The organism is Taklimakanibacter deserti (genome assembly GCA_003574785.1).
In genome coordinates, this window is the sequence record QORU01000001.1 from 450,518 (window position 1) to 505,909 (window position 55,392).

The 55,392-nt window shown below is 63.0% G+C and carries 59 protein-coding genes (2 of these 59 only partly in view); 39 read left to right on the top strand and 20 right to left on the bottom strand.

Annotated elements, in window-relative coordinates; all coding sequences use genetic code 11:
• Both DS839_RS02145 and DS839_RS02150 read left to right on the top strand, forming a co-directional pair.
• Positions 1 to 91: the end of a linear amide C-N hydrolase gene (locus tag DS839_RS02145; protein ID WP_162918237.1), read on the top strand. 944 nt of this gene lie to the left of the window's left edge; only the last 91 of its 1,035 coding nucleotides appear in the window; the start codon falls outside the window, past its left edge; the stop codon is at positions 89 to 91.
• Positions 92 to 154: 63 nt separating this feature from the next.
• The gene (locus tag DS839_RS02150; protein WP_119268623.1) at positions 155 to 3,409 is read left to right on the top strand and encodes an AAA family ATPase; all 3,255 of its coding nucleotides are present in this window, start codon (positions 155 to 157) and stop codon (positions 3,407 to 3,409) included.
• Here the strand turns inward: DS839_RS02150 and DS839_RS02155 are convergent.
• Positions 3,406 to 4,287: a hypothetical protein gene (locus DS839_RS02155; protein WP_119268624.1), complete on the bottom strand. Its 882-nt coding sequence runs from the start codon at positions 4,285 to 4,287 to the stop codon at positions 3,406 to 3,408. The genes DS839_RS02150 and DS839_RS02155 overlap by 4 nt on opposite strands.
• A 169-nt stretch (positions 4,288 to 4,456) precedes the next feature.
• On the opposite strand from DS839_RS02155, the gene DS839_RS02160 reads away from it, so the two are divergent.
• The 6 genes from DS839_RS02160 (at position 4,457) to DS839_RS02185 (ending at position 9,871) form a co-directional block, all read left to right on the top strand.
• Entirely contained in the window at positions 4,457 to 5,044 is a 588-nt protein-coding gene (locus tag DS839_RS02160) for a nitroreductase family protein (protein ID WP_119268625.1), read from the top strand.
• 8 nt (positions 5,045 to 5,052) lie between these two features.
• Positions 5,053 to 5,763, top strand: coding sequence for an HAD family hydrolase (locus tag DS839_RS02165; protein WP_119268626.1), 711 nt, complete (start codon positions 5,053 to 5,055; stop codon positions 5,761 to 5,763).
• Complete coding sequence (locus DS839_RS02170; protein ID WP_119268627.1) at positions 5,763 to 6,359, top strand: flavin reductase family protein; 597 nt, start codon at positions 5,763 to 5,765, stop codon at positions 6,357 to 6,359. Before DS839_RS02165 ends, DS839_RS02170 begins: the two co-directional genes overlap by 1 nt.
• Positions 6,360 to 6,818: 459 nt before the next feature.
• Complete coding sequence (locus tag DS839_RS02175; RefSeq protein WP_119268628.1) at positions 6,819 to 8,039, top strand: flavin-containing monooxygenase; 1,221 nt, start codon at positions 6,819 to 6,821, stop codon at positions 8,037 to 8,039.
• Between the two features lie 67 nt (positions 8,040 to 8,106).
• A complete protein-coding gene (locus tag DS839_RS02180) occupies positions 8,107 to 8,505 on the top strand; it encodes a MarR family winged helix-turn-helix transcriptional regulator (RefSeq protein WP_119268629.1) in 399 nt (132 codons plus the stop codon).
• A gap of 58 nt (positions 8,506 to 8,563) precedes the next feature.
• Entirely contained in the window at positions 8,564 to 9,871 is a 1,308-nt protein-coding gene (locus DS839_RS02185; RefSeq protein WP_119268630.1) for an MFS transporter, read from the top strand.
• Here the strand turns inward: DS839_RS02185 and DS839_RS02190 are convergent.
• Positions 9,868 to 10,695 carry an HpcH/HpaI aldolase/citrate lyase family protein gene (locus tag DS839_RS02190; RefSeq protein WP_119268631.1) on the bottom strand — a complete coding sequence of 276 codons (828 nt, stop codon included), beginning with the start codon at positions 10,693 to 10,695 and terminating at the stop codon, positions 9,868 to 9,870. The two genes, DS839_RS02185 and DS839_RS02190, sit on opposite strands and share 4 nt — an antisense overlap.
• Positions 10,696 to 10,699: 4 nt before the next feature.
• Positions 10,700 to 11,158 carry a MaoC family dehydratase gene (locus DS839_RS02195; protein WP_119268632.1) on the bottom strand — a complete coding sequence of 153 codons (459 nt, stop codon included), beginning with the start codon at positions 11,156 to 11,158 and terminating at the stop codon, positions 10,700 to 10,702.
• A 339-nt stretch (positions 11,159 to 11,497) separates the two neighbouring features.
• Between DS839_RS02195 and DS839_RS02200 the strand changes: the two genes are divergently transcribed.
• From DS839_RS02200 to DS839_RS02210, 3 genes are all read left to right on the top strand, one after another.
• Positions 11,498 to 11,863: a response regulator gene (locus tag DS839_RS02200; protein WP_162918238.1), complete on the top strand. Its 366-nt coding sequence runs from the start codon at positions 11,498 to 11,500 to the stop codon at positions 11,861 to 11,863.
• Between the two features lie 83 nt (positions 11,864 to 11,946).
• Complete coding sequence (locus DS839_RS02205) at positions 11,947 to 13,224, top strand: MFS transporter (protein ID WP_119268634.1); 1,278 nt, start codon at positions 11,947 to 11,949, stop codon at positions 13,222 to 13,224.
• A gap of 95 nt (positions 13,225 to 13,319) precedes the next feature.
• Entirely contained in the window at positions 13,320 to 14,477 is a 1,158-nt protein-coding gene (locus DS839_RS02210) for a DUF2336 domain-containing protein (RefSeq protein ID WP_119268635.1), read from the top strand.
• A gap of 182 nt (positions 14,478 to 14,659) precedes the next feature.
• Here DS839_RS02210 and DS839_RS02215 read toward each other — a convergent pair whose 3' ends face one another.
• The gene (locus tag DS839_RS02215) at positions 14,660 to 15,427 is read right to left on the bottom strand and encodes an NAD kinase (RefSeq protein ID WP_119268636.1); all 768 of its coding nucleotides are present in this window, start codon (positions 15,425 to 15,427) and stop codon (positions 14,660 to 14,662) included.
• A gap of 79 nt (positions 15,428 to 15,506) precedes the next feature.
• On the opposite strand from DS839_RS02215, the gene DS839_RS02220 reads away from it, so the two are divergent.
• Together DS839_RS02220 and cobU are read left to right on the top strand one after the other, a co-directional pair.
• Positions 15,507 to 15,881: a DUF1636 family protein gene (locus DS839_RS02220; protein ID WP_119268637.1), complete on the top strand. Its 375-nt coding sequence runs from the start codon at positions 15,507 to 15,509 to the stop codon at positions 15,879 to 15,881.
• Positions 15,878 to 16,447, top strand: coding sequence for a bifunctional adenosylcobinamide kinase/adenosylcobinamide-phosphate guanylyltransferase (gene cobU / locus DS839_RS02225; protein ID WP_119268638.1), 570 nt, complete (start codon positions 15,878 to 15,880; stop codon positions 16,445 to 16,447). Before DS839_RS02220 ends, cobU begins: the two co-directional genes overlap by 4 nt.
• On the opposite strand, the gene cbiB is transcribed toward cobU, so the two are convergent.
• Genes cbiB through cobA form a run of 4 tightly spaced genes read right to left on the bottom strand, consistent with a single transcriptional unit; the run spans position 16,380 to position 20,925 of the window.
• The gene (gene cbiB, locus DS839_RS02230; protein WP_119268639.1) at positions 16,380 to 17,327 is read right to left on the bottom strand and encodes an adenosylcobinamide-phosphate synthase CbiB; all 948 of its coding nucleotides are present in this window, start codon (positions 17,325 to 17,327) and stop codon (positions 16,380 to 16,382) included. The two genes, cobU and cbiB, sit on opposite strands and share 68 nt — an antisense overlap.
• Before the next feature lies 1 nt (position 17,328).
• Positions 17,329 to 18,810 carry a cobyric acid synthase gene (locus DS839_RS02235; RefSeq protein ID WP_119268640.1) on the bottom strand — a complete coding sequence of 494 codons (1,482 nt, stop codon included), beginning with the start codon at positions 18,808 to 18,810 and terminating at the stop codon, positions 17,329 to 17,331.
• A complete protein-coding gene (locus DS839_RS02240) occupies positions 18,807 to 20,096 on the bottom strand; it encodes a cobyrinic acid a,c-diamide synthase CobB (protein ID WP_368911103.1) in 1,290 nt (429 codons plus the stop codon). Before DS839_RS02240 ends, DS839_RS02235 begins: the two co-directional genes overlap by 4 nt.
• Positions 20,083 to 20,925, bottom strand: a complete 843-nt coding sequence (gene cobA, locus DS839_RS02245) for a uroporphyrinogen-III C-methyltransferase (RefSeq protein WP_119268642.1) — start codon at positions 20,923 to 20,925, stop codon at positions 20,083 to 20,085. The genes DS839_RS02240 and cobA overlap by 14 nt, the downstream gene beginning before the upstream one ends.
• A gap of 117 nt (positions 20,926 to 21,042) precedes the next feature.
• Here cobA and DS839_RS02250 point away from each other — a divergent pair, with 117 nt between their 5' ends.
• The 5 genes from DS839_RS02250 to DS839_RS02270 all read left to right on the top strand — a co-directional run bounded on the left by DS839_RS02250 (position 21,043) and on the right by DS839_RS02270 (position 26,587).
• Entirely contained in the window at positions 21,043 to 21,771 is a 729-nt protein-coding gene (locus DS839_RS02250) for a cobalt-precorrin-6A reductase (RefSeq protein WP_162918239.1), read from the top strand.
• A gap of 185 nt (positions 21,772 to 21,956) precedes the next feature.
• Positions 21,957 to 22,976 (top strand): amino acid ABC transporter substrate-binding protein, encoded by a 1,020-nt coding sequence (locus DS839_RS02255; RefSeq protein WP_119268644.1) that lies wholly within the window; start codon positions 21,957 to 21,959, stop codon positions 22,974 to 22,976.
• A 110-nt stretch (positions 22,977 to 23,086) separates the two neighbouring features.
• Positions 23,087 to 24,271 (top strand): amino acid ABC transporter permease, encoded by a 1,185-nt coding sequence (locus DS839_RS02260; protein ID WP_119268645.1) that lies wholly within the window; start codon positions 23,087 to 23,089, stop codon positions 24,269 to 24,271.
• Positions 24,272 to 24,275: 4 nt separating this feature from the next.
• Positions 24,276 to 25,790, top strand: a complete 1,515-nt coding sequence (locus DS839_RS02265) for an amino acid ABC transporter permease (protein ID WP_119268646.1) — start codon at positions 24,276 to 24,278, stop codon at positions 25,788 to 25,790.
• Positions 25,790 to 26,587 carry an amino acid ABC transporter ATP-binding protein gene (locus tag DS839_RS02270; protein ID WP_119268844.1) on the top strand — a complete coding sequence of 266 codons (798 nt, stop codon included), beginning with the start codon at positions 25,790 to 25,792 and terminating at the stop codon, positions 26,585 to 26,587. Before DS839_RS02265 ends, DS839_RS02270 begins: the two co-directional genes overlap by 1 nt.
• Positions 26,588 to 26,893: 306 nt before the next feature.
• Here the strand turns inward: DS839_RS02270 and DS839_RS02275 are convergent, their stop codons facing one another.
• The 5 genes from DS839_RS02275 to DS839_RS02295 form a co-directional block, all read right to left on the bottom strand.
• Complete coding sequence (locus DS839_RS02275) at positions 26,894 to 28,123, bottom strand: aminopeptidase (RefSeq protein WP_119268647.1); 1,230 nt, start codon at positions 28,121 to 28,123, stop codon at positions 26,894 to 26,896.
• Positions 28,120 to 28,974 (bottom strand): 3-mercaptopyruvate sulfurtransferase, encoded by an 855-nt coding sequence (gene sseA, locus DS839_RS02280; protein WP_119268648.1) that lies wholly within the window; start codon positions 28,972 to 28,974, stop codon positions 28,120 to 28,122. The genes DS839_RS02275 and sseA overlap by 4 nt, the downstream gene beginning before the upstream one ends.
• A gap of 18 nt (positions 28,975 to 28,992) precedes the next feature.
• Complete coding sequence (locus tag DS839_RS02285; RefSeq protein WP_119268649.1) at positions 28,993 to 29,709, bottom strand: alanyl-tRNA editing protein; 717 nt, start codon at positions 29,707 to 29,709, stop codon at positions 28,993 to 28,995.
• Complete coding sequence (locus tag DS839_RS02290; protein ID WP_119268650.1) at positions 29,709 to 30,755, bottom strand: cysteine synthase A; 1,047 nt, start codon at positions 30,753 to 30,755, stop codon at positions 29,709 to 29,711. The genes DS839_RS02285 and DS839_RS02290 overlap by 1 nt, the downstream gene beginning before the upstream one ends.
• 70 nt (positions 30,756 to 30,825) lie before the next feature.
• A complete protein-coding gene (locus tag DS839_RS02295; RefSeq protein WP_162918240.1) occupies positions 30,826 to 31,062 on the bottom strand; it encodes a hypothetical protein in 237 nt (78 codons plus the stop codon).
• A gap of 418 nt (positions 31,063 to 31,480) precedes the next feature.
• On the opposite strand from DS839_RS02295, the gene DS839_RS02300 reads away from it, so the two are divergent.
• From DS839_RS02300 to DS839_RS02310, 3 genes are all read left to right on the top strand, one after another.
• Positions 31,481 to 32,503, top strand: coding sequence for a zinc metalloprotease (locus DS839_RS02300; protein WP_119268652.1), 1,023 nt, complete (start codon positions 31,481 to 31,483; stop codon positions 32,501 to 32,503).
• A gap of 74 nt (positions 32,504 to 32,577) precedes the next feature.
• A complete protein-coding gene (locus DS839_RS02305) occupies positions 32,578 to 33,954 on the top strand; it encodes a CHASE2 domain-containing protein (protein WP_119268653.1) in 1,377 nt (458 codons plus the stop codon).
• A 10-nt stretch (positions 33,955 to 33,964) separates the two neighbouring features.
• Entirely contained in the window at positions 33,965 to 34,813 is an 849-nt protein-coding gene (locus DS839_RS02310) for a hypothetical protein (protein ID WP_119268654.1), read from the top strand.
• Here DS839_RS02310 and DS839_RS02315 read toward each other — a convergent pair whose 3' ends face one another.
• The 4 genes from DS839_RS02315 to DS839_RS02330 form a co-directional block, all read right to left on the bottom strand.
• The gene (locus DS839_RS02315) at positions 34,814 to 35,716 is read right to left on the bottom strand and encodes a nuclear transport factor 2 family protein (RefSeq protein WP_162918241.1); all 903 of its coding nucleotides are present in this window, start codon (positions 35,714 to 35,716) and stop codon (positions 34,814 to 34,816) included. It lies immediately after the preceding gene.
• Positions 35,717 to 35,775: 59 nt separating this feature from the next.
• The gene (locus DS839_RS02320) at positions 35,776 to 36,678 is read right to left on the bottom strand and encodes a nuclear transport factor 2 family protein (protein WP_119268656.1); all 903 of its coding nucleotides are present in this window, start codon (positions 36,676 to 36,678) and stop codon (positions 35,776 to 35,778) included.
• Between the two features lie 67 nt (positions 36,679 to 36,745).
• Positions 36,746 to 37,645, bottom strand: a complete 900-nt coding sequence (locus DS839_RS02325; RefSeq protein WP_119268657.1) for a nuclear transport factor 2 family protein — start codon at positions 37,643 to 37,645, stop codon at positions 36,746 to 36,748.
• Positions 37,646 to 37,663: 18 nt separating this feature from the next.
• Positions 37,664 to 40,042, bottom strand: coding sequence for a caspase family protein (locus DS839_RS02330; RefSeq protein ID WP_162918242.1), 2,379 nt, complete (start codon positions 40,040 to 40,042; stop codon positions 37,664 to 37,666).
• Between the two features lie 180 nt (positions 40,043 to 40,222).
• Here DS839_RS02330 and DS839_RS02335 point away from each other — a divergent pair, with 180 nt between their 5' ends.
• From DS839_RS02335 to DS839_RS02355, 5 genes are all read left to right on the top strand, one after another.
• The gene (locus DS839_RS02335; RefSeq protein ID WP_162918243.1) at positions 40,223 to 40,747 is read left to right on the top strand and encodes a class I SAM-dependent methyltransferase; all 525 of its coding nucleotides are present in this window, start codon (positions 40,223 to 40,225) and stop codon (positions 40,745 to 40,747) included.
• A 12-nt stretch (positions 40,748 to 40,759) separates the two neighbouring features.
• Entirely contained in the window at positions 40,760 to 41,122 is a 363-nt protein-coding gene (locus tag DS839_RS02340; RefSeq protein ID WP_119268660.1) for a cupin domain-containing protein, read from the top strand.
• Positions 41,123 to 41,141: 19 nt separating this feature from the next.
• Positions 41,142 to 42,545 carry a MocR-like pyridoxine biosynthesis transcription factor PdxR gene (gene pdxR / locus DS839_RS02345; RefSeq protein WP_368911064.1) on the top strand — a complete coding sequence of 468 codons (1,404 nt, stop codon included), beginning with the start codon at positions 41,142 to 41,144 and terminating at the stop codon, positions 42,543 to 42,545.
• An 87-nt stretch (positions 42,546 to 42,632) separates the two neighbouring features.
• Positions 42,633 to 43,373, top strand: coding sequence for an NAD-dependent epimerase/dehydratase family protein (locus DS839_RS02350; protein WP_119268662.1), 741 nt, complete (start codon positions 42,633 to 42,635; stop codon positions 43,371 to 43,373).
• Entirely contained in the window at positions 43,373 to 43,885 is a 513-nt protein-coding gene (locus tag DS839_RS02355) for a cupin domain-containing protein (RefSeq protein ID WP_119268663.1), read from the top strand. The genes DS839_RS02350 and DS839_RS02355 overlap by 1 nt, the downstream gene beginning before the upstream one ends.
• 3 nt (positions 43,886 to 43,888) lie before the next feature.
• On the opposite strand, the gene DS839_RS02360 is transcribed toward DS839_RS02355, so the two are convergent.
• Positions 43,889 to 44,800, bottom strand: a complete 912-nt coding sequence (locus DS839_RS02360; RefSeq protein ID WP_119268664.1) for a cyclase family protein — start codon at positions 44,798 to 44,800, stop codon at positions 43,889 to 43,891.
• A 53-nt stretch (positions 44,801 to 44,853) separates the two neighbouring features.
• Positions 44,854 to 45,813 carry a threonine dehydratase gene (locus DS839_RS02365; protein ID WP_438816491.1) on the bottom strand — a complete coding sequence of 320 codons (960 nt, stop codon included), beginning with the start codon at positions 45,811 to 45,813 and terminating at the stop codon, positions 44,854 to 44,856.
• A 125-nt stretch (positions 45,814 to 45,938) separates the two neighbouring features.
• Between DS839_RS02365 and DS839_RS02370 the strand changes: the two genes are divergently transcribed.
• From DS839_RS02370 to DS839_RS02400, 7 genes are all read left to right on the top strand, one after another.
• A complete protein-coding gene (locus DS839_RS02370) occupies positions 45,939 to 46,835 on the top strand; it encodes a LysR substrate-binding domain-containing protein (protein ID WP_119268666.1) in 897 nt (298 codons plus the stop codon).
• Between the two features lie 29 nt (positions 46,836 to 46,864).
• Complete coding sequence (locus DS839_RS02375) at positions 46,865 to 47,782, top strand: cation diffusion facilitator family transporter (protein WP_119268667.1); 918 nt, start codon at positions 46,865 to 46,867, stop codon at positions 47,780 to 47,782.
• A gap of 93 nt (positions 47,783 to 47,875) precedes the next feature.
• A complete protein-coding gene (locus tag DS839_RS02380; protein ID WP_119268668.1) occupies positions 47,876 to 48,391 on the top strand; it encodes a winged helix-turn-helix transcriptional regulator in 516 nt (171 codons plus the stop codon).
• Between the two features lie 4 nt (positions 48,392 to 48,395).
• Positions 48,396 to 49,658 carry a beta-ketoacyl-ACP synthase II gene (gene fabF, locus DS839_RS02385; protein WP_119268669.1) on the top strand — a complete coding sequence of 421 codons (1,263 nt, stop codon included), beginning with the start codon at positions 48,396 to 48,398 and terminating at the stop codon, positions 49,656 to 49,658.
• A 37-nt stretch (positions 49,659 to 49,695) separates the two neighbouring features.
• Positions 49,696 to 50,406: a helix-turn-helix domain-containing protein gene (locus DS839_RS02390; RefSeq protein WP_119268670.1), complete on the top strand. Its 711-nt coding sequence runs from the start codon at positions 49,696 to 49,698 to the stop codon at positions 50,404 to 50,406.
• A 36-nt stretch (positions 50,407 to 50,442) separates the two neighbouring features.
• Entirely contained in the window at positions 50,443 to 50,871 is a 429-nt protein-coding gene (locus DS839_RS02395) for a VOC family protein (protein WP_119268671.1), read from the top strand.
• Positions 50,872 to 50,890: 19 nt separating this feature from the next.
• Complete coding sequence (locus DS839_RS02400) at positions 50,891 to 51,283, top strand: DoxX family protein (RefSeq protein ID WP_368911066.1); 393 nt, start codon at positions 50,891 to 50,893, stop codon at positions 51,281 to 51,283.
• 6 nt (positions 51,284 to 51,289) lie between these two features.
• Here the strand turns inward: DS839_RS02400 and DS839_RS02405 are convergent, their stop codons facing one another.
• Positions 51,290 to 51,943 (bottom strand): dihydrofolate reductase family protein, encoded by a 654-nt coding sequence (locus DS839_RS02405; RefSeq protein ID WP_119268673.1) that lies wholly within the window; start codon positions 51,941 to 51,943, stop codon positions 51,290 to 51,292.
• Between the two features lie 144 nt (positions 51,944 to 52,087).
• Here DS839_RS02405 and DS839_RS02410 point away from each other — a divergent pair, with 144 nt between their 5' ends.
• The 6 genes from DS839_RS02410 to DS839_RS02435 all read left to right on the top strand — a co-directional run.
• A complete protein-coding gene (locus DS839_RS02410; RefSeq protein WP_119268674.1) occupies positions 52,088 to 52,474 on the top strand; it encodes a hypothetical protein in 387 nt (128 codons plus the stop codon).
• 86 nt (positions 52,475 to 52,560) lie between these two features.
• Positions 52,561 to 52,980 (top strand): lysozyme inhibitor LprI family protein, encoded by a 420-nt coding sequence (locus tag DS839_RS02415; protein WP_119268675.1) that lies wholly within the window; start codon positions 52,561 to 52,563, stop codon positions 52,978 to 52,980.
• A gap of 49 nt (positions 52,981 to 53,029) precedes the next feature.
• Positions 53,030 to 53,434, top strand: a complete 405-nt coding sequence (locus DS839_RS02420; RefSeq protein WP_119268676.1) for a GFA family protein — start codon at positions 53,030 to 53,032, stop codon at positions 53,432 to 53,434.
• Positions 53,435 to 53,487: 53 nt separating this feature from the next.
• A complete protein-coding gene (locus tag DS839_RS02425; protein ID WP_368911068.1) occupies positions 53,488 to 54,192 on the top strand; it encodes a winged helix-turn-helix transcriptional regulator in 705 nt (234 codons plus the stop codon).
• Positions 54,189 to 54,575: a DUF488 domain-containing protein gene (locus tag DS839_RS02430; RefSeq protein WP_119268677.1), complete on the top strand. Its 387-nt coding sequence runs from the start codon at positions 54,189 to 54,191 to the stop codon at positions 54,573 to 54,575. Before DS839_RS02425 ends, DS839_RS02430 begins: the two co-directional genes overlap by 4 nt.
• Positions 54,576 to 54,662: 87 nt before the next feature.
• Positions 54,663 to 55,392, top strand: the 5' portion of a protein-coding gene (locus tag DS839_RS02435; RefSeq protein ID WP_119268678.1) for a PLP-dependent cysteine synthase family protein. The gene runs 200 nt beyond the window's last position; only the first 730 of its 930 coding nucleotides appear in the window; the start codon lies at positions 54,663 to 54,665; its stop codon lies beyond the right edge, outside the window.

A 55,392-nucleotide genomic window follows, 5' to 3' on the forward strand; every position in this document is an offset into this window, starting at 1 on the left:
CAAAGCGACGCCGTTCCTCTCCGGCATCGATGATGCCGCATTGCATGAATCCGCCCTCTGGCCGGAGACCAGCATTTGTCAGATCAAATGACCGCAGTGGAAATGCTGAACCGGCCGGGCGATAATAGGCCATCCTGTTACCGTCGGAGTGACGATGGCCTGTCGAAACTGCGGAACCGAGACGAAGCCGGGCCAGCGCTTTTGCACGGGCTGCGGGGCGCCCATCGCCGTGATCTGCCGAAGCTGCGGCGGGGAAAATCCCTCCGCGGCGCGTTTTTGCGGCAATTGCGGCACGGCGCTCGAGGCCGCGCCGCCGGCCGCGCGTCCAGCCGAAAGCGAACTCAGGCCGGTCACCGTCCTCTTTGCCGACCTGTCGGGCTACACCGCGTTTTCGGAGAATAGCGATCCGGAAGACGTGCGGAGTCTGCTCAATGATTTCTTCGCGCTGACGGATGGCACGATCGTGCGCCTGGGCGGCACGGTCGACAGTCATATTGGTGACTGCACCATGGCGGTGTTCGGCGCGCCCATCGCCCATGGCGATGATGCGCTGAGAGCGGTCGCCGCGGCGATCGCCATCCGCGAAGGGATGGCATCGCTCACAAAGCGCTACAAGGCGGGTCCCTTCGACGCGCATTGCGGTCTGGCGGCGGGCACGGTGCTCGCGGCAACCACCGGCAGCGACGTGCACCGGCCCTATACGATGACCGGCTCCTCGGTCAATCTCGCGGCGCGCTTGTGCGACCTTGCCCGGCGCGGCGAGATATTGCTGTCGGATGAACTCGCGGACGCCGTCTCTCATCGACATTCGGTGGAGGCGCTCGGGCGCCGGCGGCTCGACGGCTTCGCCGAGCCGCTTCCCGTCTTCAAGCTCTCCGTGCAGGAACATGCCGCTCACGAGGAGGGCGGACCGCCCTTTGTCGGGCGCAAAGCCGAAATGGCGGAGATCGAGACCGCACTCGACATCACCGCGCGCGAAGAGATCGGCCGCATCGTTCATATTCGCGGTGATGCCGGGATCGGCAAGTCCCGCTTGCTGGAAGCAGCCACCGCCGCGGCGCGCGCCCGGAGCCTCACTTGTCTCAACGCTTCCGTCATGAGTTTCGGTGGCGGCAGCCAGACGCAATTGCGGCGGACCATCACCCAAGCCCTTCTCGCAATCGAGGCGCATGCAGATGAGGCCGGCCTCGCCAAAGGCATTGCCGATTTTGTCGGGCAGCATGGTCTTGACGAGCGTGACGAGACCTTCCTGCATGATCTCATGGGCGTGATGATGCCGCCTGATCTGGTCCGCGTCTTCAATACCTTCGATGCCGCGGGCCGCCTCACGGCACGGATCGAAACCTTGGCAAAGGTCGCCGGCCTCGCCGCCCGGCAGAAGCCGCTTTTCTTCGCGGTGGAGGATCTGCATTGGATCGACGATGACGGCCTCGACATGCTTGCGGCGCTGGCGCTTGCGGCCCAGTCCTCTCCGATCACGCTCGTCTTCACGACGCGTCCGGAAGGTGATCCCTTGGACAATGCCTGGCTCGCGCGCGTCGCGCCGACCTCGGTCAAGGTCCTGAACCTTGCCGCCCTCACGGACAAGGAGGCTGCGAGCCTTGCCGCGCAAGTCTTTGCCGGCGAGACCGCACTCGTGCGCGACGTCCTGCAGCGCGCCGCCGGCAACCCGCTGTTCCTGGTGCAGTTGCTGCATCACAAGACAGGGGCCGGCGGGGAGGCGCTGCCGCAATCGATCCAGAGCCTCATCGTCGCGCGTCTCGACCGTCTTTCCGAAAAGGATCGGCGCATCGTGCAAACGGCATCGGTTCTCGGCCAGCGCTTCACTCAAGACGAGATCGATCATCTCCTCGATGAACGGGGGGCGGAGCTGCGGCCCCTGATCGATGCCGTCCTCCTGCGGCGCGCGGGGCAGCACTATGAATTCGTCCATGCGCTGGTGCGCGATGCAACCCATGGCACTCTGCCGAAGTCGCGCCGCCGCACGCTGCATGTGAAGGCCGCCGAATGGTTCGGGCAGCACGATAAGATTCTTGCCGCCAACCATCTCGACCAGGCGCAGGATCCACGCGCCGTCGACGCCTATGACGAGGCGGCGCAAAGCGAATGGTCGATCTATCGCTATGACAATGCGATCGTCCTCAATGCGCGGGCGGTGGCGCTGGCGGAGGAGGGGACGCGCAAGGCCGAGCTCCTGACACGGCGCGGCGAGATGCTGCTCGAGACGGGTCAGATCGCGACATCGCTCGATGTCTGGCCCGACGCCCTGCGGCTCGCCGAAGGCGATCGCGCGCTGTTCTGTCGCGCCAATATCGGCTTTGCCCAGGGCCTCCGATTGTCCGACCGCTTCGATGAGGCCTTCGCCGCGCTCGACCGGGCCGATGCGATCGCCGAGAACGACCGGCTCCTGCGTGAGCTGTCACGGTCGCATCACCTGCGCGGCAATCTGCTGTTCCCGAAAGGGCGCTTGTCCGAATGCCTTGCCGAGCACCAGAAGGCGCTCGACTTCGCCCGAGCCGCGGGCTCGGTCGAGGCCGAGATCCGTGCTCTCGGCGGGCTGGGCGACGGCTATTACGCCAACGGCCGCATGCTCAGTGCCTATGACGCCTTCAGCCGCTGCGTGAAGCTTGCCCGGCAGGAAGGCTTTGGCCGCATCGAAGTGGCCAATCTGCCCATGTGGTCCATTGCCGCGCTCTCCAAAGGCGAATGGCGCGAAGCCGATGATTGCGTCCGCGAGGCGATCGAGCTCGCCGAGCGTGCCGGCGCCAAGCGGGCGCTGATGATCGCCCATCATTGCGGCTATTTCAGAAAGTTCGAGGCCGACGAGATCGCGGTTGCGCGCGAGCATGCGGTGAAGGCGGATGATCTCGCGATCGCGCTCGGTGCCAGGCGCTTCGAGGCGGAGAGCAAGATGTTCTTCGCCGAGCTTGCGCTCACGGCCGAGCACTGGGACGAGGCGCGGCACTATGCCGGTTGGGCGTACAAGCTCTGCGAGGAGACCGGGCTAAACTACATGGGGCCGATCGTGCTCGGCATGCTGGCGGAGCTTGCCAAGAGCGAGAGCGAGCGCCAGGCGCATATCGCGCAGGCGCGCGCCATCCTCAAAGCCGGCGCGCCGATCCACAATCACATGTATTTCAACAATCACATGATGACGGCGTCGCTGAAGCGCCGCGAATGGGAAGCGGCGGAAAGCTTCGCCCAGGCGATGGCGGATCATACCGCCAATGAACCGTTCCCCTGGGCCGATTTCCTCATCGACCGTGCCCGGATCCTGATCCGGGTAGGGCGGGGCGAGCGGGGCGCTGCGGCGAAATCCGAGCTCGCGCGAGTGGCGGCACTCGGCCGCGAGATGAATTTCATCCGCGCCACGCAGGCGCTCGATGATGCTGTTGCCACGTGGGGCTAGTTCGATTGGATGATGGCGCTGACCCGGCCGGGCTCAATGGTGAAGGCCGAGGTCTTCTCCACGCCGTCGATCCGTGTGCTGAGCACATAGCGGCCGGGCTTCAGCACGACATCGGCGGTGGGTCCGGGGATGCCCGGCAGCTTCTTGCCCTTGGCATCGGTGATGATCCAATAGATGTCGTGCTCTCCGGCGCCGGAAGCATCGAGCCGGGCAATGCCGGCATTCATGTCGAGCTCGACCGCCGACAGGAGGCCCGGCTTGACCATGACCTCGGTCATGGCCTCGGCGTTGCCCGGCTGGAAACGGCTCTCGACGCGATAGGACCCGGCGCCGAGCCTGAGAATCTCGCCCGGCTCTTCGGTGATGGCGACGAGCGTCCCGCCATCCACGCCTGAAGACTTGTAGATGCTGGTGAAGGGCCGCGCCGCGGGAAGCCCGAGCTGCTTGAGCTTGGGCAGGACGCGCAAGCCTCCGGCATTGAGCACGAAGGTCACGGCAAGACGTTGGCCTTCGAGCAAGGTGAGCTTGCGCTCGACCTTCACCGCGCCATAGCTCGCTTCCACCATATAGTCGCCGGGCTCGGCCGGAAGCGAGGCCGTCTCGGCATCGCGCGAAAACAGGGTTTCGCCGTCAAAGGCCTTGACCTGCCAGGAGATCGGCCAGCTGATGACGCCGCCGTCTTCGCTGAGGCGGGCATTGAAGGCGAGGCCCTCATTGCCGGGGCGGGTGAGCTCGATGCGGACCTCCGCACCCACATCATCACCGGCGCGCTCTATGTCGGGTGTGCGGTCGATGGCTCCGGTCGAGGAGGCGGCGAGCGCCGGAGAGGAAAAAAAGAGGGCCGCCAGAACACTCAACATATGGCGGCCCTTGAACATGATAGACGTTCCCCTGTTACCCCCGGCCAGTCCCGGCCGGCAGGGACAGCCAACACGAGAAGCGGACCGGCCTCAACAATATGCTTAATTTTTGGTTAACGCAGATCGTGCAATTGTGCTTTGTTTTTTCCGATCTTGACTTTGCCGGTCGGGTTCCCTTGTTAAGGGTATGACCCGCCTCAATGACACCTCCTCAGCCTTAAGCCTGCTCAAGACCCGAAAGTCGGCCTCCGTCAAAGCCATGGCGGAGCCTGGACCCACGCCGGAGCAACTGAAAACCATCCTCGAGATCGCCGTGCGCGTGCCCGATCACGGCAAGCTGACACCCTGGCGGCTCGTTTTGTTCGAGGGTGAGGCGCGGCGGAAATTCGGCGAGGTCATGAAGGCCCGCTGGCAGGAGTTGCATCCCGATCACGGCGCGGAGTCGCTCAGCTTTCAGGCCGGCCTGTTCCTGAGGGCCCCGACCGTGCTCGTCGTCGTCTCCAAGGCCGGGCCGCATGTGAAGATCCCAGAATGGGAACAGCTTCTTTCAGCCGGCGCCCTGACCCAGAACATATTGCTCGCCGCTTCGGCGCTCGGCGTCGGCGCCCAGTGGAATACCGATTGGATCGCCTATGACTCCAAGATTATGAAGGCAATGGGCCTGAGCGAGACGGAGAAGATCGTCGGCATCGTCTATTTCGGCACGCCCGCCGCGGCACTCGAAGACCGGCCGCGGCCCGATCCCGAGAGCCTCATTACCCGCTGGCGAGGCTGACGGCTTTCATGGCGATCAAAGGGGTTCTCTTCGACAAGGACGGCACGCTGATCGATGTGACCGGCACGTGGGTTCCGGCCTATCAGCAACTCCTCAAGGAGGTCTTCCCCGATCGCGACGCCGCCGAGATCGAAGCGAAATTCGTGGCCGCCGGCTACGATCCTGAAACCCAAGCCTTCAAAGCGGGATCGATCCTCGCCCAAGGCACCACGCGCGACATCATCGAGGTCTGGTGGCCGGGGCTCGATGCCGCGAGCGTCGCCGAGAAGATGAAGCTGCTCGACGTCGATTATCGCGAGCTCGGCTTGAAGCATCTGAAGGCGCTGATGCCGCTGAAACCCATTCTCGAGGAACTGCGCCGCATGGGCTTCAGGCTCGGCGTCGCCACCAATGACACGGCCGCTTCCGCGGTGCTGCATATGGGCGCCCTCGACGCGGTCCAGCTCTTCGACGTCATCCTCGGCGCCGACAGTGTGGCGCGGCCAAAACCTTTCGGCGACATGATCCATGCTTTTGCCGATGCGGTCGGCATCAAAGCTGAGGAAGTCGCGATGGTCGGCGACAATCCGCATGACATGGAGACGGCGCATGATGCGGGGGCAGGGCTCGCCATCGGCGTGCTCTCCGGCAACTCGACGGCGGATCACCTGGCGCCGCTCGCCGACCACGTGATCGGCACCATCGCCGACCTGCCGGCATTGCTGAGGAGAACTGGGTGATGCATTACGATGCGATCGACAACACGCATGGCCTGCCCAACGATCCGTTCAAGGCGATCGTGGCGCCGCGCCCGATCGGCTGGGTATCGAGCATGGCCAGGAACGGCGTGCCCAATCTCGCCCCCTACAGCTTCTTCAATGCCATCGCCGAGAAGCCGCATTACGTCGTGATCGGATCTTCCGACATGAAGGACTCGCTCACCAATATCGAGGCGACGTCCGAATTCGTGGTCAATCTCGCGACCTATGAATTGCGCGAGCATATGAACGCCTCATCGGCGCGCGTGGCGCCCGATGTCGACGAGTTCAAGCTCGCAGGACTGGAGCCCGCATCGTCGCGCTTCGTCAAGCCGCCACGCGTGGCCAAAAGCCCGGCGGCGCTCGAATGCCGGCTGTTCCAGATCGTGCCCTTGCCGGATGACAATGGCGATGCCAGGCAATGGGCGATCATCGGGCGCGTCGTCGGCATCTATATCGACGACCGCTTCATCAAGGAGGGCCGCGTCGACACCGCGGCCATGAGGCCGATCGCGCGCATGGGCTATAGCGAATATGCGACAGTGGAGGCCGCCTGGCGCATGCGCCGGCCGGATTAGGGTGATCGTCAATCTCGAGAGGGTCGAGAGCAAGGCGCCGGAATCTGCGGAAGGCGGTTCGATCGCCATGCGAACCAGCGTTCCCTCGTCGCAATCGATCAGGATAGTTGCGAGCCGCTGCAAGGGGCTGCAGGACGTGTCTTTGAGTCTCTCATTGCGCTTATTGGCATAGTGGCGCTCACAAGCGCCCAGAACCGCGCCAGCAAATTCCTCCTCGCTCTTGAAGAAATCGCAGAAAGAGCCCTTTGGGACGCCTGCCGCATCGAGGATGGCGTCCGGCCCGATTCCGTCCGAAACCGTTCAGGATCAGTGACTTAAGACCCTCGGCGATCAACCTGTCTCGGGTCGGATTATTTTGCTCAGACATGGCTGGTAGACCAGTTTACTAGCTGATAGCCACACCACCATCTGCTCGTCGGGCTAATCGGATTCGTCACCAGCTCCGGGAGGACATAGCCAATGAAAGAGCGCCACGATGTTGTGGTGATTGGTGGTGGCCAGGCCGGGTTGGTTATGAGTCACTCATTGCGTCAGCATGGCCGCGAGCATGTCGTCTTGGAGCGGGCGCGCGTGGCGGAGCGTTGGCATAGTGAGCGATGGGATTCGCTTACCTTCCAGTTTCCCAACTACGACATTCGCCTTCCGGGCTACCGCTATGGCGGTGATGATCCGCAAGGGTTTTCCAACTATCGCGATATCGCCCAGATGATCGAAGCCTACGCCGCTCAGATCGAGGCGCCGGTCCGCTGCGCAACGGAAGTCGTGAGCCTCGACGCGGAGTGCTCGTCCGGACGCCTTCTGGTGAAAACGCGGAGCACGACAATTGAGGCGTCGCATGTTGTGATTGCAACCGGCCCATTTCAACGGCCACTGCTTCCATCCTTTGCCGCGGACTTGCCCGCGCATGTCTTTCAGGTTCATGCGAGCGCCTATCGCAATCCCGCCCAGATCCCGGAAGGCGCCGTTCTGGTGGTGGGCAGCGGCAATTCCGGCTGTCAGATCGCAGAAGAGCTGTGTGAGAGCGGCCGTCGTGTCTATCTTGCGCTGAGCCGACACCGTCGCGTGCCACGGCGCTATCGTGGCCGGGATATCACCTGGTGGTTTGAGAAGATGGGCCGCTGGGACGCAAAGATCGACGATATGCCAGGTCGCAAGCAACCGGTGCCGACTGTCCTTACCGGCACACATGGTGGCCACGATATGAATATTCGCAAGCTGGCTGGGGATGGTGTCGTCGTTCTCGGCCGCTTGCTCCATGCCGCCGGCGGCAAGCTCGCCTTCGCCGAGGATGTGGAAGGGATCCTCAAGGAAGCGGATTCCGAATATTGGAACTTCTTCAAGGCAGCCGATAGCCTTGCGCAAGAAGCCGGGTTGAATTTTCCTGTGGAGCACAGAGAATCTGCCGCGATCATTCCGATTGTGCCGATAGCAAGCCTGGATCTATCGAAGTCCGGGATCCGATCGGTGATCTGGAGCACGGGCTACCGCTATGAATATGATTGGCTCCATATGCCGGTATTGGATGCGCGCGGTGCCCCCGTGCAGCAGCGAGGCGTCACCTGCTGTCCGAATGTCTATTTTCTCGGCTTGCATTGGATGTACAAGTTCAAATCCGCCATTCTTGCTTATGTGAGCGAGGACGCGGCCTATTTGGCGGACCGCATTGCAATGAGCCGCTGAATTTTTGGACTCGCCTCCATGGGGACGCTCCTTGACCGGGACATATTGTGGGTATATACCCGCTTCTATGAAGAGCCAATGCTACTGCAATTCGTTGCGCACCGCGGCGCGCAAGGTCACGGCCTTGTACGATCAGGCGTTGGCGTCCGTCGGTGTCAATCTTTCCCAGTTCAGCATGCTGCGCAGGCTCGAAAGGGCCGGCGAAGTCTCGATCACCGAGCTCAGCCGTCTGTGCGAGCTCGACCGCTCGACGACGGGGCGGAATGTGAAGGTCCTGGAACGGATGGGTCTGGTCACGGCGGTTGCGGGCGAAGATCAGCGTGAGGCGACGCTGTCGCTTTCGAAACGAGGCCGCCACGTGCTGGACGAAGGCGCCCCGCACTGGAAGAGGGCGCAGGACGAGATCGAAAGGAAACTCGGCAGCCGCAGGGCTCGGGAGCTTCTCAGCCTGGGCGATGACTTGTGAAGGCGGCAGCGGATTTTTTGTGAGCATATACGGGTATATACCGATAAGTGAGGCAATTATGGTCGATGGTCAGCAAGCTCGAGGCCTTTCCGTTCATCTCGCTCGGGCGCTGCAAGCCTGGGGCATCCATTACGGATGGGTGATCGCGCTGGCCACTTTCATCACCATGCTGGCGACCGCGGGTGCGCTCGGATCGGCCGGCGTCATGATCGAGCCGCTGCAGGCTGAATTCGGCTGGACGAATGCCGACATATCCTTTGCGCTTGCCGTGCGGCTGGTGCTGTTCGGCCTGATGGGGCCGTTCGCCGCTGCATTCATGAATCATTTCGGGATTAGGCGAGTGGTCGCCACGGCCTTGGGACTCATTGCCGCCGGCCTCGTCGGCTCATTCTTCATGACGCAGGTCTGGCAGTTGGTGTTGCTCTGGGGCGTCGTGGTCGGCTTCGGCACGGGCATGACGGCACTGGTCTTGGGCGCGACTGTCGCGACGCGCTGGTTCTCACAGCGCCGCGGTCTCGTCGTCGGCCTGTTGACCGCCAGCAACGCGACGGGGCAACTGGTTTTCCTGCCCTTGATGGCGAGCCTCACCAGCAGTGTCGGCTGGCGCGCCGCGCTCACTTTTGTGCTCGTCATTCTCGCTCTGGCCTTCGTGCTCATCACCCTGTTGATGCGCGACTATCCAGGCGACGTCGGACTCATGCCCTATGGCGCCGAAGAGCAGACCGGGCCGCCGCGGCGGCGGCCCGGTCTTGCGTCGTTGCTTGCTTCGCCCCTGGTGGCGCTGCGCGATGCGTCGCGCACGCAGACTTTCTGGGTGCTGTTCCTCACCTTCTTCGTTTGCGGCCTCAGCACCAATGGGTTGATCCAGATGCATTGGATCGCGCTCTGCGGCGATTTCGGCGTGGCGCCTGTCGGCGCTGCGAGCACTCTTGCCGTGATCGGCGTGTTCGATTTTGCCGGCACGATCCTGTCGGGCTGGCTCGCCGATCGCTACGACAATCGCTGGCTGCTGTTCTGGTTCTATGGCCTGCGCGGATTGTCGCTGATCTATCTGCCATTCTCGGATTTCAGCGTCTATGCCCTGTCGATCTTCGCCGTCATCTACGGGCTGGACTGGGTGGCGACGGTGCCGCCGACCGTCAAGCTGGCGGCGGAAAGGTTTGGAACCGAACGCGCGGCACTGATCTTCGGCTGGATATTCACCGGCCATCAGCTCGGCGCGGCGGTTGCGGCATTCGGTGCCGGAACATCCCGGACATTGCTCGATACCTACCTGCCGGCACTCTATGTGGCGGGGGCCTTCTGCCTGGCGGCGTCGCTTCTGGTGATGTCGCTTGCTCGTCGGGATCGGACGGTCGAAGCTTAGTGGCCAGCCGCGCGCGCGAGGAGCGCCTTCGCCGCCTTGAGATGCGGCACGTCGAGCATCTCGCCGTCGAGGCCGATGACGCCGGCATCGCCGGCTTCCGCGAAGGCCTGCACGATGCGTTCCGCTTTGGCGATCGCTTCGGGTGAGGGAGTGAAGATGCGGTTGACGATCGCGACCTGGTCGGGATGGATACATAATTTGGCGGTGAAGCCGTCGCGCACCGCATCGCGGCATTGCGCCTCGAGACCGGCGAGATCGCGGAAATTCGCCTGGACGCCGTCGACCGGCTCGACGCCCGCGGCGCGCGCGCCGATGAGGCATAAAGTGCGGGCGAGATCGTAAGGGGCGGTAGGGCGGCCTTCAGCGTCGCGGTTCGATTGCGCGCCCAAGGCGGCGGCGAGATCCTCCATGCCCCAGGTGAGGCCGAGAAGACGAGGTCCGCAATCGCCATAGGTGCCGAGATTGAACATCGACGCCGCCGTCTCGGTGGCGATGGCGATGACGGGAAGTTGCGCCATGGCGATTAGGCGTTTCACGTCTGCACCCGATTCCGACTTCGGCAGCAAGAGCCCATCGGGCCTGGCCGCGGCCACGGCGGCAAGATCATCGGCAACGAGGCCGCTCGAGAGCGCATTGACGCGCACGAAGAGTTTTGCCGGCCTGCGCGGTTGCTCCAGGATCTCGCGGGCGAGACCGCGTGCTTTCGGCTTGTCGGCGAGCGCCACCGAATCCTCGAGGTCGAGGATGACGACATCAGCCTCAGAGGCGAGCGCCTTGGGGATCTTCTTCTCGCTGTCGGCGGGGACGAAGAGGAGCGAGCGCATTAGCCTAGCCCTCAGCCGGGCGCTTGCGCATGAAGGCCTGGCGGCGGCATTCGGCGACGAGCGTGCCGTCCTGCTTGAAGGCCTTGTGGTGGAAATCGACGATGCCGGCATCGGGCCGCGACTTGCTTTCGCGCTTGCCCAGAACCTCGGTCGTGACATTGACCGTGTCGCCCTGGAAGAGCGGGGCAGGGAACTTCACATCGGTCATGCCGAGATTGGCGATGGTGGTGCCAAGCGTGAGGTCGTTCACCGAGATGCCGATCATGAGGCCGAGGGTGAAGAGCGAATTCATGAGCGGCTGGCCCCATTCGGTCTGGGCGGCGAAGTGGCGGTCGATATGCAGAGGCTGCGGATTCATGGTGAGGCAAGAGAACATCATATTGTCCATCTCGGTCACCGTGCGGGTGATGGAATGGCGATAGACCTTGCCCGTCTCGAAATCCTCGAACCACAATCCCGGCATGAAATGCTCCTTTCGGCCTTAGTAGAGCATCGCCTGGCGAATGTGAATCATCCTGCCCTTCATGCTTTTGGATGGGGCGTGACGCTAGGACACAATCACAGGATGTGCGGATTTGACGGTGAGTCGGGCCGCGAGTCCTCGCAAGAGCATCAAACCGCCATAATCGAGGCCTGTGGATAACTTCGTCATGTGACAGCCTAAAGCGCTGAAAAGAGACCCTTTTCCGGATGGGCCGTCACTGTGGAAAGACTGTTAACGACGCATTAACCACCGCGGTCGCAGGAGTCCCTTAAGGCAATAACGGCATGGTTGCGGATGCGTCTGGAAGGAATAATCGACATGACAAGATGTCTGCTTGTCGATGAGGATCATGTGGAGCGTCAGGCCCTGAGCGAGCTTCTCGGTCAGTATGGATTCGACATGGCCGAGACCGCCTCGGCCGATGCCGCCCTCAAGCATTGCCGCGTCAATTCCCCCGATATCGTGGTCACCGCCGACCGGATCGGCAATATGAGCGCGGGAGAGTTCGTCAAGCGGGTGCGCCGCGCCGCCAACGGCCGCAAGCCCGTCGTCCTGGTCTATACGGAAAAGGCCGATACCGACGAGATCGGCAGCGCCATCATCGAAGGGGCCGCGGAATTCCTGCTGAAGCCCTTCGACCGCGACCTGCTCGAATTCAAGCTGAAGCAGGTGGGGCTCCTCTGATTTCCGTGACAAAAGCTCGCGGCGAGCACAATCCTTTCACAATCTCCGTGCAGTAGGCGACAATCAGATATTGAGGGGAGCTGATGTTTGCCGGTTTGAGATCGGTCTGGGTGCTGCTGCTCGGCGTGGCCATCCTGTCGCTCGGCCATGGCCTGCACGGATCGCTGGTCGGTGTCAGGGCCAGTGCCGAGAATTTCGACGCCGCGACCACCGGCCTCATCATGTCGGGCTACTTCGCCGGCCTGCTGCTCAGTTCCATCGTCACGCCGCGCATCGTCCAGAGCGTCGGCCATATCCGCGTCTTCGCTGCCTTCGCCTCCGTCGTCTCGACCGGAGTGCTGCTCATCCCCCTTTGGGTCGAGCCCGTCTGGTGGTTCCTGATGCGTTTCGTCGCGGGCCTCTGCACGTCGGGACTCTTCATCGTCTGCGAGAGCTGGCTCAACTCGGCCTCGACCAACAAGAACCGCGGCCAACTGCTCTCGGTCTATATGATCATCACCTATGCGGCGATGGGCCTCGGACAGTTTCTGCTCAATGTGGCCGATGCATCCGGCTTCTCGCGCTTCATCATCGTCTCGGCCCTGGTGTCGATGGCGATGCTGCCCTTGACCCTGATGCGGACCGAGACGCCGAGCCTCGCCGGCACGCGCTCGGTCACGATTGCCGAGATCTACCGTTCCTCGCCGCTCGCCATCGTCGCGACCTTGGCGAGCGGCCTCGCGCAGAGCGCCTTCTTCAGTATGGGCGCGGTTTATGCGCTGATGCAGGGCCTGCCGCTCGCCCTCGTTTCGCTGATGATGGCGCTGCCGCCTTTGGCGCTCATCGTCTCGCAATATCCGGCAGGCGTGCTCTCCGACCGCTATGACCGGCGCAGCGTCATCATGATCCTCTCGGCCATCGCCGCGGCGACCGCGCTCATCAGCATACCGGCGGCGGGCATCTCGTCCACCGTGCTCATCGGCCTCTTCACCGTGTTCGGCGCCATCGCCTTGCCGATCTATTCGCTGGTCATCGCCCATGCCAATGATCACATGGCGAAGGAGCAGATGTTGGGCGCGTCGAGCAAGCTCGTCCTTCTCTACGGCACCGGCGCCATGGCCGGGCCCTCGATCGCCGGCTTCTTCATGCAGTATCTGGGATCCTCTGGCTTCATGACCTTCATGGCGGTGATCTACGTAATCATGGCGGCGCATGCGTTCTGGCGCCGCCAGCAGCGGCCGACCAGTGTCAAGGCATCCGCCGGCGACATCATGAAAGTGGGCCCGATGACGACGCCGGTCGCCGCCCAGGCGCAGGCGGAAGAGGGCGCGGCCAAGCCACAATCTGACGTAAGCGCAGCCAAGCCGCAGCCCGCAAACTAGCTAACCCCTTCAAAAACCTCACGCGTCATGGTGAACCGTTTCTTAATGGTTCCCTGACAATTTTAGCGTTGAGAATTTCGTGAGTGGGTATTTCTATGTCCGGCCAGCCAGGGCTCGATGTCAGCATCTTCGACACGATCATCGAAACCGGGGATACGCAAGCGCGCCTCCAACTCGCGGTCGAGCTCGCGCGCCTGATCGGCGACGCCGATGCTCCGGAGAACGAGCGCAGCTGTGTCGTGCCGACGGTGCTCAAGCTCGCCGTGGATCCGGTGAAGGAAGTCCGCCGCGCCCTTGCGGACGGGCTCGTCGGTGTCGCGGATCTGAATGGCGACATCCTGTTCAGCATCATCGCCGATGAGGACGACATCGCACTGCCGTTCCTTGCCGCGACCCCGGCACTCGATCCCTGGAAGATGCGCAGCATCGCCCGCGTCGGCGATGCCGCCCGCCAGGTGACGCTGGCGCGGCGGTCGGACCTTACCGACGATGTCATCAAGGAGATCGTCACCCTGGCCGATCTTTCCGCCTGCCTGACGCTCTTCGACAATGAGGACTGCCCCATCGGCGAGCGCAATTGCCGCATCCTCTACGCCCGCTTCGGCCGGGTGCAGGAGATCATCGACCGTCTGCTGGCGCTCGACACGCTGCCGCTCGATATCCGCATCCTGCAGGCGAAGCGTGCCTCCAACCAGGTGCATCAGCTGATGGCGGAACGCGGCTGGGTGCCGGCCAACGATGCCGCCGACATGGTCGCCGATGCCGAGGAACGCGCCATCCTGCAGATCCTCGACAGCGCCAAAGACAAGGAATTGCCGCCGCTCATCCATTTCATGACGTCGCGCAGCATGCTCACCGCCTCGATCGTCATGCGGGCCGCGTGCCTCGGGCAAATGCGCCTGGTCGAGAGCGCGATGGCGCATCTCGCCAATGTGCCCTTGGCACGAGCGGAGGAGACGCTCTATGGCGGCGTTTCCGGCTTCAACTCGCTCTATCGCAGCTCCGGGCTGCCGTCGACCTGCTTCGGGCTGATCCGCGCGGCGGGACGCGTGCAACGCGAAGTGCGCGAGACCAAACGCACGCTCAGTGCTGAAAATTTCGCCCGCCGCTTGATCGAGGAGATCATGACTGGCGATGGCGCCATGCCGCCGGCCGAGCGCGCCAAATATCTCGATTTCGTCGCCCGTTATTCGAGCGAGCGCATAAGGGTGATCGCCCACCGGCTGCGTGACGGGCTGATCAGCGCGGCGTAAATCTCTTTTTCAGTCTTGCTGAGTGGCCGGGGTTAAACTCGGTCGTTCATTTTTTCTGGATGACCGGGTCAAGCCCGGTCACAAAAAAATGCCGGAGCTCAGGGAACTCCGGCATCTTCTTGAAACTCAGTCACGCAACTCACTCCGAATGTGAGTGTAATGTTTTCATCCTTAAAGCTTCGCTAAAATCGGAATTGTTCGGCGAGAACCCGCTCGGCCAGGCTGTGGCCCGGATCGAAGAGCAGGCGCGCCGAGCGCTTGCGGTCCTCGGCGATCTCGACCTTGCTGATATTGCGCACTTCGAACTGATCGGCGACCGCGGCCACCGGACGCTTCTCGGCTTCCAGACTCTCGATGGTGACGCGCGCCTGATGCGGGATGATGGCGCCGCGCCAGCGCCGCGGCCGGAAGGGGCTGATCGGAGTCAAGGCGAGCAAGGGAGAGTTGATCGGCAGGATCGGCCCATGGGCCGAGAGATTATAGGCGGTGCTGCCGGCGGGCGTCGCCAGGATGATGCCGTCGCATTTAAGCTCTTCCAGCCTGACGTGATCGTCAATGGAAATCTTGAGCGCCGCCGACTGATGCGTCTGGCGCAGCAGCGACACTTCGTTGAACGCCATGGCCTTGTGCTCATGGCCGGCCTGGTCGGTGGCCGTCATCCGGAGCGGCCTGACCGTCGTGAGCTCGGCCGCATGGATGCGTTCGGGCAACCGCTTCTCGCTGTAGTCATTCATGAGAAAGCCGACGGAGCCCCGATTCATGCCGTAGATCGCCTTGCCGGAAGACATGAAGCGGTGCAGCGTCTGCAGCATGAGGCCGTCGCCGCCCAGGGCGACGACGACGTCGGCGTCCTCAGGCGCCGCCTGGCCGTAGGCCTTGACCAGCGCATTGAGGGCGCGGCGCGCCTGCGGAACCTCGGCTGCGACGAAAGCGAGGCGGCGAAATTCCATAAGGGCTCCGTGGCGTTGACAGGACCCCTTAACTCAATCATTGAAGCGGCGAGATTGGCAAGCCTCAATTTGGAGCCCCATGCGCCGCATCGTTTTCTGCATCACCTGCCGTCATTCCGCCGAGGAGCGGGAAGGGCCCGATGGCGTTACCGGCGGTGAGACCCTGGCGCGGCACATGGAAGCGCTGCTCGCGGAAAGGCAGCGCCATGATATCGCGGTGGACCGCCAGTCCTGCCTGTGGTCTTGCCTCAAGCATTGCAATGTCTTCCTCCAGGACAGCGAGCGCTACAGCTACCTCGCCGGCAGCTTCACGCCCTCGCGCGAGACGGCCGAGGCGATCCTCGCCTGGTTCGACCTCCATGGCGCGAGTGCGACGGGTGAGGTCTCGTTCAAAGCCTGGCCGCAGGCGATGCGCGGACATTTCATTGCCCGCTTTCCGCCGGCCCGGACATGAAACGGGTCACGCTCATCCTCGGCGGCGCGCGCTCGGGCAAGAGCCGCTATGCCGAAGCGCTCGCCCGCCGCCACAAGGGAGTGCCCGCCTATATCGCCACGGCGGAAATCACCGATGAGGAGATGCGCGAGCGCATCCACCATCACCGGGAGCAGAGAGGCGCCCACTGGCGAACGATCGAAGCGCCGGTCGATCTGGTCACCGCGCTGCGCCAGGCCGATAATGCCCGATCCTTCACGCTTATCGAATGCCTCACCGTGTGGATCAACAACCTCATCTATCACGGCAGAGACGTCGCCCGGGAAGTCGAGCGCTTCCGTCAGAGCCTCGCCAAGACGAAGGGGCAGGTCGTCATCGTGTCGAACGAAGTGGGGCTCGGCATCGTTCCCGACAATGCGCTGGCGCGCCGCTTCCGCGACGAGGCGGGCCGCGCCAATCAGGCGATCGCCGATGCCGCGGATGAGGTCGTGTTCATCGCCGCCGGCCTGCCGATGACGCTCAAAAAGCCAAAGCCAGCAGCACAGCGATCACGGCCAAAAGGGAAAGCGCGTCGCCGTAGAGGCTGAGGCCGTCGCGAATATCGTTGGCGTCGAGCTCGCTCTTCCCGTCACCCATCGTGGCCAGATCGACATGCCGTCCGCCATAGGCGCGCGGACCGCCGAGCTTTACGCCCAAGGCGCCGGCCAGAGCCGATTCCGGCCAGCCGGCATTGGGCGAGACATGGCGATGGGCATCGCGCCGCATGGCGGCGAAGGCGGCCTTGGCGCTGGTGCGGGAAGAGAAGTAAGCAGCCAGCGCAAAGAGGAGGCCGGTGAGGCGGGCGCAAGGCAAGTTGACGAGATCATCGAGCCGCGCCGCGGCCCAGCCGAAAGCAAGGTAGCGTGGCGATCTGTGGCCGATCATCGAATCGGCGGTGTTGATCGCTTTGTAGAGGGCGATCCCGGGCAGGCCGAGGAGAGCGAGCCAGAAGGCCGGCGCCACGATGCCGTCGGAGGCGTTCTCGCCCAGACTTTCGAGCGCCGCGCGCGCGACGCCTGAGCGATCGAGCTGCTCGGGATCGCGGCCGACGATGCGGGAGACAGCACTGCGGCCTTCCGCGAGCGATCGGTCGAGCCCATCCGCCACGGCGCGCACATGACCCGCCAAGGATTTCTGGGCGAGGAAAGGTGTCGCAATGATCGCTTCCGCGACCCAGCCGTAAGGCAGCTTGCGCAAGGCCAGGGCGACCGCCAGCGCGAGGCCGCCGGTCACGACGAGGAGCGCGAGGAGGGCCAACATACCCGCGAGACGATTGCCGGGCTCACTTTCCGGATTCAGCCGCGCATCGAGCCAGGCGATGAAGGCGCCGATCCATTGGACCGGATGGCCGATCGTGCGGACGAGGATATCCGGATAGCCGATGAACCGCTCGATCAGGAGAGCAAGGGCGGTCGTGGCGAAGAACATGTCAAAGCTTCACGGGCTCGGCGAGCGCCAGGAGCCGCTCGATGTCGAGACTCTTTTCCAGATGCCGGGCGAGATCGTCGAGCGTGTCCTCGACCGTGGCTTCGAAAGCAAGCGTGCCGCCCTTGGCGCCGAGACTTTCGAGAAAGTGACGGCGAAAGGCATCGTCGGAGAAAAGCCCGTGAATATAAGTACCCATGACCCGGCCGCCCTTGGCGCAGGCGCCATCCGGCGCATCGCCGATCATGGCGAAGGGCCGGGCGCAATCGGGTCCCTTGGTGGTGCCGAGATGGATCTCATAGCCCGACACCGTCGCGCCGCCCGCCACATGACGCGCCTGGACGCGCGTCAATGTCTTGCTCGGCACCAGCGTCGTCTCGACATCGAGCAAAGCGAGGCCGGGGGACGAGCCGGGCCGTCCTTCGAGGCCCAAGGGATCGTGGATCACCTTGCCCAGCATCTGATAGCCGCCGCAGAGGCCCAGCACCGCGCCGCCGCTGCGATGATGCGTGGCGAGGTCGACATGCCAGCCCTCGGTCCGCAAGGCTTCGAGATCGGCAATGGTCGATTTGGAGCCGGGAATGATAATGAGATCGGCGTCCCTGGGCAGCGGCGTTCCCGGCTGCACGATCGAGAGCGTGACATTGGGCTCGAGCTTCAAGGGATCGAGGTCGTCGAAATTGGCGATGCGCGGTAGGCGCGGAACGGCGATATGGAAAGAACCCTTCCCGCTCCGCGCCGCTTTCTCCAGCGCCACGGCGTCCTCGGCGGGCAGGCGCCGGGCCGCGGCGAAATGCGGGACGACGCCGAGGCAGGGCCAGCCGGTCTTCGCAACGGTGAAGGCGACGCCTTCAGAAAACAGTTCGGGATCGCCATGGAAGTTGTTGATGATGAACCCCTTGATCCTCAGCGCATCATCGGGCGCGAGGATTTCCTTGGTGCCGACGAGCGAGGCGATGACGCCGCCCCGGTGGATGTCGCCAATAAGAATGACGGGGATTTTCGCCGCTTCGGCAAAGCCCATATTGGCGAGGTCGCCCTGGCGCAGATTGACCTCGGCCGGGCTGCCGGCGCCCTCGATGATGATCAGGTCGGCGTCGCGCGCCAGAGACGCGAAGCTTTCCAGGATGGCGGGCATGTATTTGCCGCGGCCCTTGAAGAACTCCCGGGCGCTTTGGGTGGCAGCACGGCGCCCCTGCACGATCACCTGGGCGCCGGTCGTCGTCTCGGGCTTGAGCAGGATGGGATTCATGTGGACCGTGGGCAGGGTCCTGGCGGCACGCGCCTGCAGCGCCTGGGCGCGGCCGATCTCGCCGCCATCGATGGTGACGGCGGCATTGTTCGACATGTTCTGCGGCTTGAACGGCCTGACCTTGAGGCCGCGATCGGTAAAGAGCCGGCAAAGGCCCGCCGCAATGAGCGACTTGCCGACATCGGAGCCGGTGCCCATCAGCATGATGGCGGTGCAGGTACGCTGTGATGTCATGCGATGACATGGGCATAGGAGCCCATGACCCTGTTGCTTCTCAAGCCCATGGCGCCGAGATCGCGGGCGCTCGCATCCGATGCGTGGAAGAGAGACGGTTTTTCATCCTGGCTTTCGATCATGGAATAATGGAATTCATGGCCCTTGAGCACTTTCGGCCAGGGCAACGCTCCTTCATGCTCCAGGCGGCGATAGCCCAGATGCAGCTTGCGCTGGGCGAAGCTCGTGGTGACGGGCAAGAGGCACGCCATCCCATGCGCGCCGCCATCGGCGGAGATGAGGGCCTGGCCCAGCACCATGTAGCCGCCGCATTCGCCATAGATGAGCCGGTCGTGCCGTGCCGCCGCGCGCAAACCGCCGAGGAAGGTCTCCGCCTTGCTTAGGCGCTCGGCATGAAGCTCAGGATAGCCGCCCGGCAGATAGACTGCATCGGCCTCAGCCGCCGGCGGCTCATCGGCGAGCGGCGAAAAGAACGACAGTTCCGCGCCTTGCCGGCGCCAGCCCTCGAGCAGATGCGGATAGAGAAAGGCAAAGGCTTCATCGCGCGCGATCGCCATATGCTGCCCGAGCGGCGGCAATAAAGGTCGTGACGGTGCCGCCGCGATCGGCTTGGCGAGCGCCAGCAGAGCCTCCATGTCGATATGGGCCGCAACGCTCGCGGCGGCGCGGTCGAGGAAGCTTGCGAGATCCTCATGCTCGCTCGCTTGCACCAGTCCCAGATGGCGGCTGGGCAGAGCAAGAGACGCATCGCGCGGCACGGCGCCCAATACGGTGACATCGGATGGGGCAAGCGCCTTGCGTAGGATCTCCGCGTGACGGGCGCTGGCGACACGGTTGAGGATGACCGCCGGCAGGGCGAGACCGGGACGATGCGTCCTGAAGCCATGGACGAGCGCTGCGATCGACTGCGCCTGGTGGCTGCAATCGATAATGAGGATCACCGGAAGCCTAAGCGTCTCGGCAATATCCGCCGTCGATCCGCGACCCTCTTCCGGGCCGTCGAAGAGGCCCATGACGCCTTCGATGAGGGTGAGGGCGGCATCGGCGCCGATCTCGGCCGCGAGACCCTTGACCGCCGCTTCCTTCATGGCCCAGCCATCGAGGTTGAAGCATGGGCGTCCCGTCGCCGCTTCATGGAAGCGCGGATCGATATAGTCGGGACCGATCTTGGCGGAGGCTACGGCAATTCCCCGTTGCTTGAGCGCACGCAAGAGCGCCAGCGTTACGATGGTCTTGCCGCTGCCCGAAGCGGGTGCGGCGATGACGAGGCCATCAGCCAATCGGATTCTCCTTGAGCCCGCCTTGATACCAGTCGAGCACCGGGCGCCATTCGGCGACATGGCCCAGGACGACGATGGCGGGTGTCGCGAGTTCGTTCTCGGCCAGGAATGTCTTCACCTCGAGCAAGCGCGTTTCAGCCACCGATTGCTGCGGCAGCGTCGCATTGGAGATGATGGTCACCGGATCGCCGGCGTCGCGCCCGCCCGCCATCAGCGCGTCGGCGATCTCCGCCAGATGCTTCACCGCCATATACATGACGATCACCGGGGAAGCGGTGGCGATGGCCTGCCAGTTCACATTGGCCGGCATCTTGCCCGACGCATCGTGGCCGGTGAGGAAAATCACCGAGTGATTGGTGTCGCGATGGGTGGAGGGGAGCCCGGCATAAGCGAGCCCGCCAATGCCGGCGGTGATGCCGGGCACGATGCGGAAGGGAATTCCCGCCTTGACCAGATGCTGGCACTCCTCGCCGCCGCGGCCGAACATGAAGGGATCGCCGCCCTTGAGCCGCAGCACCCGCTTTCCGGCGCTGGCCAGCTCGATCAGGCGCAGCGAGATGTCGCGCTGCTGGGCCGAAGGCTTGCCGCCGCGCTTGCCGGCATATTCGAGCTCCGTGCCCGGGCGCACCCAGTCGAGGATCGAGGAGTTGACGAGCGCGTCATAGACGACGACGTCGCTCGATTGCAGCGCGTGATAACATAGAAGTGACATGAGCCCGGGGGCGCCCGGGCCTGCGCCCACGAGCCATACCCATCCGGCCTCGAATACCGGGAAGGGCTCGCCATCGAGCCTGGCGAAGCCTTGCCTCTTGAGCCTGTCCGATTGCTTGTCCATCGGCTGTTGTTTGCCTGAATTCCGGGATAATACAATCAGCTTATGGCCTCTCGCGGCGCTACGACCCCGACCGTTTCAAGGTCCCGTCCGACCTCGCCCGAGGGGAGCAAGGGCAGGGTGCTGATCCTCGGCGGAACGGCGGAAAGCCGAAAGCTCGCCCTGATGCTCGATGGGGCGGGCTATGCCCCGGTGACGTCGCTCGCCGGCGTCACGAGCCGGCCCGGCATCACAAGGGGAGAGACGCGCATCGGCGGTTTTGGCGGTGCTGAAGGACTTGCGCGCTACCTGGCGGCCGAGCGATTCTCGAGCCTTGTCGATGCGACGCATCCCTTTGCCGTCGTCATCTCGCATCATGCCGCGGCCGCGGCGCAGATTTGCGGCCTACCCCTGGTCCGGCTGGAGCGCCCGGCCTGGACGCCGGAAGCGGGCGACCGCTGGAGCGGCGTTCCGGATATCGCGGCCGCCGCCGCGGCGATACCCGCGGGCGCCAATATATTGCTCACCATAGGTCGCAAGGAGGTCAGGCCATTCCTCAACCGTAGCGATATTTCCGGCATAGCGCGCATGATCGAGCCTATGGACACCGAGGTTACCGGCAATTGGCGCATCCTGCTGGAACGGCCGCCGTTTCATGTCGAGAAAGAATTATGCCTGATGCGCGATCATGCGATCACGCATCTGGTAACCAAGAATTCCGGCGGCGAGGAGACGCGCGCCAAGCTTGTCGCGGCCCGGATGAAGGGCATCGAGGTGATCATGGTCGCCCGTCCGGCCAAGCCGCAGGTGCCGACCTTAGGCGACCCCTCGGCCGTCCTGGCCTTTCTCGATGAAGTTGTAAGCGCTTGACCCCGCCGCGTTTCTCGGCTTCTCTGAGTTCAAGAGGGCATGGCGAATATACCGGCCCTCGAGGGAGTAACTAAAAGCGAATAGGCAGGCCGCGTCGGAACAGATAATCAGCGTCAGAGCGGGTGAAACGATCTCCTGCACGAGACGTAATTCAGGGCGGCAGCATGTTCAGAGAAGGATCAGCAATGAAAAACAAGCTTATGTCACTGGCTTTGGGAGCTGGCTTGAGCCTTGCCGCGGTCACGGCGGCCCAGGCCGGAACGCTCGATGACGTCAAAGCCAAGGGCTTCATCCAATGCGGCAGCAATCCGAGCCTCATCGGCTTCGGCTTCCCGGACGACCAGAACAACTGGACCGGCTTCGACGTCGATTTCTGCCGCGGTCTCGCGGCGGCGATCTTCAATGATCCGACCAAGGTCAAGTTCACGCCGCTCTCCGCCAAGGAGCGCTTCACGGCGCTGCAGTCGGGCGAGATCGACGTGCTGTCGCGCAACACCACCTGGTCGATGAGCCGCGATACCTCGCTCGGCCTCAAATTCGCGGGCATCACCTATTATGACGGCCAGGGCTTCATGGTGAAGAAGTCTCTGGGCGTGAACAGCGCGCTCAATCTCAACGGCGCATCGGTGTGCACGCAGACCGGCACCACGACCGAGCTCAACCTCGCCGACTACTTCAAGGCCAACAACATGACCTATCAGGTCGTGGCCTTCGAGAAGAACGAGGAAGTGCTGAAGGCCTATCAGGACGGGCGCTGCGACGTCTACACGACCGACCAGTCCGGTCTTTATGCCGAGCGTCTCAAGCTCGCAGCACCGGATGACCACATCATTCTGCCCGAGATCATCTCCAAGGAGCCCTTGGGTCCGCTGGTCCGCCAGGGCGACGATGCGTGGTTCAATGTCGTGAAGTGGACGTACTTCGCACTGGTCAACGCCGAAGACCTCGGGATCACGCAGAAGAACATCGACGAGATGAAGAACTCGACCAATCCTGAAGTCGCGCGCTTCGTCGGCAAGGAAGGTGATTTCGGCACCGGCATCGGTCTCACCAACGACTGGGCCTCGCAGATCATCAAGCATGTCGGCAATTACGGCGAGATCTTCGAGCGCAATCTGGGCGAAAGCACCAAGCTCAAGATCGCGCGCGGCAAGAACGCGCTGTGGAGCAAGGGCGGCCTGCAATACGCCCCGCCGATCCGCTGAAGCATCAAGGCGGGGAAGCCCTGAACAAAGCCGGGCTTCCTCGCGTTTCCGCACAACGAGATCACGAATAACGTGACGGTTGCCAATAAGGTGGGGGAAGGGGTGAAGGGATGACCGCAGTCATCGATGAAGCACGCCCGCAGCGTGCTTCGTTCCTCAATGATCCGAAGTTTCGCTCACGGATCGCGCAAATTGTTTTTCTGCTGCTGCTGGTGTGGTTCGGTTACGAGATCTATCACAACACCGCAGCCAATCTGGCGAAGCTCCACCAGACATTCGGCTTCGGCTTCCTGCGCAATACCGCCGGTTTCGATATCATCCAGAGGCCGATCGAATACACCCGTGATTCGTCCTATTTCCGGGCCATCGTCGTCGGCTTCCTCAACACCCTGATCGCTTCCGGCCTCGGTATCGTCTTCGCGACGGTGATCGGCTTCGTTGTCGGCATCATGCGGTTGTCGTCGAACTGGATCGTCGCCAAGATCGCGACCGGTTATGTCGAGGTCATCCGCAACATTCCGCTGCTACTGCAGATCTTCTTCTGGTATGCGGCAGTGCTCAAGCCGCTGCCGGGCCCCCGGGAAAGCATCGGCTTTTTCAATCTGGCCTTCCTCAACAATCGCGGCCTCGTGGTGCCGAAACCGATTTGGGGTGAGGGGGCAGGCTTCATCGCGATCGCCTTCGTGATCGGATGCGTCGGCGCTTACCTGGTCAGCCGCTGGGCCCGCCAACGCCAGGAGCGCACCGGTGAGCAGTTCCACAGTTTCTGGACCGGGCTCGGTCTCGTCATCGGACTGCCGTTGCTGGCCTTCCTGCTGATGGGGGCGCCGGTGACATTCGAATATCCGGAGCTCAAGGGCTTCAACTTCGCCGGCGGAACGACCGTGCTGCCCGAACTGATCGCTCTGGTTCTTTCGCTCAGTATTTACACCGCCACATTCATCGCCGAGATCGTGCGCGGCGGTATCATGGCGGTGAGCCATGGCCAGACCGAAGCGGCCCATGCGCTGGGCTTGCGGTCGCAACCGACGTTGCGGCTGGTGGTCATTCCGCAGGCGTTGCGCGTCATCATCCCGCCGCTCACCAATCAATATCTCAACCTCACCAAGAACTCCTCGCTCGCCGTGGCCATCGCCTATCCCGATCTCGTGGCCATGGGCGGCGTCGTCAACAACCAGTCGGGCAAGGCGATCGAGGTCGTCCTCATCTGGATGATCGTCTACCTGTCGCTCAGCCTCATCACCTCGACAGCGATGAACTGGTACAACAATCGCGTTCGCCTGGTGGAGAGATAGGGCCATGACCGATCTGTCCTCGCATCACGCCTGGGTCCGTACCGAAGACGCGCCAAAGCTCGCGCCGCCGCCCAATACCACCGGGGCAATGGGCTGGATCCTGCAGAATCTGTTTTCGTCGCCCCTGAATGCGGTGCTGACCCTGATCGGCGGCGCCTTCGTCCTGTGGCTGGGCTGGACCATCTTCGACTGGGCCCTGTTGCGCGGCGTGTTCGTCGGCGAAGATCGCGAAGCCTGCGTTGCCGTGCCGGATTCAGGTGCGTGCTGGCCCTATGTCTGGGCCAAGTTCCACCAGTTCATCTATGGCTTCTATCCATTCGACCAGCGCTGGCGGGTGAATATCTGCCTCATCGTCGGAGCCATAGCCCTTGCCACGATGGCGATCCCTTCCGTTCCTTACAAGAAGTGGAATGCGATTTTCCTGCTGGTGATCTATCCGCTGATGACCTTCATCCTGTTGACCGGCGGCAATCTCGATTTGTCCCTGTCCACGATTCTTGGGCTTCTCGGGCTTCTCCTGCTTTCCGCGCTCGCCGTGCCGGTCTTCGCTTTCGGCGTGGAGGACGGGATCAGGCGTAACAGGACGGCGCTCTTTCTTGCCGGCGTGGCGCTTTTCATCTTCCTCGTGTCGCTCTTCGTCGCGATGCCGCAGGTAAACATCTTCGGCAATTTCGTCTCGGTGGCCACATTGGCGATCGTCAGCCTTCTGACTGTCGCCGCGGTCCTCTCCATTGCCCATGAGGCCTCTTCGCGCGACATCTCGGCACGTTCGGCCCTGATCGGCTGGATCGGAGCCTGCTGCGCCGTGCTTGCGGTTCTCGTCCTGATCACCGCCGATTTCGGCCTGGTACCGGTCGAGACCCAGCAATGGGGCGGACTCCTGGTGACGCTGGTTGTCGCTGTCACCGGCATCGTCGCATCCTTTCCACTCGGCATCCTGCTTGCTCTCGGACGCCGCTCGAAGATGCCGGTGATGCGGCTGTTCTCGATAATCTTCATCGAGCTGTGGCGCGGCGTGCCGCTCGTCACCGTGCTGTTCATGTCGAGCGTCATGCTGCCGCTGTTCATGCCGGAAGGGACGAGCTTCGACAAGCTTCTGCGCGCCTGCGTCGGCACCGCGTTGTTCACCGCGGCCTATATGGCCGAGAATGTGCGCGGCGGCCTGCAGGCCATTCCCAAGGGCCAATATGAAGCGGCCCAGGCGCTGGGCCTTTCCTATTGGAAGATGACGAACCTGATCGTCCTGCCGCAGGCGCTCAAGATATCCATCCCGGCCATCGTCAATTCCTGCATCAGCCTGCTCAAGGATACGACGCTCGTCCTGACCATCGGCCTGTTCGACTTGCTCGGCATCGTCAATGCCACCTTCAGCGACCCCAAATGGGTCTCGCCGCAGACCGGTTCGACCGGCTATTTCGTCGCTGCGCTGATGTTTTGGGTTTTCTGTTTCGCCATGTCGCGCTATTCGATATTCATGGAACGCCGGCTGCAGACCGGCCACAAGAGACGAGGGATATGATGGCTCAAGCTTCCACCCAGACCACCACGCCGAAAGTCCAGGCGCCCGAGAAGAACGAGGCGGGGGAGGTCGCCATCCAGCTCGTCGGCGTCAACAAATGGTATGGCGAGTTCCATGTGCTGCGCGACATCAATCTCGCGGTCGAGAAGGGTGAGCGCATCGTCATTTGCGGACCGTCGGGTTCCGGCAAGTCCACCCTCATCCGCTGCATCAACCGGCTGGAGGAGCATCAGTCGGGCCAGATCATCGTCGACGGCATCGAGCTCACCAACGACTTGAAGCGCATCGACGAGGTCAGGCGCGAGGTCGGCATGGTGTTCCAGCATTTCAACCTGTTCCCGCATCTCACCGTGCTCGAGAACTGCACGCTGGCGCCGATCTGGGTGCGCAAGATGGCCAAGGCGGACGCCGAGACCTTGGCGATGAAGTATCTGACGCGCGTCAAGATTCCCGAGCAGGCAAAAAAATATCCGGGCCAGCTGTCGGGCGGCCAGCAGCAGCGTGTCGCCATCGCGCGCTCGCTGTGCATGAACCCGCGCATCATGCTGTTCGACGAGCCGACCTCGGCGCTCGATCCGGAAATGATCAAGGAAGTGCTCGAGGTCATGGTCGATTTGGCGCAGTCCGGCATGACCATGCTGTGCGTCACCCATGAAATGGGCTTTGCGCGTCAGGTCGCCAACCGGGTGATCTTCATGGACCAGGGTCAGATCGTCGAGCAGAACTCGCCCCTCGAGTTCTTCAAGAACCCGAAGAGCGAGCGCACCAAGCTGTTCCTGAGCCAGATCCTGCATTGAGCGACCGGACCTGTCGCCGAAAAGTCTGCCGCTCTTGACTCCGTGGGCTGAACCGTGGGAGTTGGGAAATGTCAGGATCGGGAAATCCGCGCCCGCAATTCATGGCTGGGCTTAACCTGCCATCCAACCACCGGAGCAACGAGAAGGAAACAGGGATTGGCAGCGCCTGCAAATTCCCTGTTCCAGGACGCTCACGAAGGCCAAGCTATTGATATTTCTGGAGTCGGAATTTTTTTGCAAATATTCCCTGATAATCCCTGATATTCGCTGTTCTTTGCTGCGCTGCACAGGCGCCATTGACTCTGCCTAGGCCGCCCATTCGCCTTTGCGCATCAGGGGCTCCGCCGTGCCGTCGGCGTGCACGCCATCGATATCGAGCGCTGCCGATCCGATCATCCAGTCGACATGGATGAGGCTCTGATTGGCGCCGGCCTTGGCGAGCGCCTCCTTGCCGAGGCTCGTGCCATTGGCCACCGTGTCGCTGTAGGACTGGCCGACGGCGATGTGGCTCGCCGCGTTCTCGTCGAACAAAGTGTTGTTGAAGACGATGCCGCTCTTGGCGATCGGCGATGAATGCGGCACCAGCGCCACTTCGCCGAGACGTGCGGCGCCCTCATCGGTGCCGATCATATTGGCGAAGACGTCGCCGCCCTTGTCGGCATGCGCCTCGACGATGCGGCCCTTCTCGAAGCGCACCCTGATGCCGTCGATGAAGGTGCCCTGATAGGACAAGGGTTTCGTCGCCGAGACCGTGCCGTCGACCCGGTCCTTGTGCGGCATGGTGAAGACTTCTTCGGTCGGGATGTTGGGGTTGCAGGTGACGCCGTTCTGGGCGAGAGATCCACCGCCTTTCCACACATGGCCGTCGACCAGGCCGAGCGTGAAGTCGGTGCCGGGGCCTTTATATTTGAGCGCCGAATAGCGGCGCGCATTGAGGAAGTCCGTACGCTGACGAAGATTGCGCGAATGCTCGGCCCAGGCCGCGACCGGGTCCGGCGTATCGGCCCGGCTGCAGCTGAAGATGGCCTGCCACAGCGCGTCGAGCGCGGCTTCCGGCTTCTTGTCGGGGAAGACCGAGCGGGCCCAGGCCGGCGTCGCCGCCGCCGCCAGGCTCCAATTGACGGAAAAGCTGGTGATGAGCTCGAGCGCCGGACGATAGGCCTTGGAGCGCGCCCGGTTGGCGCGCGCCACCTTGTCGGTGTCTTGGCCCGCGAGCAAGGACGGGTCATCGCCGATGATGGCGAGCCGCGCGGCGCCCGCCTTGAAGGCATTGGCCATCCCGTCGAAGAGCCAGCCCGTCGCCTTGTCGAAGCTCGCATCGGGCGCATGCTTGAAACGCGCAAGCGTCGCCGAGTCATCGCCATAGAGCGTGGTGACGAGGCTCGCGCCGGCCTTATAGGCATGCTCGGTGATAAGGCGCACCAAGGGGATGGCGTCGACGGGCGCCGTCATGACGAGCTCTTGCCCGGGCTTGATATTGACGCCCGATCGGACGATCAGCTGCGCATAGCGGTCGAGGAGGTCTGAATGGGTCATGATGTGCTTGCTCCGGTCTCGACGGGTGTGTCGGTCTCTGCCCCCCATTCGCTCCACGAGCCGTCATAGAGGGCGTGATCCTTGGCGCCGATCAGCGTGAGGCCAAGGGTGAGTATAGCTGCCGTGATGCCCGAGCCGCACGAGGTGATGACCGGCCTCTTCACATCGACACCGGCCGCGGCGAAGACTTGGGCGATCTCGTCCGGCGACTTGAGCGTGCCGTCGGGCTTGAGCAATGTCGCATAATGGACATTGGCGGCCCCCGGCATGTGGCCAGAACGCACGCCGGGGCGCGGCTCGGGCTCGCTGCCTGAGAAGCGGCCGGCGGAGCGCGCATCGGCGACCTGCGCCTTGCCGTTCGTCACTGCGGCGAGGACGTCGTTCTTGTCGCGCACCATCATCGACTGGAAGCGCGCCGAGAAATGCCGCTCCTGCGGCAGGCCCGGCGGGTCCTCATCGATCGGATGGCCTTCCGCCTTCCACTTCGGGAAGCCGCCATCGAGCACGGCGACGTCGTCATGGCCGAAGATGCGGAACATCCACCAGGCGCGTGCCGCGGAGAAGAGGCCTTGAGTGTCATAAGCGATGACCTTCTTGCCGTCGCCGATGCCGAGCCGCCGCATGCGAGAGGCGAATTTCTCAGGGCTGGGGAGCATATGGGGCAGCGATGTGGCGCTGTCGGAGATGTCGTCGATATCGAAGAACTGCGCGCCCGGTATGCGCTCCTTGAGGAACTCGGCCCTGGCGTCGCGCTTTGCCGCCGGCAGATGCCAGGAGGCATCGATGATGGCGATGTCGGGTGCATGCAGGCGCTCGGCCAGCCACTGTGTCGATACGACATAAGGCGACATGGGAACTCCCGATAGGTTTCAGGTTGCGAAGGCGAGCCTAATGCGGCGGTTCTGCTTGCCCTTGTTCTCGATCTTGGCGACGGTGATCGGGCCTATGGCGCCAGTCGATTGCAGATGGGTGCCGCCGCAAGGCTGCAGATCGACCTCGTCATTCTCGCCGATCGAAACGAGCCGCACGCGGCCGGAGCCGCGCGGCGGCTTGACCCACAAGGTCCGCACCAGCGTCGGATTGGCGTCGAGCTCTTCCTCGGCGATCCAGCGCGTGGTGATCGGATGATCTTGCGTGATCCAGCCATTGATCTTCGCGGCGAGTTCGTCCTTGACCGGAATATGTCCTTCCGGAATGTCGAAATCGATGCGGCCGCCCTCCTCGGTGAGGGCGCTGCCGGTCACCGGGAAAGGCACTGCGGCGCACAGCAGATGCATCAGCGAATGACAGCGCATGTTGCGGAAGCGATTGTCCCAATCGAGCACCGCGGAAACCGGCGCTCCGGACGCAAGCGACACCGGTGCTGCCGGGACATGCACCGCATTTTTGGCATCGTCATAGACGGTGGTGGCGATGTGAATCGGCGAGCCGTCGACGGTGAGCGTGCCCTTGTCGCCGGGTTGGCCGCCGGCGGTCGGATAGAAGACGGTGCGGTCGAGGATGATGCCGCCGCGATCGTTGATGCCGACGACCTTGGCGTCGCAGGATTTGAGATACGCGTCGTCGCGGAAGAGAAGCGTGGTCATCAGGCGGGCACTTCCTCGAAGACTTGCGGCACGCCCGATGCGTGCTCCTCGAGCCAGTCCGGAACCGGCAAGCCTTTCTCACGCAGGAATTCGGGATTGAAGAGCTTGGACTGGTAGCGCGTGCCATAGTCGCAGAGGAGGGTGACGATGGTGTGACCGGGACCCATCTGCTTGGCGAGGCGAATGGCGCCCGCCACGTTGATGCCGGTCGATCCGCCGAGGCACAGGCCTTCGTCCTTCAGGAGATCGAACACCAGGGGAATGGCCTCCTGGTCGGGAATCTGGAAAGCGTCGTCGACCACCGCACCTTCGATATTCTTGGTGACGCGGCCCTGGCCGATGCCTTCGGTGATGGATGAGCCTTCCGCCTTGAGCTCGCCCGTCGTGTAATAGCTGTAAAGAGCAGCGCCCAGGGGATCGGCGAGGGCGATGCGGATATTCTTGTTCTTGGCCTTGAGCCCGTCCGAGACGCCGCCCAGCGTGCCGCCCGATCCGACCGCCGACACGAAGCCGTCGACCTTGCCGTCAGTCTGCCTCCAGATCTCCTGCGCGGTGGTCTCGAGATGGGCGCGGCGGTTGGCAACATTATCGAACTGATTGGCCCAGATGGCGCCTTCCGGCGTCGACTTGGCCAGCCTTTCGGCCAGGCGGCCGGAATATTTCACATAGTTGTTCGGGTTCTTGTAGGCGACGGCCGGGACCTCGACGAGCTCGGCGCCGAGGAGCCTGAGCGTGTCCTTCTTCTCCTGGCTCTGGGTGACCGGGATCACGATCACCGTCTTGAAGCCCATAGCATTGGCGACGACCGCAAGGCCGATGCCGGTATTGCCGGCGGTGCCTTCGACGATGGTGCCCCCCGGCCGCAACTGGCCCTTGGCGATCGCGTCCTTGATGATGAACAGGGCGGCGCGGTCCTTGACCGACTGGCCCGGATTCATGAATTCCGCCTTGCCGAGGATGGTGCATCCGGTGAGCTCGGAGGCCCTCTTCAGCTTGATCAGGGGGGTGTTGCCGATCGCGGCGATGACATCCGGTTTGATATCCATGAATACTCCGACAGGCTCAAAGCTCGAAAGGAACCGATAACAGTTCCGATGAGCTCACGAAAGATCAGTCTCAAAGTGTATTGGGTCTGAGCGTAATGGAAGGGGGAAGCTTTGCTTCCGGCACATAGTGGGGATCGACTTTCTGCGCGATGCAATCGCCGAGCATCAGATAGTCGGAATTGGGCATGTGAAACCAGCGGCGGAATTCCTCGGTCGACATGTGCCCCATGAGATAGATTTCGAGCACCTGGCGACTGAAGGAGTGAAGCCGCGGCGGCAGACAGGCTTCGATGTCGCGCATATCCAATGGCCAACTCCCTTTTGCCCATGTTGCTCCCCTTTTGCCGGTATTGAAAGATGGGCGCTGGCGGGAGGTTCCATCCCGATGCCGGCCTTTAGTTCGCACCAAGTTTGACGCAGTGGCATCGCAGTTTTACCACCTTCCGCAGCGATAAGTATTTAATCACGGCGTGCCCCTGTGCTAGATTCGCTCGGCCCAGGGGAGGGTTAGGGTCAACAGGGAGTAGTGCATGTCGGTTTCGAGGCTGGCCAGGGTACCCAGGCACCGTGGCAGCGTAATGATTTGTCTCGGGCCTTCCCGTAGCCGAACACATGAAGACCTTGGAATCATTGGATGATTCTGCTCAGGCGCACGGCATATAATGACGGCCAACAGATTTCCGGGTAAGTGTCTGAACCGATTCAACGCGAAGGAGACTAAGTGAATGACGGCGTTAGGCGTTTCAAAATGGGTCTTGGCTGCGGGTGTTGCCGCGGCGGCGGCAAACGGTGCCATCGCGGCGGAGAAGAATCCGCTGCTCGCGCGTGACGGGCTGCCGGAGAAATATGTGAAGCGCATCGAGCAGTATCAGAAGGCGCTCGACAAGATTGACGATTCCGAGCAGGCGAAGGGCATCTACCGCAACAGCTCGCTGTGGGGCCCCAACTATCCCAAGATCCGGGTGTGCTTCTTCGAAGGCTCCCAGGCCTTGCGCGACGTCGTCGCCAATGTCGCCAAGGAATGGATGGCCGAGAACAACTCGATCAAGCTCGATTTCGGCAAGCCCGGCAAGCGGCGCACCTGCCAGCCCGAGAACGGCAAGGAAATGCAGATCCGCATCACCTTCGGCCAGGAAGGCTACTGGTCGCAGGTGGGCCAGAACAGCGTCGTCTTCGCCAAGCAGGAAGAGGCCTCGCTCAATCTCGGCGGCTTCATGAATGTCGCTCCCGACCAGCTGTCGGACTATGAGATCGGCACCATCCGGCATGAATTCGGTCATGCGCTCGGCATCGAGCACGAGCATCAGAATCCCAAGGGCGGCTGCGACAACGAATATAACTGGCAGCAGATCTATTCCTACCTGGAAGGGCCACCGAACAGCTGGTCGAAGGAGCAGATCGACTGGAATTTGCGCCAGGCCTCGGGCGAGGACCTGCAGCTGACCAAGTTCGACAAGGATTCGGTCATGCTCTATCAGTTCCCGGCGGATTTCTACAAGAAGGGCGAGAAGAGCAAGTGCTTCGTACCGCAGCCCAATTCGCAGATCTCGGAAGGCGACCGCGCGCTCCTGGCGGCGATGTATCCGGCCAGTGAGAGTGCTCGTCTCGAAGCCTTCGAGAAGAACAAGGAAAAGTTCGAGGCGATCTGGAAAAAGGACGAGGACGGCACCAAGGGCGTGATGTTCGATGCCGTGAAAGCGTTCTTCGGCCGCACCGGCACCAAGGATGCGCCGGCGGAAGAGGATTGATCTGCCGCAATGAATTCGCTGGGCCGGCGATGCGTGAGTCGGCCCAGTTCATACCCAGGGACGAATACTGACGAATGGCCTCTCGCCACGGGACGAAGCCATGGAGCCTTGCAGGCTGGCCGCGCTGGGCGTGGGCCGTCCTCACCGCGATTTTGGTGGCGCTCCTGACCTTGCTCGGCGGCGGCAAGAGCTTGACCGCGGCCTATAAGAGCTTCACCGAGACCGATCGCATCATCGAGATTTCGGCGGCGCTGTCGGGTGCGGCGGAGCATTCCTTTCCCGTGACCCTCATCAAGGTCGATGACGAGACGATGTCGCGCTGGGGGGCGCCTGCGATCACGCCGCATGCGGCGCTGGCGCGGCTCATCGAGGTCGCCGGCAAGGGCGGGGCCGCCGCCGTCGTCGTCGACATCGACCTCGCTTCCGAAAATCCCGCGACGGCGCCGGATCCCGCTTTGGTGGAAACGGTGGCGAACTACCAGGCGAATGCCTTGCCTCTCATGTTCGTGCGCAGCTTCCGGGCCGGGCCTGCAAATGACGGCGAGACCGGCGGTGCGGCTCTCGTCAATATGACGCCCTATGACGGCGTGTTCGCCGCGATCCGAAAGGCCATGTGGGTGAGCGTCCTCACGCCCTTGTCGGACGACCGGATCGTGCGTCGTCTCAGACTGTGGCAAACCGTCTGCGCCGGCGCCGATGGGGTCAGCTATCCATCGCCCGCGCTAGTCATTGCCGCCAAATTCGCCGCCGCTGGCGACCGCTCGGGCGATCTCGAGAAATTCCTGGCCGGCCAGGTCGACCGCAACTGCAAGCGGCTCGACAGCGAGCCCGCCGCCCCATGGCCGCATCGGGCGAGCCCGGATGTCGCCATCCAGTATATGTTCAACGCCGGCGCGGAGGAGGCGACCGCCAAGACCATTGCCTACAAGGGTGGCAGCGTCGCGCTGTTCAAGCAGGTCCCGGCCTGGACGCTGGTGAATTTCGGCGCCGAGGGCGCAACGCCCGCCGGCGAGATCCATCCGCAGGCCTTCCAGGACCGTATCGTGGTGATCGGCGTCACCCATGCCAATTCGCGCGATCTCTATGCGACGCCACTCGGCTCGCAGCCGGGCGCGGTGATCCTCGCCAATACCGTCGCCGCGGCGACCGCCATGTCCGACATGCCGGAAGCAACGCCCGCCACGGAGATCCTCATCATCCTCGGCATTTTCGCAGTCCTCGCCTTCATTTCCTATCAATTGCAGGTGGCGCCCGCCGCCCTGGTCGCAGCGCCCATCGTCGTGGCGGCGGCGTTGATCCTCTCGCGTCTCTTCGGCTTCGAAGTGGCGATCCGCATCATCGCGGTGACGCTCACGCTCTTCGTCCTGCACAAATTCGTCGATTCGCTGGTGGGCGTTATTTACGACTGGAGCCATGGCAAAGGCTGGCGCGCCATGCTCAAGCCGCATTAGGGAGCTGCCGGTGCTCAAGCCATTCTTTTGCGCAGTGCTTCTCTTGGTCGGTCTTTGCGTTCCGGCTGCGGCGGAAGACCCGCGTCCGGCCGGCTACATCATGGCGTATGAGCTCAAAGGCGCCGATGCCGAGAAGGGGACAGTCGTCGTACGCGACGGCAAGGAGCTCGCACCGAAGCTGCTGATGCCGCTTTACGACGATGATTCCGTCTTCATCCGCGATGAAGCGAGCCGGATCACGCTGAACCTGGCGCAAGAGGGCAATCTCGTGGTCTCGGGCAAGCTCATGCGCAAGGAAATCGCGGGCGAGATGCCGAGCGGCGATGACGGTTTCGATATTATCGGGCAGATCGCCGAGATTCTCTTCAGCCATGACGATGATGATTCACTCTCCGTCCTGGTGGCCAAGGGCGGTGGTGAGATGAAGGCGCCGCTCGCGATGCGCGGGCGCAATCACGTGCTGCGGAATTCGCAGCCGTTGCGGGTGACCTGGACGGGCGGCGAGGGGCCTTTCACGGTCCTCATTGATGAGGGCAAGGGCGGCAAGGCCTTCGCCGAAACCGAGCGGGTGATCGAGATCCCGATGGCCAGGATCGGCGGCAGCAAATTCGCGGTCATCGTGACGGATGCCAGGAAGCGGAAATTGCGCATCGCCTTCGACCTGCGTAAGGTCGCACCGAAAGCGCCGGACAAGGTCAAGGCCAGGGAAAATCGCGGTGAGGTCGAAGCCGTCTGGCTCGCGGCGCAGCAGAACGGCGCTTGGCGCTTCGAGGCGGTGCGCCAGTTGCGGGCGTTGCCGCAGGACAAGGTGACCGCCGACCTGATCGCGGCGCTCGAAAAAGGCTGGCAGCCGAAATAGCTAGGCCGTCGACGCCATCACCGCGGCGGTGTCGTAGTATTCGTGAAACTCCGTGGCCTTGCCGCGGTTGAAACGCCACAGATCGGCCTTGGGCGAAACAAAGCTTTTGCCGGTCTTTTTGTTGGTGAAGGAGATGTCCGCGAGCACCAGCACGTACGGGCCGCCGGCGACATACTCCTTCACTTTGTAATAATTCATCTGGAAGCCCTCCACCAATCCACGGAAGTAGTCGCGTACCTCCTCGCGGCCCTTGTGCGTCTTGGTGAAGGCAACAGGATCGGCGCCGGCGGAGAGCGAGCCCCAAAGAACATTGGGCGCCAATGTCGCGACAATCGCATCGGCGCTGCCGCCCTTGCTCTTCTCCCATTGGGCATAGAGTTTCTTGAGGGTCTTCACATTATTGGCCGCTGCTGCGGTGACGCCAGTCGCCGTCTGCGACTTGCCCGACGTGTAGAAAGGCTTCGGCTTTTGCGGAACGGTGCAGACGCCCTCGGGGGAGCATGCCGCGTAAGCCTGATGATTGTCGAAGTACTCGAAGAAGTCGGTGATCTTGCCTTTCTTCAGGCGCAGGATGTCGAGCTTCGGCGTATGCACGACCTTGCCCGTATGCTTCTGCTTCCACGCGCATTCGCAGACAACCGCGACCGTATTGCCCTGCACCAGGAAGGTGCGGACATTGTAGAAGATCATCTTCCAGTCCTGCTCGAGACCCTTGAAATACTCGCGGATCCTGTCCTTCGTGCTGTGGTCGCTGGTGAACAGCATGGGCTGCGCCCCGGCGCCGATCGAACGGAAAGAGCCGTCATCCGCCATCAATTCCAGGAATTTTTCGGCTGTCGATCCCTTGCCGCGGTCCCATGCCCGGTAATGCGACCTGATCTGATTCACGATCTTTGATGACATGACACTTTTCCCTTTGAAGAGCATCAGGCTGGTATGAAAGCTGCTTTGGATCATTCACTCTAAGCCGCCGTCGCCATCACTGCGGCGGTGTCGTAATACTCATAGAACTCTGTCACCTTGCCGCGGTTGAAACGGCAGAGATCGGCCTTGGGCGTAACGAAGGTCTTGCCCGTCTTCCTGTTGGTGAAGGAGATCTCGGAGAGCACCAGCACGTAGGGGCCGCCGGCGATATATTCCTTCACGTTGTAATAGTTCATCTTGAACGCGGATTCCAATCCACGGAAATATTCCCTCACCTCGTCTCGGGTCTTGCGCGTCTTGGTGAAAGCAATAGGATCGGCGCCGTCGGCAAGCGAACCCCAGACCACACTGGGCGCCAGGATGCCGATCGACTCATCGGCGCTGCCGCCCTTGGTCTTGTCCCATTGGGCATAAAGTTTCTTGAGCTTCTTCACATTATTGGCGGTCGCTTGCGTGACGCCGCTCGCCGTCTGCGCTTTGCCCGGTCTATAAAGCGGCGTTGGTTTCTCTGGAACGTGGCATATGCCCTCCTTGTGGCACGCGGCGTAGGCTTGGTGGTTATCGAAATACTCAAAAAAATCGGAGACCTTGCCCTTCTTCAAGCGCATGATGTCGAGCTTGGGGGAGTGGACAACCTTGCCCGTATGTTTATGTTTCCAAGCACATTCGCATACGATCGCGACCGTGTTGCCCTGCACGAGAAAAGTACGGACATGGTAGAAGACCATCTTCCAATCGCGGTCGAGCTCCCTGAAATACGTTCGAACCTTGTCCTTCGTCGTGTGATCACGCGTGAACGGCATAGGTTGGGCACCCGCGCCGATCGAACGGAAGGAGCCGTCATCAGCCATCAACTCCACGAACTTTTCGCCCGTCGACCCCTTGCCGCGGTCCCATGCCCGATAACACGATCTGATCCGATTCAGGGCCTGTGTTGACATGATACTCCCCCTCCTGCCTGAGGTGGTGCCCTTCTAACACAAAATTGCCGCTAGGTCATTCTCGTTATTATGCCGCGGCCGCGACCGCTTTCGCGGTGTCGTAATATTCGTAGAATTCCGTGGCCTTGCCGTGAGCGAAGCGCCACAGATCGGCCTTGGGCGAAACGAAGATCTTACCCGTCTTCCGGTTGGTGAAGGAGACCTCTGCCAGCACCAGAACGAAGGGTCCGGCGGCGATATACTCCTGGACCGTATAGTGATCCATCTGGAAGGCCGATCCGAGCTCCTTGAAATACTGGCGGACTTCTTGACGGCTCAGGCGCGTCCTGGTGAAGGCGACGGGACCGGTGCCGGCGCCGAGGGAGCCCCAGAGGACATTGGGCGCCAGCACCTTGATGAACGCGTCGGCGCTGCCGCCTTTGGTATCGTCCCATCGCGCATAGAGCTTCTTGAGCAGCTTGACATTGTCACGGGTCGCTGTCGTCGCCCCGCTCACCGTTCGTGTTGAGCTCCATTTATAGAGCGGCTTCGGCCGGCGCGTGTCGACGGTGCCGTCCGGCACGCAGGCCGCATAGGCCTGATGAGTGTCGAAATACTCGAAGAAGTCGTGCATCTTCCCGTTCTTCACCCGGATGATGTCGAGCTTGGGCGAGTGGACGATCTTGCCCGTATGCTTGTGCTTCCAGGCGCATTCGCAGACCGTGGCGATCGTGTTGCCGTCGACGAGAAACAGACGGACAGTGTAGAAGATCATCTGCCAGTCGCGGATCAGCTCCTCGAAATAGGCACTGATCTTTTCCTTGGTGCTGTGAGGGCGGGTAAACTTCATCGCTTCGACGCCGCCGCCGATCGACCGGAAAGTCGCATCGTCGGACAACAGATCGACGAAGAGCGCTCCGGTCTTGCCCTTGCCGCGATCCCACGTTTTGTAGCGCGTCTTGATCTGGCGCAGGATCTTCGGTGTCATGACGCGCCTCGCGATGCTCTAGGGCCGCACATCGAAGGTGAAGAGAGCCGAGCTCATGGCGGGACCGCCTGTCTCATCCTCCTGGATCGAGGCGGCGCGGGTCGCCGAGCCGGTGATGCCGCCGAGCAGGACTTTGAGCGATTTGCCCTGCGCCGAGCCGCGGGTGGCGGATCTGTCCTCCACGCTTCTCGTCTGCTGCATGGCCGATAAAGTGGGCTGGATCAAGGAGCACATGCTGGGCGCGATCTTGGTCGAATCCTGCGGGATGGCAAGGATCACCGCATTCTCGGTGCCGATCGCGGCCGGCTTCTTCTCCTTGGCATCCCAGGTATTGATCTGGATGGTGTAGGTCACTTCGCCGGATCCCGAATAGAGTGTTCGCACGCAGCCACGCGCTTTGTCCTGGTTCGACAGCGGGAAAACGCCGCCCAGCGCATCGACGTAGAAAGCGGCGATATAATAGGTCTGATCTGTCTCGTTGGCGATCTTGAAGCGCACGGTGTCGCAATTGCCCACACCTTGCGGGGAGAAGGCGGCGAGCGACTTCTCCGGATCGGTCTTGTCGGGCTTGCCGCAGGCAGTCGAAGGATCGGCGCTCTTGTCGCCCTTGCGCGCGATGGTGGCGGTGATCTCCGGCCGGTCGGCATTCTCCTCCGGCGACGATCCGACGGAGGCGGCGAAGCGGATCAGCTTCTCGGCGCGCGACAGCGACCAGACCGCCTGCTTCACCTTTTCGGCGAGCGCCTTGGGATCGGCGTCGATCGGAAGGCTCGGCGTCTCGCCGAAGCTGCCGGCCGTCATGTCGAGCGGACGGTCGGGGCGCATGATCCAGAGACGGCCGTTCTGAACCCTGAGCAGCACATCGCTGTCCGGATTGCCGGCTTCGCCCAAGGCGATGCCGATCTCGGAAGAGCCCGAGTCCTTGCCGAAGGCCCTCTCGACGGCTTCCGACACCGTGTCCGACTGAGCTTTATCGGTGAGATCCGCCTGGGGCGGAGGCGACACAGCGAAGCGGAAGCTCACCGCCTGTTCGGTCAGCCTGACGGCGATCGGACCCTTTTCGATCTTCTCCGCACCCGGCTCCCAGACAATGTTACCGGCCTGGCTCGAAGCCGCTTCGGCCGCGGTGATCTCGGCCTTGCCGATCGGCGCATCGCTCTTGCCCGGGGCATAGAGAGCGACGCGCGAGCCCAATTCGAAGCCATGCAGCACGCCTTGCGGAATGGTGATCGCTTCATCGGCCACCAGCGACGTGATGAGCCGCGGGCCTTTGCTGCTCGCACCCGGTACCGGCCGGTCCAGCACGCCGTCGAAGACCGGCTGCGGCACGCGGCCGCCGGAACGGTCGGTCGTCAGATCGGCGGAAATCTCGCGCGCCAGATCGGCGAAGGTCTGCGCGGTGCCCTGGGTCAATGCATGGTGCAAGGCGTTGGTGAAGACGCCCATGCGCTGGGTCTTGCCGTCGCCCACCATCGGCAGGCTGTAGCCGGCGAACGGACGCTCGATCGCCTCGTCGAAGGCATCGACGGCATAGAAGCCGACGAGGTCGTTCTCATTCTTGCCGACGATAGCGCCCTTGCGGGTGCCGCCGCGTGTGGCGCTTGCGCTGCCTGCCGTTTCGCTCTTCTCCGGAACGCCGAGCGCGGCCGGGTCGATGGAACGGGTGACGCTGTCGCCCCTGGTCACCGTGCCCGAATGACAGGAGTCGATGATCGCCCAGACGAAGGTGCCCTTGGCGCGGATCGCATCCAGCTTCTGGCCGAGTTCGTCGTCGACGAGCGCGTTCTTGATGCCCTCGCCCGTCGGGTCATAGGCGCCGACATCGGAAGGCAGGAGCACCTGGTCATAGCCGTCGGCCTCGGGCTCGATCTCGGCGGCCGGATCATTGTCGGGCTGGCGGGTGCCGTGGCCCGAATAATAGAAGACGAAATCATCGTCGGGCCCGGTCTCGGCGGCGATCTTGTCGAAGGCGGCGCGGATATTGCCAATGGTCGCCGCGCCATTGAGGACCGGATAATCGGCTCCTTGCGGGACGCCGTCGCTCAGCACGGTGATGTCCTCGGGCGCTACGCCGCGCGATTTGAACAGGCGCCACAGGATCGAGACGTCGTTGCGCGGGCCCAAGAGGTCGCGAATGCCCGATTCCTCATTGTAGTCGGCGACGCCGACCAGCAGCATGCGGGTCTTGGCCTCCGTGGCGGAGGTGAGACCTGAGAGAGCGAGGAGGACGCTTGCCGTGCCGGCGAGCAAAAATTTCTTCATCATGGGATCAGCGCACCAGGGCTTGAGGGGAAATCGGGTAAGGAATTCGGGCGTGCGCGTGACCCGCGCCTGCCGCTCGCCGGTCAGCCGCTCGACACGGCCGGAAAGCCATAGATCAAGTTCCGAGATTGTCAATTTGCCGTCCTTAAGCAATCCAGCGGTTCTGTCTTACCGGTCGTCGCCAGGCGATCTTAGACTCTAATGCCCTTGGGGCAAGTCAGATATGCTCGGCGTTTGTGGCGGCAGAACGGAAAAAGGCGGCCGGTTTTGCGACCGCAATTGATCGCTGCCCAGCGCGAGGGCCATAATGGGCATATGACCTTCGCCATACCGGAACGGATCGGCTGGGCGGTCGACATCGTCGCCGCCGAGGGCTCCGATTCGCTTTTGGAGGTCGGCTGTGGCCGCGGCGTTGCGGTGGGCTTGGTCGCGCCCCAACTGACGAGCGGTCGAATCCTCGGCCTGGATCGGTCGGCGAACGCCATCGCTGCCGCGAGGAAACGCAACAGCACATGGGAGGCATCGGGCAGAGCGAGCTTCGTTCATTCGCCGTTGCGCGATCTTGTGGGTGACGGCAATCGCTTCGACAAGATCTTCGCCATCAATGTCAATCTGTTCTGGACGGATCCCAGCGCCGAGCTTCCGGTGGTCAGAAAGCGCCTGAAGGAGAAGGGAACGCTCTATTTGTTCTACGAGCCGCCCGAATCCGGCCGCCGCCAGGAAATCGCCGACAAGGTCGCCGCCGGGTTTTCAGGCAGTGGGCTTGTCATTCGGAAAACCATAGTGAAGGACGTGCGGGGTTCACCGCAACTCTGCCTGATCGCGGGCCTTCATCGCTAATCGGAGAGAAAAATGCTGCAGACCACATCCTCGATCACCATCACGCAGCCGGAAGACTGGCTGACCGCGCCCGAGCGCTTCGCCGGCGAGTGGCAAGGGGCTGCCCGAGGCGCGCAAATCTGCGTCATCGCCAATCTGGTCGAGAAGGTCGGCGCGGGGGTCGGCCTGCATAGGCATCCCTACGCCGAGACCTTCGTCGTGCGGAAGGGGCGGGTTTCCTTGATGATCGGCGACGAAACCATGGAAGGCCGCGAGGGACAGATCTTCGTCGTTCCCGCCGGTGTGCCGCATGGCTTCAAGAATGCCGGGCCCGGTCCTTTGGAGATGATCGATATCCATGAGAGCGGCAAATTCATCACCGAATGGCTCGACTGAAATCTCGCGACCGATCCAAGTGACGGGTCCCTTCAGGCTCGAACTCTCGCGCAGAGCAAAGACACCTCTCGCCGAGCAGATCAGCAACGGCATCGGCAAGGCTGTCCGGGAAGGCCGGCTTGAGCCCGGCGCACGCTTGCCGTCATGGCGCGATCTCGCCGCCCAGCTCGGCGTTGCCCGCGGCACCGTCAAGACCGCCTATGAAAGGCTGATCGATGACCGGCTGATCGTTGCCTCGGGTCCGGCGGGCACGCATGTCTCGGCCGAGCCGCGTCAACCGAGCTCGCGTGAAGAGGACATGGCCCAGGCGTCGCTCGCAGGCTTTTTCGCCGGTTTCTCTCAGCCGCCAAAGCTCTTTCAATTGGGTGTGCCCGCCCAGGATGCGTTTCCCTTCAAATCCTGGGCGCGCATCATGGCGCGCGCGGCGCGTACCGTCGCCGCCTGGCCTGCGAGCTATCCCGATCCCCGCGGCGAGCCGGAATTGCGCCGTGAGATCGCCTCCTACCTGGCGCTGGCGCGCGGCCTGCATTGCGCGCCCCGGCAAATCTTCATCACCGGCGGCTATGCCGGTGCGATCGGTCTCATCGCCCAAGCTCTCGATCTCAAAGGCGCCACCGCCTGGGTGGAAGAGCCGGGCTTTCCGGTCACGCGCAAGGCGCTGGAACTCGCCGGCGTTGCGATCGCGCCGATCGACGTCGACGGCGAGGGCCTCGTGGTTGCGCAAGGCATCGACAAAGCGCGCCAGGCAGCGGTCGCCGTCGTGACGCCCGGCCAGCAGGCGCCACTCGGCATGGTGCTTTCGCCGCAGCGGCGAGAAGAACTCATCGCTTGGGCGAGGCGGGCCGGGGCATGGATCATCGAAGACGATTATCTGAGCGAGTTGCAGCTCAGCGGGCGCGCGGCGCCGGCTCTTGCCTCGCTCGACCGCGACGCCCAAGTCATCCATTTCGGATCGTTCTCGAAGACGATCAATCCCGCACTACGCCTCGGCTTCATCGTGGTGCCGCAAGAGCTGATCCCGCGGTTTGGCGATATCGCGGCCTGCCTGGTGCCGGCCGCCAATGCCACGGCGCAGCACGCGATCGCCGAGTTCATGCGCGACGGACATTATTTGCGCCATCTCCGGCGGATGAAGAAGCTCTATGCCGCGCGCCGCGATGGATTGATGGCGCTCTTGCGCGACGTGGCGCCCGTCGAGGCCATGGCCGGTCTTGCCGTCCTCGTGCGTCTGCCGGAGGGAGCCGATGACGTCGGCATCGTCCGGCAAGCGATCGGTCTTGACATGCTGCCGCGCGCTTTGTCGCCCTGGCATGCAACGGAGCCGGCGCAGCCGGGCCTGCTTCTCAGCGTGACCAATGCCGCCGGCCCCGGGCTCGAGAAAACCTGCGCCAAGCTTTGCGAGCTGATCCGGTCATCTTCGTGATGGTCCAGGATTTCCGCTCATTCTTGGTGCTGGGACTCGGCACGCCAACACGGCATTCTGCTGCCTCATAAACTACGGATCGGAATCATGGGCGTTCGCGTTTTTCTGGCCGGCGCGTCGGGTGTTGTTGGTTTGCCGCTTGTCAAGCTCCTGGTCGGCGCCGGGCACCAGGTGACGGGAATGGGCCGATCGCCGCAATCGGCCAAGACCATGAGCGCCCTCGGCGCCGATTATGTCGCGGTCGATGTCTTCGATGCCGAGGCGCTCGCTCAGGCGATCGTCGCGGCGCGTCCCGATGTGATCATCCATCAATTGACGGATCTTCCCACGCGCCTCGATCCGAGCCTCATGGGCGAGGCGGCCCTGCGCAATGCGCGGATCAGGGAGGAGGGGACACGCAATCTGGTACAGGGCGCGCTCAGCGCCGGTGTGCGCCGGATGATCGCCCAAAGCATTGCCTGGGCCTATGCTGAAGGAAAGCCGCCCTACACCGAGAGGGACCCGCTCGATGTGGATGCGCAACGGACCAAGCCCATCACCATGCGCGGCATCATCGCGCTCGAGACGCTGGTCCTGAGCTCGCCGCCGCTCGAGGGCGTCGTCCTGCGCTATGGCAATTTCTATGGGCCCGATACCGGCCGCGACAAGCCTGAAGGCCCTTCACCTCTGCATGTGGAGGCGGCTGCCTACGCGGCGCTCTGCGCGGTCGAACATTGGCAGCCCGGCATCTTCAACATCGCCGAACCGCGAGGGGAGGCCACAAGCCGCAAGGCGATGGACGCGCTCGGCTGGCGCGCCGATTTCCGCCTGGCAGAAAGGACAGCGTGATGAGCGATATTCATGTTCCGCAACAACCGAACAAGTTTCTCAAGTTGAGTTTGCCGCTTCTTGGACTCGTGGCTGCTTCGGCCGCGATTTTCTATGTTCATGGATCATCCCGACAGGACCTGAATCATCCCGGCATGACCATGAGTGCCGATGCCGGAGACAAGGGTATCGCAGCGCAGCGTCCGGCAACCATCGTCCGGCCCGTCTCTTGCGAAAAGCTGCCCAATGTGCCCGGCAAGTCGATCACTACCGTGGTGGTGGAATTTCCACCCGGCGCCTATTCGCCGCGCCACCGCCACCCAGGCTCGGTCACGGCCTTCGTGCTCAAGGGCCAGGTGCGATCGCAACTGAACGACGGCCCAGCCGAGACATTCGGCATCGGACAGACTTGGTTCGAGCCGCCGGGCACGATCCATATGTTCGCCGAGAATGCCAGCATGACGGAGCCCGCCTCGCTTCTCGCCACCTTCATTGCCGAAGACGATTGCGGGCCGCTGACGATATTCGAGTGAACGCTAAGCTCGGTCGAGACGGGCGTGGGCGCGGACCGGGAAAGTGCCCATGTCCTTCACCTTCGGCGGAACGGCGGTGAAACGGAAGCCCTCCGCCGGCAAGGCGCCAAGGCCGGTCAAGTGCTCGACGATCGGGATCTCGGCGGCAAGCAGGACCGTGTGGACCGGGCGTGTGCCGCCGGTCGTGTCGTCGATGTTGAGGGAATCGATGCCGACCAGGAGTGCTCCCTGATCGCGCAGATAGACGGCGGCCTTCTCGGTGAGGAAGGGATGACCCTCGAAATACTGATCGGTTCGCCAGTGCCTGTCCCAGCCGGTATTGACGAGCACCGCGTGGCCGCGGCACGTGACGGGGACGAAATGATGCCAGTCGATGGCGCGTTCCTCGGCACCTGTCACGCGCACCACGACGGCCGGGATGTTGCTCACGCGCTTGAGTGCCAGCTCGGAGAGGTCATGGCCGTCGGCATAACGGTGGAACGGCACGTCGATATAGGTGCCGGTATTCGACACCATCTCGATCTTGCCGATCTGGAATTCCGTGCCCTCGGCATAGATCTCGCGCGACCTGGCGCGTGAGAGATGATCGCAGATCAGGGGCGCCGGCAGGCCCTTATAGGTGATCATGCCGTTCTCGATCGTGTGGCTGAGATCGATCAGATGACCGCTCGCGCCGCGAGTCTCGGTCACGGGGGCAGGGGAAGCCTGGCGCTTGTGGCGCTCGGCGATGATCTTCTTGTTGAGGATGCGCACCTCGCCCACCATCAGAAGACGCATGTCGCGGATGATATAGGCGGCAAGGGCGTCATCGGCGATGTCGTCACCTTCGATGTCGAGACGGAAATCCTGGCCCTGGATGCCGCCGCCATTCGAGAAATCCACCTCGAAATCGAAACACACGCGCTTCTCGGTCATGGTGCTCTCCTGTTCGGACCATATGTCATGTCCATGCTGGAGAGCGCAACGGCCTATTGCGCGAGGATGCGGGCGAGGAGCGGGCGATAAATGTTGGCGCCCGTCAATATCACACCGACCTTCTTGCCTTTCATTCGCTCGCGTTCCTGGAGGAGACCGGCCAGCGGCACGGCGCCCGCACCTTCCGCGGTATTGTGCGTGTCCTCGTGATAGAAGCGGATCGCATCCGCGATCTCTTCGTCGCTGACTGTGACGATCCGGTCGGCGCCTTTGTGGATGATGGCGACGGGCTCGGGCTTGGGGACCCGCACCGCGACACCGTCGGCAAAGGTGCCGGCGCTGTTCGTCGTCACCACTTGGCCCGCCTTGAAGGAGAGTGCATGGGCGGGCGCGTTCTCGGCCACCACGCCGACGATCCGGGTCTTGAGTTGCAAGAGATCGCGGGTGCGGATCAGGCCGCATATGCCCGAACCCATGCCGATCGGCACATAGACCGTGTCTAGATCGGGTAGGGCAGTAAAGAATTCGAGCGCATAGGTCGCGACACCGCGCATCAGCTCGGGCAGGAACGGCTCGATGACGAAGAGATCGCGCTCGCGCGCGATGCGCGCGGCGCTGTCATAGGCGGCGCTATAGTCGTGGCCGGCCTCGATCAGCTCGGCGCCGAGCGCCTTGAGGGCCTTGTTCTTCTCGGGGTTGTTGTTCTCAGGCACGACGATGGTGACGGCGAAGCCCGCTTTGCGGCCGGCATAGGTCTGGCTGAGGCCATGATTGCCGACGGTCGCCGTGATGATGCCGCGCGGGACCTTGCCATAGCGGCCCTTCTTCAGCGCATCGGCGAGAACGAGGCCGCCTCTCACCTTGAAGGCGCTGGTCGGCAGATGGTTCTCATGCTTGACCCAGACCTCGGCACCGCTGCGCTCCTTGAGAAGCGGCCAGGCGATCTGAGGCGTCGGCGCGAAAGACTGGCGCACGATGCCGGTGGCGTCCTCGAGCTCCGCGCGGCTGAACAGGAAGGGCTCGATATTGACCGTCATCTGGACCTCCGGAGGGCTTTGGGCGGGCGCAAAATCTCGCTTGAAAGATCAGTCCGAGAAATCAATAAATGGGAGATAGATCATTCCATATCGGAATAGGCATGCAGATCCCCCGGCGGCTTCTCCCGCCCATCCACGCGCTTCATGCATTCGAGGCGGCGGCCCGGACGGGCAGCATCTCCAATGCGGCGCGCGAGCTCGATCTCACCCAAAGCGCCGTCAGCCGCCAGATCAAGGCGCTCGAGGACCAGCTCGGGCTCGAGCTCTTCGTGCGCGACAAGCAGACCATCCGCCTCACGCTCGCCGGGCAGAGCTATGCGCGCGACATCCGCGAAGCCCTGCGACGGGTCAGCACCGCTTCGCTCAATATCCGCGCCAATCCCTCAGGGGGCTCGCTCACCCTCGGCATCCTGCCGACCTTCGGCACGCGCTGGCTGGCGCAGCGGCTGCCGCGTTTCGCCCTGCACTGCCCAGGCATTCACCTCAACCTGTTCTCGCGGATGACGCCTTTCGACTTCAATCTCGATTCGATCGATGCGGCGATCCATTTCGGCAAGCCCGAATGGCCGGATGCCACCTTCACGCCGCTCTTCGGCGAGAGCGTCCTGCCGGTCGGCGCGCCCGAGTTGGTGACCCGCTATTCATTCAAGTCGCCGGAAGACATCCGCCAGGCGCCGCTCCTGATCCTGCTGTCGCGGCCGGATGCCTGGGAGCGCTGGCTGGCGCGCCAAGGCGAACGCGACGACGACATTCGCGGCATGATGTTCGACCATTTCGAGATGGTCATCCGTGCCGCGCGCAGCGGTCTGGGCTTAGCCCTCATGCCGACCTTTCTGATCGAGGAAGAGCTCACGGCGGGCCAGCTCGTGCCGGCCTTCGCGCAAGCACAGCCGAGTCCGGAGAAATATTATCTCGTCAGCCCAGCGGAACGCGGCCACTACGCACCGCTGGTCGCCTTCCGCGATTGGCTGGTGGCTGAGGCCGCTGTTGTGTCATGATGATGCGGTCGTGAGCGAGTAGGGGCCGAATGGGTACCGGGCATACGCATGGGACGGGAGCGTCCCCGGGGACCGCCGCCGGGCGGCACAAGGGCAAGCTGGCCTGGGCGCTGGTGCTGACCGTTGCCTTCGTCGCCGTCGAAGTGATCGGCGGGTTGCTGACCGGCAGCCTGGCGCTCCTCGCCGATGCGGCCCACATGCTGACCGATGCGGGTGGGCTCGCTCTGGCGCTGGTCGCCATCCGTTTCAGCGAACGGCCCGCCACGCCGCAAAAGACCTATGGCTATGTCCGCATGGAGGTTCTCTCGGCCCTGGTGAATGCCGTGGTCCTGCTGCTGCTCACGATCTATATCCTCTATGAGGCCTATCAGCGGTTCCTGCATCCACCGGAGATCCTGAGCGGGCCCATGCTGGTGGTGGCCGCGGCGGGCCTCCTCGTCAACATCATCAGCATGAAGCTCCTGTCGGCGGGATCATCGGAAAGCCTGAACGTAAAAGGCGCTTATTTCGAGGTGTTCAGCGACATGCTGGGCTCGCTCGGCGTCATCGTCGCGGCCCTTGTCATCATGTTCACCGGCTGGACACCGGCCGATCCCCTCATCGGCGCCGGGATCGGCCTGTTCATCATTCCGCGCACCTGGATCCTCCTCAAACAGGCGATCCATATCCTCATGGAAGGAACGCCGCCCGAAGTCGACATGGCGCTCCTGGAGCGCAAGCTCCTTGCTATCCCCGGCGTCACGGCCGTTCACGACCTTCATGTCTGGACGATAACCTCGGGGCTCGATGCGATGAGCTGCCATCTGGTCGTCGCCGACATGACGCGAGCGCGTGGCATTCTCACGAATGCCAACGAGCTGATGAAAACGAGCTTCGGCCTCGACCATACGACGATCCAGATCGAGGATCAGGCGCTGCGCGAGGCGGAAGGGGAGCTCAAAATATAGCATCGGCCCGAAAAGTGCGGGCGGTTTTCGGATAAGCCGATGCGCAAAACTGAGTGGCTTGCATTTTGATAGTGACCGGCCTATGCCCTTCGCATGCAACCGAAGAAAGCCTTTGGAGTCGAATGTCCGGTGGCGCGCTCGCTCGAATGCATCGGCGAGTGGTGGAGCATCCTCATCCTGCGCGACGCCTTCCAGGGCTTTACTCGCTTCGACGAATTTCAGAAGAGCCTGGGCATCGCGCCCAACATCCTGTCGCGGCGTCTGGCGCATCTGACGGAAGCCGGCCTGTTCGAGCGCCGCCTCTACAGTGAGCGGCCGCCGCGTCACGACTATGTGCTGACCGCGAAAGGCCGCGATCTATTTCCAGTGGTGATGGCGATCTTCGCCTGGGGCAACAAGCACCTGGCCCCCAAGGGCGAGACGGTCCTCATCGCCTCGCGCAAGACCGCGCAACGCCTCGATCCGATCCTGGTCGATGCCCGCAGCAAAGAGCCGATCACGCTCGGCGATGCCGCTCTCATTCCCGGTCCCCGGGCCACACCCCGGACCCATCAGCGCCTTGCCATGATCCGGGCCATGCGCCCGGAGAACGCCAACCCGAAAGGATGAAGCCATGCGCCGCATCGTTGTCACTGGTCTCGGTCTCGTCTCGCCTCTGGGCTGCGGTGTCGAGCTCGCCTGGTCGCGCCTGATCGCCGGCCGATCGGGCCTTTCGACGTTGCCCGAATGGGCGGCATCGCTGCCGGCCAAGGTCGCGGGGCTCGTTCCGGCGAAAACACAGGATCCGGAAGGCGGTTTCGACCCCGAGAAGGCCGCACCGGTTAAGGATCATCGCAAGATGGATCGTTTCATCCTCTTCGCCCTGCTGGCGGCGGCCGAGGCGATCGTCCAGGCCGGGTGGCATCCGGCCGACGCCCATGAGGCCGACCGCACGGCGACGATCATCGCGTCGGGGATCGGCGGCTTTCCGGCCATGGTCGAGGCGGTGCGCACCACCGACCAGCGCGGCGTCCGCCGCCTGTCGCCCTTCACCATTCCCTCCTTCCTCGCCAATCTCGCGGCCGGCCAGATCTCCATTCGCCACGGCTTCAAGGGACCGCTCGGCGCGCCGGTCACCGCCTGCGCGGCGAGCGTGCAGGCCATTGGCGATGCGGCACGCCTGATCCGCGCCGGCGAAGCCGATGTCGCACTGTGCGGCGGCACCGAGGCCTGCATCGATCTCGTCAGCCTCGGCGGCTTCGCTGCGGCGCGGGCGCTGTCGACAGGTTTCAATGACCGGCCGAAGCAGGCCTCGCGGCCCTTCGACAAGGGGCGCGACGGCTTCGTCATGGGCGAGGGTGCGGGCGTGCTGCTGATCGAGGAGTTGGAACATGCGCGTTCGCGCGGCGCCACGCCGATCGCCGAGATCATGGGCTATGGCACCTCGGCCGATGCCTATCACATGACGTCGGGGCCCGAAGACGGCGAGGGTGCGGCTCGCGCCATGGCGGCCGCCTTGCGCCAGGCTCGCATCGCTCCGGGCGATGTGCAGCATCTCAATGCGCATTCGACGTCGACGCCGGTCGGCGATCTGGGTGAGCTCGAAGCCATCAAGTCGGTGTTCGGACGGGAAGGCGGCATCGCCGTCAGCGCCACCAAATCAGCCACCGGTCATTTGCTGGGCGCGGCGGGCGGATTGGAGGCGATCTTCACCATTCTCGCTCTGCGCGACCAGGTGGCGCCGCCGACCCTCAATCTGAACGATCCCGATGACGCAGCCGCGGGTGTCGACCTCGTCGCCAATAAGGCGCGGCCCATGACCATGGATCACGCCATCTCGAACGGCTTCGGCTTCGGCGGCGTCAATGCCAGTATTGTGCTCAGGCGATGGACGTGATTGACTCGATGGAGTGAGAAAGACAGGAGGCTTTGGCGTGTTCCTGGTTTTCGAAGACAGGCCGTCAGACTCGCCCTTCATCGAAAGGGTGTGGCACTGCCATAGCGAGCGCGCCGGCCTCTTCCATTCCATCGCCTCGCCGCATTGGGAAATGGCGGTCACCCGTCATCGCGGCAGGACCTATCTCACGATCCGCGGCCCCGAAACAAAGGCGACGATGGCCGATTGTCCGGCGGACGGGGAATGGCTCGGCATCCGCTTCAAGCTCGGCACCTTCATGCCGAAGCTGCCCGTCAGCCGTCTCATCGATCGGCAGGATGTGGATCTGCCCTCGCTTTCCGATCATTCCTTCTGGTTCGAAGATGACGTTTGGGAATATCCGAGCTTCGAAAATGCCGAAAGCTTCGTCGCGCGTCTGGTGAAGAACGGGTTCGTCTCGCGTGACGGCGCCGTCCAGGCGGCGCTTGCCGGTGACCATGAAGCGCTTTCCTTGCGCTCCATCCAGCGGCATTTCCGCATGGCGACCGGCATGACGCAGGCGACGTATCGCCAGATCGAGCGTGCCCGCCACGCCACGCAGCTTCTCAGGCGCGGCGTGTCCATTCTCGACACCGTCCATGAAGCGGGCTTCTTCGATCAGTCGCATCTCGCGAGGTCAATCAAGCGGCTCATCGGGCAAACGCCGGCGGATGTCCTGAGCCAGGAAGAGCAGTTGTCGTTTTTATACAAAACAGCCTCGCATTCGTGAGGCTATGGTCGGCGCGCTTTACAGGGGGAGACGCGCATGCCGAAGATCAACACCTATCTTTCCTTTGACGGAACGGCGGCCGAGGCCATGCGCCATTATGAAAAAGTTCTCGGCGCCAAGCTCGACAACCTCATGCGCGTCGGCGACATGCCCGATGCGGCGCGGATGCCGGGAACATCCCCCGACAGGGTCCTGCATGCGCAGCTTTCCTTTGCCGATGGCGGCGTCCTCATGGCAAGCGATCGGATGGGCGGTGGCGCCCATGAGGGCATGAAAGGCTTTTCCGTGGCGCTCACCTATGAATCGCCCGAGGAGGCAAACCGCGTGTTCAATGCCTTGGCCGAGAACGGCATGGTGCTCTTGCCGTTGCAGCCTTCGTTCTTCGCCAAGACCTTCGGCATGCTGATCGATCGCTTCGGGACACCATGGACGATCAGCGGCGGTGGTGTGGCACAACAAGGGTGAGCAGGGGGACAGGATGGCCATGAACAGCAAGACTACAATCTGGGCCGGCTATGTGTTGAGCGCTCTCGTCATCCTGTTCATGGTCTTCGACGGCGCCATCAAGCTGGTGCCGATCGCAGCCGTCACCGAATCGAGCGCGGCGCTCGGCCTTCCCACGAGCATCGGCTTCGCGCGCGGCCTCGGCATTCTGGGTCTCGTCTGCACGGCACTCTATGCCTATCCGCGGACCTCGGTGCTGGGCGCCGTGCTGCTCACCGGCTATTATGGCGCAACGGTTCTGACGCATTTGCGCGCCGGCAGCCCGGTCTTCAGCCATATGCTGTTCGGCGTCTATCTCGGCATCCTGGCCTGGGGCGGGCTCTATCTGCGCGACGAAGGATTGCGGGCGCTCTTCCCGGTCCGCCGCGACTGATGAAGCTCAAGCTTGTGGCGTTTTCGCCACGGTGAGATGCGTGGCGGCGGGTGTCGAGATCCGCTCGGTCACCGCATAGCCCAGGGCCGGCAGGTCGATGCCGGCGAAGAGATTCTCGCCTTTGCCGAGGAGGACCGGCGACACGGCGATATGCATGTCGTCGATGAGTTGGGCGCGCAAATACTGGTGGAGGGTGGCGACGCCGCCGCCGATCCGCACGTCCTTGCTCTTGGCGGCCTGCTTTGCCTGCCGCAGAGCCGATTCGATGCCGTCGGTCACGAAGTGGAACACCGTGCCACCTTCCATCGGCAGGGAAGGACGCGGATGATGGGTGAGCACGAAGATCGGCACATGATAGGGCGGGTTGTCGCCCCACCAGCCCTTCCAGCTCTCATCCGGCCACGGGCCCCGCACAGGCCCGAACATGTTGCGGCCGAGAATCCAGGCGCCGACATTCTCGAAGCTACGCTTGGCAAAATCGTCGTCGGTTCCGGTCTCGCCGCCCTCCTTGCCCTGTATCGACCGAAAGGTCTTGGTCGGGAAGATCCATTGATGCAGGGACTCGCCATTCTCACCCAGCGGATCGGCGAGGCTCTGGTTCGGGCCGGCGCCATAGCCGTCGAGAGAGATCGAAAAGGCGCGGACAATCAGCTTCGACATGGGGGAACTCCATTTTTTCAATAACCAGTTTTATTATGCAACTGGTTATAACCAAAGTGATTGCGAAATGCAAGCGGTTTCTGCCCGCCAGGCCGCAAAATTGCCACCGAGCCTTTCAAACCTCGGGGAAGGAGATTCTGCAAAATGCCGAGTGCCCAATTGCGGCGGCTGCCTGCTCGCCACGTCAATATTCTGGCCGGTATCGCCCTGCTGGGCGTTGCCTGTCTCTCAGCGCCCGATGCTGAGACGCGCAGCGTCCTGGAGCTCTTGCGTGTCAGTCCGCTGCGGATCATGTGCTTCACGACGCCTTGCCCGCCGTGGAATGCGATGGCCATCTCACAGGGCGCCGAGGCTCCGGGGCCGCATCCGCTCTATCTCGGCCCCTTGCCGTCTCTGCGTGGACCGAAACCCGTGATACGGCGCATCGCCGCCCCCTGGCGAAACAAAGACTGCGTGATCATTCGCGGCAGATTGGAAAAGTCCGGGACATCCGCGGTCTTGTTCGTCCGGCGCATCTTGCGCTCGTGCTGAAGCACCATTCGCCCTCGCGCATTCATCGACAATGACTATAATCGGAAGCAAGCGGCGGTAAATGGTCCGGAACAAGGAGGCTTTCCATGGGGATTTCACGCGCTATCTTTGTCGCTATCTCGGCTTTGGCCATCGTCGCGCTCTCGCAACGCGCGCATGCCGATGAATGCGACAATGCGCAAGGCGGCCAGGCGGGGCTGAATGAGTGCTATGACAAGGTGTTCAAGAAATCGGACGCCGAGTTGAACAAGCTCTACAAGCAGATCGAGGCTCGGCTCAAGAGCGATGCCGACAGGACGAAGCTCTTGGTGACGGCGCAGCGCGCCTGGGTCGCCTTCCGCGATGGGGAATGCAACTTTCAATCCTCCGCTACTGCGGGGGGCAGCATCGGTCCGATGATCTATTCGATGTGCCTCGATACTGAGACGAAGAGCCGGATCGAGGACTTCAAATCCTATCTCAAATGCGAGGAAGGCGATTTGAGCTGCCCGGTCCCGGCGAATTGATCGCCGCGGCTTGAGGCAGGCTGCTTGGTTTGACATTGGAGGCTTGCCCATGATGAAGACCTACACAGGAAGCTGTCACTGCGGCGCAGTGCGCTATGAAGCCGACATCGATCTCGACCGCGGGGTCGGCAAGTGCAATTGCTCGATCTGCTCCAAGACCCGCAGCTGGAGCGCGATGATCAAGCCGGACGCGTTCCGGCTTCTCGCTGGAGAAGACGCGCTCAGCGACTATCAGTTCGGGACGAAAAGCGCGCATCATCCGTTCTGCAGGAATTGCGGCGTGCGCCCGTTCGGGCGCGGTTATATCGAGCAGATCGGCGGAGACTATGTCTCTATTCATTTGTCCACGCTCGACAACGTAACGCCCGCCGAATTGCTGGCCGCGCCGGTCACATATTTCAATGGGCGGGATAACAGCTGGTGGACGGAGCCGGAAGAGACGCGCCATCTGTGACCTGATGTGAGCCCAAAGCCGGTCCAGAATCCGGACTGCCCCGGCGTGCCGCCTTGCGCTACTATGGCGTCATGACGGGATATGGCCAGTTCTGCTCGGTCGCGCGCGCCCATGAAGTGCTGGGCGGGAGATGGACCTTGCTCGTCGTGCGTGAGCTCCTCAACGGCAGCCGGCGCTTCAACGACCTCCGCCGCGGAATCCCCCGCATCTCACGTACCATGCTTTCGGAGCGCCTGCAGGCGCTGGCTTCAGCGGGCGTCGTGACACGCATCGATGGCGGGCAGGGGCCCGAATATGAGCTCACCGAAGCGGGCAGGGAGCTCGCCCAACTGGTGGGCCAGCTCGCCCAGTGGGGTCAGCGATGGCTGCCGCGGCGAGCCAGCGATGAAGATCTCGATGTCGAGCCGCTCTTGATCGACATGCAGAGACGCGTCCGGTTCGAGGCGGTCCCCAAGGAACCGTTCATCATCCGCTTCGATATTGCCGGCAGTCAGCGGCGCTTCCTGCTGATCAGCCCCTTGGAGGCTTCGCTCTGCACCCACAATCCGGGCTTCCCGGAGCTGGTGCGAGTGAAGGCGCCCCTTGCCGCCCTGGTCGCCTGGTGGCGCGGCGATGTGAGTTTCCTCGCGGCGCAAAGGATGGGCTTGTCGCTCAACGGAACACGGGCGCTGACCCGTTCCTTCCCGGCGTGGTTCGACCGGTATCTGTTCGCCGGGATCGGCCCCATGCGCGACGGCAGGAGGTCGTCTGCCGCATGACCGTCAGGATCGTTCGCCTCGGCACACCGCGCCACCGGCAAGAGGGAACGCGCATCGGCGCCGTGCGGCGTCCGCCGCGCGGTGTGCGAAAGGAACGCTACGCAAAGGACGACTGGTTCGACGTCTGGTATCCCGAGCTCTCGCCAAGCACCGATCTCGTATCGAGAGCCCTGGCCGCGCAGACCGATGCCGAATGGAAGAATTTCGCGCGTGCCTTCCGGGCCGAGATGAACGAGCCGATGCCACGGCGCACGCTCGACCTTCTCGCGGCCCTTTCACACGATGCGCATTTTTCGATCGGCTGCTATTGCGAGAACGAAGGGCGCTGCCATCGTTCGGTGTTGCGCGCACTTCTGGCGGAACGCGGCGCCCGCGTCGCCTGATCCATCAGGCGGTCCGGATTCCGTACCTCACGCTTGGGGCCGCCTGGTCCATAGCTCCCGCATTCGCTGTTCGCGGAGGAATGATCCATGGCGGTTGCGACTAACATTCTCGAAGCCATCGGCCGCACGCCTTTGGTCGAGCTCAGGAGGATCGTGCCGTCCGGCCATGCCCGTGTCCTGGTCAAGCTCGAAGGGGCGAACCCGACCGGCAACATGAAGGACCGGATGGCGAAGGCCGCCATCGAGGCCGCGGAAGCGGATGGGAGGCTGAGGCCCGGCGGTACTGTCGTCGAATATACCGGCGGCTCGACCGGCGCTTCTCTGGCACTCGTCTGCGCCGCCAAAGGCTATGGACTCAAGATCGTCACCTCCGACGCCTTCAGCGCGGAGAAGACTCGCACGACGCAGGCCTTCGGCGCCGAGATCATTCTCGTTCCGAGCGACGACAAAAGGATCACCGAGGACCTGATCCGGCGGATGATCGATAAAGCCCGGGAGATCAGCCGGGCGCCCGGGCATTGGTGGTTCGACCAGCTCAACAACAAAGATGCGGCGGCGGGCTATCATCCGATGGGCGAGGAAATCTGGACGCAATCCGGCGGGAAGGTCGACGCCTTTGTGCAGTCGGTGGGTTCCGCTCACTCCCTCAACGGTGTCGCGAGAATCCTGCGCGGGCACAATCCGGATCTGCATGTCGCCGCCGCCGAGCCGGCCGAGTCGGCCGTGCTGTCCGGCAAGCCGAAGGGCGCCCACAAGATCGAAGGCATCGGCATCGGCTTTCTCCCGCCGCAGTGGCGACCGGACGAGGTCGACGAGA

Bases quoted from the DNA above. Each gene is read 5' to 3' on its own strand.
- DS839_RS02185 (WP_119268630.1), top strand. From the start codon at position 8,564: ATGGTCGATGGTCAGCAAGCTCGAGGCCTTTCCGTTCATCTCGCTCGG.
- DS839_RS02180 (WP_119268629.1), top strand. From the start codon at position 8,107: ATGAAGAGCCAATGCTACTGCAATTCGTTGCGCACCGCGGCGCGCAAG.
- DS839_RS02290 (WP_119268650.1), bottom strand. From the start codon at position 30,755: ATGGATATCAAACCGGATGTCATCGCCGCGATCGGCAACACCCCCCTG.
- DS839_RS02155 (WP_119268624.1), bottom strand. From the start codon at position 4,287: ATGTTCAAGGGCCGCCATATGTTGAGTGTTCTGGCGGCCCTCTTTTTT.
- DS839_RS02275 (WP_119268647.1), bottom strand. From the start codon at position 28,123: ATGACCCATTCAGACCTCCTCGACCGCTATGCGCAGCTGATCGTCCGA.
- DS839_RS02255 (WP_119268644.1), top strand. From the start codon at position 21,957: ATGAAAAACAAGCTTATGTCACTGGCTTTGGGAGCTGGCTTGAGCCTT.
- DS839_RS02260 (WP_119268645.1), top strand. From the start codon at position 23,087: ATGACCGCAGTCATCGATGAAGCACGCCCGCAGCGTGCTTCGTTCCTC.
- DS839_RS02195 (WP_119268632.1), bottom strand. From the start codon at position 11,158: ATGCCGGGATTGTGGTTCGAGGATTTCGAGACGGGCAAGGTCTATCGC.
- DS839_RS02360 (WP_119268664.1), bottom strand. From the start codon at position 44,800: ATGACCGAGAAGCGCGTGTGTTTCGATTTCGAGGTGGATTTCTCGAAT.
- DS839_RS02320 (WP_119268656.1), bottom strand. From the start codon at position 36,678: ATGTCAACACAGGCCCTGAATCGGATCAGATCGTGTTATCGGGCATGG.
- DS839_RS02235 (WP_119268640.1), bottom strand. From the start codon at position 18,810: ATGACATCACAGCGTACCTGCACCGCCATCATGCTGATGGGCACCGGC.
- DS839_RS02165 (WP_119268626.1), top strand. From the start codon at position 5,053: ATGGCGATCAAAGGGGTTCTCTTCGACAAGGACGGCACGCTGATCGAT.
- DS839_RS02350 (WP_119268662.1), top strand. From the start codon at position 42,633: ATGGGCGTTCGCGTTTTTCTGGCCGGCGCGTCGGGTGTTGTTGGTTTG.
- DS839_RS02395 (WP_119268671.1), top strand. From the start codon at position 50,443: ATGCCGAAGATCAACACCTATCTTTCCTTTGACGGAACGGCGGCCGAG.
- DS839_RS02200 (WP_162918238.1), top strand. From the start codon at position 11,498: ATGACAAGATGTCTGCTTGTCGATGAGGATCATGTGGAGCGTCAGGCC.
- cobA (WP_119268642.1), bottom strand. From the start codon at position 20,925: ATGGACAAGCAATCGGACAGGCTCAAGAGGCAAGGCTTCGCCAGGCTC.
- DS839_RS02375 (WP_119268667.1), top strand. From the start codon at position 46,865: ATGGGTACCGGGCATACGCATGGGACGGGAGCGTCCCCGGGGACCGCC.
- DS839_RS02150 (WP_119268623.1), top strand. From the start codon at position 155: ATGGCCTGTCGAAACTGCGGAACCGAGACGAAGCCGGGCCAGCGCTTT.
- DS839_RS02325 (WP_119268657.1), bottom strand. From the start codon at position 37,645: ATGACACCGAAGATCCTGCGCCAGATCAAGACGCGCTACAAAACGTGG.
- DS839_RS02315 (WP_162918241.1), bottom strand. From the start codon at position 35,716: ATGTCATCAAAGATCGTGAATCAGATCAGGTCGCATTACCGGGCATGG.
- DS839_RS02270 (WP_119268844.1), top strand. From the start codon at position 25,790: ATGGCTCAAGCTTCCACCCAGACCACCACGCCGAAAGTCCAGGCGCCC.
- cobU (WP_119268638.1), top strand. From the start codon at position 15,878: ATGAAACGGGTCACGCTCATCCTCGGCGGCGCGCGCTCGGGCAAGAGC.
- sseA (WP_119268648.1), bottom strand. From the start codon at position 28,974: ATGTCGCCTTATGTCGTATCGACACAGTGGCTGGCCGAGCGCCTGCAT.
- DS839_RS02400 (WP_368911066.1), top strand. From the start codon at position 50,891: ATGAACAGCAAGACTACAATCTGGGCCGGCTATGTGTTGAGCGCTCTC.
- DS839_RS02215 (WP_119268636.1), bottom strand. From the start codon at position 15,427: ATGGAATTTCGCCGCCTCGCTTTCGTCGCAGCCGAGGTTCCGCAGGCG.
- DS839_RS02335 (WP_162918243.1), top strand. From the start codon at position 40,223: ATGACCTTCGCCATACCGGAACGGATCGGCTGGGCGGTCGACATCGTC.
- DS839_RS02415 (WP_119268675.1), top strand. From the start codon at position 52,561: ATGGGGATTTCACGCGCTATCTTTGTCGCTATCTCGGCTTTGGCCATC.
- DS839_RS02355 (WP_119268663.1), top strand. From the start codon at position 43,373: ATGAGCGATATTCATGTTCCGCAACAACCGAACAAGTTTCTCAAGTTG.
- fabF (WP_119268669.1), top strand. From the start codon at position 48,396: ATGCGCCGCATCGTTGTCACTGGTCTCGGTCTCGTCTCGCCTCTGGGC.
- DS839_RS02410 (WP_119268674.1), top strand. From the start codon at position 52,088: ATGCCGAGTGCCCAATTGCGGCGGCTGCCTGCTCGCCACGTCAATATT.
- DS839_RS02285 (WP_119268649.1), bottom strand. From the start codon at position 29,709: ATGACCACGCTTCTCTTCCGCGACGACGCGTATCTCAAATCCTGCGAC.
- DS839_RS02305 (WP_119268653.1), top strand. From the start codon at position 32,578: ATGGCCTCTCGCCACGGGACGAAGCCATGGAGCCTTGCAGGCTGGCCG.
- DS839_RS02205 (WP_119268634.1), top strand. From the start codon at position 11,947: ATGTTTGCCGGTTTGAGATCGGTCTGGGTGCTGCTGCTCGGCGTGGCC.
- DS839_RS02405 (WP_119268673.1), bottom strand. From the start codon at position 51,943: ATGTCGAAGCTGATTGTCCGCGCCTTTTCGATCTCTCTCGACGGCTAT.
- DS839_RS02210 (WP_119268635.1), top strand. From the start codon at position 13,320: ATGTCCGGCCAGCCAGGGCTCGATGTCAGCATCTTCGACACGATCATC.
- DS839_RS02160 (WP_119268625.1), top strand. From the start codon at position 4,457: ATGACCCGCCTCAATGACACCTCCTCAGCCTTAAGCCTGCTCAAGACC.
- DS839_RS02380 (WP_119268668.1), top strand. From the start codon at position 47,876: ATGCAACCGAAGAAAGCCTTTGGAGTCGAATGTCCGGTGGCGCGCTCG.
- DS839_RS02220 (WP_119268637.1), top strand. From the start codon at position 15,507: ATGCGCCGCATCGTTTTCTGCATCACCTGCCGTCATTCCGCCGAGGAG.
- DS839_RS02300 (WP_119268652.1), top strand. From the start codon at position 31,481: ATGACGGCGTTAGGCGTTTCAAAATGGGTCTTGGCTGCGGGTGTTGCC.
- DS839_RS02340 (WP_119268660.1), top strand. From the start codon at position 40,760: ATGCTGCAGACCACATCCTCGATCACCATCACGCAGCCGGAAGACTGG.
- DS839_RS02370 (WP_119268666.1), top strand. From the start codon at position 45,939: ATGCAGATCCCCCGGCGGCTTCTCCCGCCCATCCACGCGCTTCATGCA.
- cbiB (WP_119268639.1), bottom strand. From the start codon at position 17,327: ATGTTCTTCGCCACGACCGCCCTTGCTCTCCTGATCGAGCGGTTCATC.
- DS839_RS02190 (WP_119268631.1), bottom strand. From the start codon at position 10,695: ATGCGCTCGCTCCTCTTCGTCCCCGCCGACAGCGAGAAGAAGATCCCC.
- DS839_RS02430 (WP_119268677.1), top strand. From the start codon at position 54,189: ATGACCGTCAGGATCGTTCGCCTCGGCACACCGCGCCACCGGCAAGAG.
- DS839_RS02420 (WP_119268676.1), top strand. From the start codon at position 53,030: ATGATGAAGACCTACACAGGAAGCTGTCACTGCGGCGCAGTGCGCTAT.
- DS839_RS02170 (WP_119268627.1), top strand. From the start codon at position 5,763: ATGCATTACGATGCGATCGACAACACGCATGGCCTGCCCAACGATCCG.
- DS839_RS02175 (WP_119268628.1), top strand. From the start codon at position 6,819: ATGAAAGAGCGCCACGATGTTGTGGTGATTGGTGGTGGCCAGGCCGGG.
- DS839_RS02265 (WP_119268646.1), top strand. From the start codon at position 24,276: ATGACCGATCTGTCCTCGCATCACGCCTGGGTCCGTACCGAAGACGCG.